This window comes from Candidatus Pelagibacter sp. HIMB1506, from assembly GCF_052047935.1.
Lineage (GTDB): Bacteria > Pseudomonadota > Alphaproteobacteria > Pelagibacterales > Pelagibacteraceae > Pelagibacter.
The window spans coordinates 1,497,501-1,538,266 of the sequence record NZ_JBNAIS010000001.1 but is presented as its reverse complement, the minus strand read 5'-3'; the positions used below and the strand labels follow the sequence as shown (position 1 = coordinate 1,538,266).

Here is a 40,766-nt window from a genome sequence, read left to right as displayed (position 1 = left end):
AAATTAAATATTCCAATTTTTTTGATTAATAATTTATTTGAAATAATTAAATATTCTTCATCTTTAGAATAATATTTAATTTTAAATTTATATTTTTTTTCTAAATATTTAAAAAGTTTAGATAAATGTGTAATTTCTGAACTTGATATATTAAAAATCCCAGTCAATTTTTTTTTGATTATTTTAACTATAATTTTTGAAACATCATCTACATAAATAAAATTACGTTTAATATTTGAATTTTTAAAAAAAATTTTTTTTTTTCTTTTACCTAAGTCAATGATTTTATTAATTAAAAAATTATTATTTTGATTTTCTGAGGTTAAACTAGATATTCTACCAATACATAAATCGTAAAACTTTGAATTTTTTAGTAAAATTTTCTCTGCTAATAATTTTGTTTTACCATACTTATTGATTCCTTTTGTTAGATCCTGTTCTGAAATAATTTTTCTTGAAAATGAATAAACGTGTGAACTTGAAGAAAAAAATAAAAAAGGCTTTGAAATTTGATATTTTTTTATACTATTGATTAAGTTTTTTGTTCCATCAACATTAATTTTTTTTGCTTCTTTATAATTTTTATTTACTTTTTTGGTAGGAACTATAGCTGCTAAATGAACAATTATATCAAATTGATTTTTATTTATCCAATTATTAATTTTTTTGTTATTTGATATATCATCTAGGAATTGATTAATTTTAAATTTTTTATTTTTCTTTAGAAAATAAATTAAGTTTTTTCCTAAAATTCCAGTTGAACCTGTTATCCCAATACTTATCAATTTAAAAATTTAATAAATGGTTTGTTAATATTTCTAATTCTTTATTTTTTAATTTTTTTGTATGCAGACCGATAAAAAACCCTGCTTTTTCTATATATTCGGCATTAGGAAATTTTTCTTTTTTTTTATTTAAATTATATATTTTTGAAGCTTTTTGGTTTAAAAAGTTTCCACTTATTATTGGCCTTGTTTCTATACCAAATTTATTTAAGTTTTTAATAATTAAATTTTTCTTTTTTACAAATTTTTCTTTCAATAAAAAAGGTAATCCAAACCAAGAGGGTTCTAGGTGTTTTTCTGGAACTACAAATTTATATTGATTTTTCCAATTTTTATGTTGCTTTAATTTAAGAATTATTTTTTCTCTATTTTGATTTCTTAATTTTGAGAATTTTTTTAATCTTTTAAGTTGATTTTGGGCAATTGCAGCCGAGACTTCTAATGGTCTTAAATTAAAACCCATATTAATAAAATTAAATTTTTTAGTCTTAATTCTATTTTTTTCTAAATCTCTATCCCATCCATGAGCTCTCATTATTTTTAAAAGTTCATAATCTTTTTTATTATTAGTTACAATCATTCCTCCTTCTCCACTTGTAATCTGATGTGAATAATAAAATGAAAAAGTTCCGAAATTTCCATAAGTTCCCAAATATTTTTTTTTATATTTAGATCCCAAAGACTCACATGTATCTTCAATAACTAAAATATTTTTACCTCTTATTATTTTTAATAATTTATCTATTTTTAACGATGTTCCTAAAACATGAACTAATAAAATTGCCTTAGTTTTTTTATTAATTCTTAATTTGATTTCCTCTATTGATGCATTATAATCTGTTAAGTTGACATCAACAAACACAGGTTTTAATCCTGCCTGTATAATTGGCCATAATGAAGTTGACCAGCAAACTGTTGGGATAATTACCTCATCCCCTATTTTGAGTTTATGAGAATATTTTGCAACAAAAATAGATAATAAATTTGCTGATGATCCTGAATTAACCATAACAGCATATTTAACACCTAAATATTTTGAAAATTTCTTTTCAAAATTTCTTGTAATATTAGACATTGTTAACTGCTTTGATTTTATTACTTTAACACCTAATTCAATATCTTTTTTATCAAATGCATTTTCTAGTAAAGGGTAATGTATTTTAGTTTGCACAATTAACTTTTAAAAAAACCTTTAATCTTATTTTTAATTCTATATCTAATGTTGGGAATACTAAAACCTTCATCAGTTAAAAAGTTATCAACATTATTATCGCAACATATGATTTTTGGGTGTTTAATGGGAAATTTCATGTTCTCCAAATGTAAATTGTTCCATTTTTTTGGATTAGAATGCAAAGCAGAATTATCATCTCCAATATTACATATGAGATTTTTGTTAGGAAATATATTTAAACGATTATTAATCAAATTTATAAATGTCCAAGGTCTATCCCAATCATCATCTAATTCTTTAAATCTCCTATCAAAAGCTTTAGTCCAAAAGTCAAATGATTTACTATTATGAAAAATATCATTTAGCCATTTTTCTTTTTTAATTTTTGGCCATAATTTTATTTCACTGTCATAAGAATTTTCCCAACGATTTTTCCATGTAGCCCATCCCCAAGAACTTGTAAACTTTGAAAAAAAATAACTGTCATTGTTTCTTCTTTTAAATTTTTTAAAATTTAAAAAATTATTACCTGATATTTGAGATATTCTACTATCATTCTTATACTTATCTAAAAGAACATTACAAAATTTAAAAAAAGATTTATTAGGTATACAATCATCTTCTAAAATTATGACTTTATCAAATTTTCTAAAAACTTTTGAAATCGCAAATGGTAAATTTTTTTTTTGTGTTAAGTTTTTTTTAGGAAAAATTACTTTCACTTTATTTTTTTTTCTAAAATTTAATATCACTTCTCTTGTTTTTAAATGATCTAAATAATGTTCACGCATTTTTAATCCATCATTAAATACAAAGATATTTTTTTGTTTAAAATTTTTTAAAATATCTAAAATAATTTTAGTATTTTTTGGTCTTCGATAAGTCATTAGCAATACTGGAGTTTGCATAATTATTTTTTTATTATTGATATAAAAATTTTGTAAAAAAAGAATATTAATTTTAAATTTATAAAAATAAATTCCTTAATTTTTTCTTTTTTTGTTATACCAAACATGTTTGAAAATATTAAAATATTTTTACTTGCTTCTGGATATTTTATCCTATTTTCTGTTTTTTTTATTAACATAACACCAAGCATTTCTCGATAGTCATTAGAAATATTTTTAGTACCTCTGTGCCATAATCTATGTTCTCTAATCAAAATTTCCCCTTTTTTCAAAAATATTTTAGTTTTTTTTTTAAAAAAATTTTTAATTAAAAAACTTAAGTATGTTTCTTTTTCTCTGTGAGTTGATTCTATTAACTCAAGTGGTCCATTTGTATTATCAATATTGCTAGTAGCAAAATTTAAAATTATCATTCTTGGATCCCAATTTCCATCAGTATGAAAAAACTGATTTTTACTTTTTGGCAAATTTAAATTACCTCCAAAATATATTCCATAATCACTTATTTCATCATTTGTCAAAAATTTAAAATAATCTTCAAAATTTTTGTTTTTAATTATTTCAAATATTTCTTTTCCATAAACACCTGGGTTAATATTTAAATTTCCAGATCTATACCCTCCTAACTCTGAAATTTTATTTTTTATTAAATATTCTTTAAGGTCGAAATTAAATCTGTTTGCAAATATTTCAAATGAAGACAAACCACAAATAGATGAATTTATAACAAAACCCTTGTCTAGAAAATGTGTTTTTTCTTCTTCAATAAATTTAAACATTAATAAAATCTATTATTTTCTTTACTCTCATATCCCATGTATATTTATTTATAATTACTCTAGAATTTTTTTTTAAATAATTAAATTTTTTAATTTTTTTAAATACTAAATCAATTTTATTAGTCCATTTATTAATTGCGTTTTCTTCAATAAGTATAGAATTTTTTTTATTTAATATATGACTATAAACTTTAAGTTTTGAGGCTATAATTATTTTACCTGAAGCTAAATAATCAAATAGTTTCATAGGAGACATATACTTGCCAATTTCTAAATTTTTTCCTCTACCCAATACCTTCTTTGAATAAGGCATTAAAACTACATGATATTTATTAAGGATACTTGGTATTTTATTGTATTTTATATATCCTTTGTAAAACACATTTTTATAATTTTTGAAATCATTAATATTAAAATCTGAATTTGAAAAATCTCCATAAATATGGAAGTTTATTTTTTCTAGCTTTTTTGAAATTTTAAATATTTTTTCTAATCCTTTCCCTCTTGATAAAGAACCAGTATAACAACACGTATTTTTGAACTTATCTGAATTTTTTAAGTTACTGTAATCTTCTAATTCAACAGCATCATCTAAAATAAGATATTTATTCTTCAAATTGTATTTATTTTTTAATGTTTTAGAAATAAAAATAAATTTTATATTTTTAAATGTATAAAAGTATTTACTGAAAAAAAATAAATATTTTGTAAAACTTCTTAATTCGTGATGAATTTCTAAAACTATATTATATCCAAAAAGACTCAAAAAAAGTGCACTTATTATACTTCTAGATATAATTATATCTTTTTTAGAACTAATATTTTTAAATAAACTTAAGCAATATATCAATCTATTTATAAAATTTATTTTGCTTAGATTTTTATCAATAATATTAAATTTATTTTTACAATTATAAGATCTGAATATTTTTTTTTCTTTATTTTTAAAAATAATCAGATCAACTTTAAATTTTTTTGACAAAGCGTTACACATTTTCATCACATGAATACCATAAGCCTTATTTGTGGGAAAAATAAGTTCTGCTAAATATATTATTTTCATTTTCTAACTCTTCTTTTTACAAGAGCAATGAACACCTAAATAAAAACTTTTAAAATCTTTTGAAATTAAACTTAAAATTTTATCAATTAATAAAAAAATTATCATCATTGGTATTTTAAGAATTGCAAATTTAAAATATTTTAATAAAATTTCAGAAACAACCGCAAATGGACCAACACCTATGGTAGTAACTTGTACTTCAAAATCTGCTTCTGATATCATTTTATTTAAATATTTATGGGTCGGTCTAAAAACATCTATTGGATCTTCATGATATCTATGCATAAAAGGTACAAATAGCTCTAGTTTACCTCCTGGTTTTAATATTTTTTTTATTTCTTTAAGTAAATTTTTATGATTTTCAATATGTTCTAGTACATTAAATAAAAGTATACAATCAAATGAATTCTCTTGAATATTTAGATTGTTTTCTAAATCTACCTTAAAAAAATTTGTTTTTTGTATGTGAAATTTATCTGCAAAATAAATTTGATGTTTTTTTTTGTTAATAAAATTTAAATACGAACTATGTTTGCCTGAACCTAAATCTAAAACTTTACCTTCTATTTCTATTTCTTTTAAAAAATAATTATGAAAAAATCTTATTGGTGTTTTTTTTTTAAATATTTGAAAAGTAATATGTTTTAAAAAATTATAATTAAGTTTATTTTTTTGAGTTTCATATTTCATTTAATAATTTTACATCATGATTTAAAAGTTTAATTTTTAAATTTTCTAAATGATTGAATTTTTTTTGTTCTTTTAATTTTCTATTTATATAGTTTTTAATATTTTCATCATTAATATCACCATTAGCAAAAGCAATAAATATAGCTGTTCTATTTTTTTTATACTCAGCGCCTATTTTTGTAAATTTTGGCATTATTCTATCAATAAAAGGTGGTAGAGATAAATTCTTATTAAATTTATATCTCCATGAAGCCCCTGAATGATGAAGTCTCAAGTTCCAAATAATTAAATCACCAATATCTAGGTTTGGTTGAATATTTTTAAAAAATAAATTTAATTTAAAATTTTTGTTTTTTTTAACAAGTTTTTCAGTAAAAATATTCTTAATTGATTGTTTAATATTCGTAATACAATATGAATTGTGAGATTTTGGTTTAATCTTTACACCGCCAGAAAAATCTGAAACATTTTGTAAATAGATTCCAGCTCTTGCAACAAAATATTCACTTTTAAAGTTGTAATCTTCATTTCTGGAATCTACATGAAATCCTGAGGGACAATTATCTAAATTTTCATGAATTGAAATTGAGCTATCTGAAAAATATAGAAGATTCTTACAGTCAAAAATTTCTTTGAATAATCTGAAAAAACCATCATTCATAATAAGATTTTTTACATGCTCTAACTCTAAAATTTCAGTATTGAAGTTTCTTTTTCTTATTAACTCCTCTCTTGTTTCTACAACTTTTTCTTTACTAAAAAAGTTCTTTATAATCACATAACCATTTTCAATATAATTTTTTCGTAGATCACTCATAAATTTTAACACATAAATATTTGCATTTTTTTAAATTCAGATTTTACATTAAAAACTAATATTGACTTATTTCCCACTTTCAACTTTATAAATTTAATTTTTTTTTTTGATTCTGTTTTCCAATTAAATTTTTTATAATAATTAATAAGATTTTTATTACATATAAGCACTGACATTAATTTTTTTTTTTTAATAATCAAATTATTTTTATTCATTAAAATTTTGGAAACACCTTTTTTTCTATGATTCTTATTTATTATAATCGTATCAAAAAGAAAAATTGATGATTTTAAATTATTTATTAAAATTTTTTTCTTTCTCAAACATGTATATCCTACAAAAATTTTATTTTTGAAAAGCAAATTATGGATATCATTTTTTTTAATATTTTTTATAAACCACTCATACTGAATGCGTTCTCCAAATTCCCAAAAGGTATCTTTTAATTTAATTATTTTTTTTATATCTAATTTACCTAATTCAGATGTTTTTAAAGATTTAAAGGTATACATTATAAAAAGTTTTTTATATTACTCTATAACTTCATATAATATATTTTTATCATTTTTTTTACTTATCTCGAATATAAGTTGGATTATAAATAACAATGAAAAAAAAATTAAAGAACTTAAATATAATGACACAACTAATATGGGGAGAGGTGTTTCAATAAAAGATATATTTTTAAAAACTTTTAAATAAATCATATACAACAATGAAAAAGAACCAATCAACAAAGAACAAAATCCTAAAAATCCTATAAAGTAAAAATTATTATTTTTTTTATTTTGGAATAATTTCAAATATATTAAATCTACAAAAACTTTAAATACTCTATAGAATCCATAATTAGATTGTCCTGAATTTCTTTTTCGATGATTTGTTGACATTTGTGCGTATTTTATATTTTTAAAATTTAATCTAGCAGCTAACAATCTATGGAAGTCACCCCATAAAATTTCATCATCTAATAGTTCTTTTTTTAAAACTTTAATTGAACATCCATGATCTTTTATTGGGGAACCCGTGATAAATCTAACTAAAAAATTAGCTAGTTTACTTGGTAAAATTTTAGTGAAAAATTTATCTTTTCTTTCATTTCTATAACCATGAACAATATCAAAACCATTTTCAAATTTACCTATCATTTCTATTAAATCATTAGGATCATTTTGGCAATCACCGTCAAGAAAAATTAAATTTTCAAATTTAGAGTTTTTAATTCCGTGATAAATTGCAGTTGATTGTGATAAATTAATTTTATGCTTTAAGATTTTTATCTGATGATTAATTTTTAAATTTAAAAGCTCTTTAAAGGTACTGTCTGTTGAGCCATCGTCTATGAATATTAATTCAAACTCTCTATCATCTTTCAATTTATTTATTACAATTTGAATTTCATTTAAAAGTGTTTCAACATTTTTTTCTTCGTTGAATAAAGGTATAATAATTGAATAATTCACAACAAAATTATATAAAAGTAATTATAAAAAATCTAAATATTTTTAATTGCTTAAACAAATCACAAATATTATTTCTTTTTATATATTATGGTATAATTTTTTATGTGTGCGATATTTGGTATTTATGGAGAGTATAACAAAAAAAATCTAATTAAATTATCTGAGATTCAGAAATTACGAGGACCAGATCATACAGGGTTCTATTTGAGCAAAAAGCAAAATATTTCGTTAGGTATGAATAGGTTGGCTGTAATTGATATTAAACAGGGAAATCAACCAATCTTTTCTGAAAATAAAGAAATTATAGGATTTTTCAATGGTTGTATTTTTAACTTTAAAGAAATTAAAAAATATTTAGTCACAAAAAAAATAAATTTTAAAACTAATTCTGATACTGAAGTCTTAGTAAACTCTTTTTCATTTTGGGGAGAAAAATGTTTTAATTATTTTGATGGAATGTGGGCAGTTAGTTTGTTTGATTTTAAAAAAAAAGAATTAATATTGTCTAGAGATTATTTAGGTCAAAAACCCCTTTATTATTCAAAATTAAAAAAAAACAAACTTATTTATTCAAGTCAAATAAACGGGATAACTGAATATATAAAAAAACCAGTATTAGAAAAAAAAAATGTAAAATTATATTATCAACTATCACATTTGCCAGCTCCTTACACTATATATAAAAAAATAAATCAGCTAATGCCAGGAGAGATATTAAAATTTTCTCAATCAAAAATTGAAAAAAAAATTTTTTGGAAAATTGAAAATGGACCAAATTATAATCTTTTTTTTAAAGAAGTAAAAAAATATGATGTATTAGATAATTTTTTAAAAAACTTAGAAAATTATACTTATGCAGATAAAAAAACAGTTTTGGCTTTAAGTAGTGGGATTGACTCGAACTTATTAAGATATTCTTTAAAAAAATTAAAAAAAAAATTATCTGCTTTCATGATAGGTTATCAGGATTTTTCATTTGATGAAACTCATCAAGTACCAAAAGAGATAAATGAAAAAATTATAAAAAAAAAATTGAAAAATAAAGATTTAATTAAAACTTTCAAAGATCTTAAAAGAAAAATATTTTTCCTTAACGGAGATGGATCAATTATACCAACATTTAATTTATTTAAAAATATAAAAAAAAAAACTAATAACTCTATTTCAGGAGATGGTGGAGATGAACTATTTTTTGGCTATATAACTTTTAAAGCTTTTTATTTAATGATTTGGTTTAAAAAAATATTTCCTAACTTTTTATCTAAAATATTGTTTCAAATTTCAAATAATTTAAAAATAAATACAAGATATTTGAATTATAAGCTTAAATTAAAATTATTTTTTAAACATTTTGATCAAGAATTAAGTTTAATAAATATATTTTGGCTTTCAGATTTAACTAGAAAAGACTTATATAATCTTACAAAACTAAAAAAAGATCACCCTGAAATAAATAAGATAAATAAATTATTTAGAAAAAATAATGACAAAATGCGTTTTGCACAATTATTTTATTTTAAATATTACTTACCTATGGTGTTAGAAAAAGTAGATCAAGCTAGTATGCTAAATTCAATTGAAAATAGAGCTCCGATACTAAGTAAAGATTTAATTAACTTTTCTTTGAATTATCCTACAAAAAAAAATTTTTCTTTATTTAAAAATAAACATTTAATTAAAAATATTTTCAAAAATATTATACCTAATAAATTTTTTAAAATAAAAAAACATGGTTTTTCTCTTCCAAAATATTTAATCTTAAAAAATAAAAAACTGATTTATCAAATTCTAGATGAAAAAATATTATTAAATAAAGAATATTTCGAAAAAAAATATAACGATTACTTAAATTCAAATAATAATGAACAATATATTTGGAACGAATTAATTTTAAATATTTATAGACAAAATATTGAAATTAAAAAATGAAAATAGCAACGATAATTCCAACTTTAAACAGACCTAATTTTTTAGAAAAAGCTCTATTGTCTATAAATAAGCAAATAATGAAACCTGACGAAATCTATATCGTTGACAATAATGATAAAGACAATAAAAATTTTGAAGTTTATAAAAAACTTCAAGATTGTACTAATATAAACTTAATTTATATTAAAAATAATGGCAGTATTCAAAGCTTAAGAAATGACACGGTGCTAAAAACGGATTGTGAAATTTTAAGTTTTTTAGATGATGATGATCTATGGGACAGACTGTATTTAAAAAAATCAATTGAATTATTGAAATTGAAGAAAATAAAAGCTCTATACACAAGTATGGAAGTGATTAACGAAAAAGAAGAAAAATTATCTGAAATTAATCTAGATAACGATTATGAAATTAAAAAACTATTAGTATTTAACCCAGGTTTCTTTCACTCAAATTTAATTGTATTCAAAGACATATTTCTAATGCTAAACGGCTTTCAAAGTGAGTCTGGAGCATCTGATAAAGATTTTTTTATAAAATTAAAGAAAAATAAAATTAAATTTTTTATAAATCCTGAAAGATTGGTCTACAGGTGTGATCACAATTTTCAATGGAGTAAAAATTATAAAAAAATGAGTTATGATAAATTTATTTTTTTAAAGAATAATATTCATAAATTAAGTTTTAATGAATTATATCAATCTATAAAAAATATAGTAAAATTGTATTTAAAATATCTTAAATCTTTGTATTAATTGTTCAAATCAATTACTTGATCAAATTTTTTAGAGAGAGATTTATTGTGAGAAACAACTATAAGTGTTTTATTTTTTGAATAATTTAACACATTTTCAAAAATTTTTTCTTCTGATGTTTCATCTAGAGCATTAGTAGCTTCATCAAACACCAAAACGTTTTTATCTGCATATATTGCTCTAGATATAATTAATCTTTGACGTTGACCACCAGAAATTCTTTTACCATTCTCACCAATTTTTTTTGATAAATCTAAAGAACCATTATTAATAAAATTATTTAATCCTGAAATTTTTAAAGAATCTTCAAATTTATTTTGATCAAATTTATCTTCATTTAAAACTATGTTTTTAATCAAAGTTTCGTCAAATAAATGGGGAACTTGAGATAAATATGAGATCTTCTGGTACCAGCTTTGAAGATTTAAATTGGTTAAAAGCTTATCATCAATCAACATAGAACCTTGTGTTAAGTTGGTTAATCCAGATAATATATTTAATAAAGTTGTTTTTCCTCTACCAGAGTCTCCTTGAATAAATATTGATTCACCCTTTTTTATAATGATATTCAAATTTTCGAATATATTCTTTTTTAAATTTTTATATTTGTAGCTACCTTCTTTGATTTCTATCTTATTTTCAAAAGTAAGTGTTTCCTTGTTAGATAAAATTTGAATGTTTTTTTCTTTTTCAAAAATATTTATTACGTCAATAGCCGAGTTTTTTGTAAACTTAATTTTTACATAATTCGAATAGATAATTTGTGCTTGCGAAATTATTTTTTGAAATGCAAAAATAATTGCTCCAAATAAGGCAATTGAATTTTCAACAGGCAAATTCTGTTTGCTAAATAGATACATCACTATAGATAAAGAAGATATTCCAAAAAAAACAATTATATTACCCGGAATGTTAGCAATTAGAGTATTTTTTAAAATTGCTTTCATAAATTTTAAATTTGATCTGAAAAATTGATTTAAAAAATACTTATGTAAACTACTTATAATTATTTGTTTAATATTAGAAAATGTTTCATTTACTATTCGCAATCTATTTTCAATTTCATATGTATAGTTTTTGCTTGTTTTTTCATTAAAACTTTTAGTAATTAATGAGATTAAATAATAAAGAGCGCTAATAATAAAAAATAAAAAAATTAAAATTTTAAAACTTAAAGTTAAGGTAAAAAAGAGAATAGAAAACAATAAAATTAATGCTACTACAATTTGCAGAAAATGTTCAATGAATGCATGTGTATTAGAAGACTTTTCAAGATTACTCAAAAATTTACTAGAATGTGACTCTAAAAAGTAATCATAGTTTTGAAAAATTGTTATCTCGTGTGTTTTGGTAATTATACTATGACCAATTTTTGTACCTACATAATTTGAAAAAACATTTAAAGCAATCTTTATAATAATTGATACTAAAACAATTAAAATAAATAAAATAGTAAATACAAATTTTTTTTGATTCAAATCCTCAAATTTAAAAATTTCTATTTTATTAAAATACGCAGATGAATTACTTGCATTAAAAAGTAACTCTAAAAGAGGAAATAAACTTGCAATAGATATAATCTCAAAAAATGAAGAGGCTAAGGCTGCGGGTATTAAAAGAAAAAGAAATAACTTTTCTTTTTTAGAGATGTTGTTAATAATTTTGTTAAAAATAATAAGTATGCTTTTATTATCTATCATTAAATTTTTTTAAAAAATTTTTTTATATGATCTGAAATATACTTCGCACTTCTGATGTTGAGCGAAGAATGTAAAGGTATCCTAACAATTTTCTTAAAAATTTTTTCTGTGACTTCTAGTTTTATTGGGGAGGAAATTTTTTTTGAAAAACTGGAAATATGAAGTGGAATATAGTGGAATGATGCATAAATTGAGTTTTTAATTAAGTATTCTCTTAATTTTTCTGCTTTATATTCACTTTTAAAAATTAAAATAAACAAATGAAAACACTGTTCTATCTTTGTGTCCGGGACGTTGTATAAATCAAATTCTCTTGAATTAATTTTTTTTAATTGATCATAATAATAATTCCATACTTTAGATCTATTAAACTGTAATGATTTTATTCTTAAAAGCTGAGCATACAATAATGCGCTTGCTAATTCTGTAGCTCTATACTCCGAGCCAATATTTTTCCAACTATAAAATTTTTTATTTGAAAATGAGGTTATGTTTTTTTTATCTTTGTAATTGATTAGTCTTTTTCTGTCTGTCCCTTTATCTAAAATTATATCTGCATTTGCGATATATTTTTTATTGTTTATGATGATAGCTCCACATTGTGAACCAACAATATTTTTTGTAGCATGAAAACTAAAAGCTGAGATATCTCCATAAGTACCTAAATATTTGTTTTTATATTTAGCCATGAACCCATGGGCGGCATCCTCAACTAATGGTAAATTGTATTTTTTTTTAATTTTTAATAATTTTTCCATATCTGTACAAAAACCTCCGTAGTGTACGACGAAGATAGCCTTAGTTTTTTTGGTTATTTTCTTCTCTAAATCTACCAAATCAACGTTTAACGTAAGTTCATCAATATCGACAAAAACTGGTTTGGCACCTCTCATGACAACAGCATTGGCTGTCGAAGTGAATGTGAAAGATGGAATTAAAACCTCATCTTTAGGTTTCAACTTAAGTAAAATCGCAGCAATCTCTAAAGCGCTGCTGCAGCTTTGAGTAACTGCTACATACTTTGCTTTTATAATACCTTTAATTTTTTTTTCAGCTAAATCCTGATAATAACCATCAACCAATTTATTTGAATTCAATACTTTTAATACCAAATTTTTTTCTAACTTAGTTAAATTTGGCTGACTTAATTCAATCATTTGTTAACTTCTATTTTAATTAAATTTTCAGAAACCTGATTAATTTTTAAATTTGATTTAACTTTTTTATCTAAATTATCAATTTTTTTCAGATACCTAAAAGCTTCTTTTTTTGTTATTCCATTTGGAATTTTCGAGGTTAAATAAAATTTATCAATATTTCTTTTCAAAATTTTTGTTACGACTAATAAAAAGAATATTTTACTTTTAATTCCATTATAATAAAAATTTAGTTTCTCTATTACTGTTGGCTCCTTTTTTTTATAAAAATAAGCTTTCTCTTTTTTAATTTTATAATTGTCGACTATATTTAATATTTTGTCACAACTTGATTTCTTTTCATCAAGATTTAAATCTCTTTTTACTAAATTCATGTTGTTTTTATTTTTTACTTTAATCCATTTAAAAAAATCGTCTGAATTAAAAATTTTGTAACTTATATCAAACGGTTTCCTCTTTAAAAAGGGACTATTTCTTGAAGTAAAATTTAGTTTAACATAAGAGATCGGTTTATTTAAAACAAATGATTGAAGAGAAGTGGAGCACCCCCTATGCATAACTCCTTGGGAAGCCATTATCCATGGTTGAGGGTCATCTATTGGGGGTAGATATATTAAATTTTGATAACCATTAATTTGTTTTTTCCATTCACTAACATTTTCAGCAGGATGTCCTCTGATTAATATTTTTACTTTAGGATCTAATTTACAAACGTTTTTAAAAAAACTTACTAATAATTTAAACTCTTCAAATGAATTTTTTGCTTTAGCTAATGAAAAATTTTTCCAATCTTTAATATCCTTCTTGCTCCCACCCCAAGGATAATATTCAAGTGCATATTCTTTATAATTCTTTGTTATAAATCCAAGATCTGACATGAATAAATAAAATTTACCATATTTTGATTTAATTTTATTTACATCTTCGTCATAAATACCAGCATACTTTTTTTGAAATAAATCTACTCTTGGCCAACCAACTCCATAAACATTTTTAGCTTTAATTGAATTTTTAACTATACTTGAAATTTTTTTGTTTACATAAAAATATGCATCAATGTATTTTTTGGTTTCAACAAAAAAAGCTTTCGCACTTTTGTAATATCTCTCCTCATTTAAACCTGCTGTCATTTCCTCATCTAATACAATATGTTTTTCAATTTTTTTGCTTATTTCAATAGTCTTATCTACTTGTAAGCCAGCTTTATAAAAAAAAACTCCACCTCGTTCTTCTTTATTTTTAATTAAATCTATAATTTTCTCTCTTGAACCCAAATAAACTCTATACCCTCTTAAAGAAGCACGATATGCAAATAGTAATTTTGCAACTATCTCTCGTACTTTTAGTTCAATAACTATATAAATTGTTTTTTTTTTCACGGAAAATTTAAGATTACTAATAGATTAATTGATAATACTATTCAAATCTTTATATCGATAAATTAGTTATTGTAAATGTATAAATTACTCAAAAATCTTATCAAAGAAATAATTATGTTCTTTTTGCAAATAAGAGTGTTTTATATTTCGAGTATTCTTAAAAAAAAAAGTCAAAAAAATATTTTTATAGATTTAGGAACCAATTTAGGACAAGGTTTTTTTTATTTTAAAAAATTTTTTAAACTTGAAGATTATGAATATATTTTAGTTGAACCAAATCCAAATTTAAAAAATTTTATTCAAGAAAACATAATTAAAAAATATCCACTAAACAATATTAAATTAATAAATAAAGCAGCGTATATAGAAGACACAAAAAAGAAATTTTTTGGTTTAACTGAGGATGAGAGAGGAATTCTTTCAGATGGAGCAAGTATAATAAAAGAACATAATTCAAACCTATATATTTCAGATGAAACAAGATCAATAGAGATTGAATGTTTTAATATCATTAATTATTTAAAAGCACTCAATCACTACGATAATATTATTATCAAAATGGATGTTGAGGGTTCTGAATACGATATTTTGGAAAAATTAATTGAAAATTTTTCAGATTTAAAAAATATTAAACATATTTTTATAGAATTTCATTCTAGATTTATGAAGAAAGAAATTAGAGAAAAATTTCGAAATAAAGAAAAAATTTTAAAAAAAAAATTTAAAGAAAAAAAAATAAGCTATACTTTATGGGTTTGAGAAAATAGTGATTAAACAATTTAAAATTCATAAATATAAAACCATCACAGCAATTATTTGTTCAATTTTTTTTATATTTTATTTTCAAATCCTTGACTATGGATTGCCTTACTTTATAAATTTTGACGAAATAACACACATTAAAAGTATAAATTATTTTTATGGATTTTTTACTCATGCTAACCAAAATATTCATGAACCAATTTATGCCCCTTTCATTCATTTTATTGTAAGTGGTATATACATTTTTGTTAAATATGTTGTTTTTAATAATTTCAATTTTAATGAAACTGTTAACTTTATTTATTTAAATCCAAATATTCTTTTTGAAATTGTAAGAATTTCTAGTCTAATTATTTCGACAACAAGTCTTATAATATTTTACTTAATATTAAAAAAATTAAAAATTAATAATTTTCTCTCTGTTATTGGTCTTCTGAGTGTTTCAACTTCATATTTATTTATGGACATCAGTATAGTCGCTGGTAAAAATTCAATATTATTATTTTTCTTTCTACTACAATATTATTTATTCTTATATTACTATTCAGATCTTCAAAAATTTAATTCCAGATCATATATCTTATTTGGTCTTTTAGTATCATTATCATGGGGGATTAATTACTGGGCAGCAACACCTGGATTATACGCTATAGCACTCCTACATTTAAAAAAATTTAAATTTAGGGAATTACAAAATTTTATATTTTTCATTACAATTTTTTTAATACTTGGTGTATCTCTCAATCTTTTAATTAGCTCAGATAATTTTATAGACCATCTTTTTTCACCAAGATATTTAGAAATTTATGATTATGAGAATAAAAATAGAATTTATATAATAATTAGTGAATTTTTAGATGGCATTAATCTGATACGAACATATGAGAAATTCACACTTGAATTTTTATTAATCATTTTTTTATTTATTATTTTTTTAAAACTTAAAATAGACAAAAATATTATATTTTTGAATTTTTTTTTATTATTTGAGCCGATTATTTTATTTGCTCTTGCTGATTATTCTCATCCACACATAAGATATCTAGGACCATCAATTTTTCTTATAATAATTTCAATTTGTTTAATTATTGAATCGATCAAAAACAGATTGACCAAAATTAGTAAAAATTTAACTTATTTTTTTTTAATTATAGTAATTAGCAGCGGTTATAATAAAATCAACGTTTTGGTAGAAACAAAAAAATTAGTAGATAAGAAATTTATTCAATATGAAATTTTAGATGAATTTGAAAATAAAAAAAGTTTATTTAAACTTCCCTATGCAGTTTATCGAGAAAATTTAAACACGCTAAGATTATATAAAAAGTTACTGAATAAAAAAATAATAAGTTTGAATTCTGGAGCAGACAACAAAAATAATTTAAGTGAAATAGAAAAAAAAATAAAAATTATTAAAAATTTAAATTCTAAAAATATTACCCCTAGTTCTAAAAAATTTGATTTTTTTGGAGGTGAATTTATTATAGATGACTATAGACTTTTCTTTAATGAAATTTCAAAAATTTATGACTACTATATATTAGATCTAAATAAAAAATCAGATGAATACATTTTTTTGAAAAATAATTATCAAACATACAAAATCTATAATAATAGGGATATAACTAGTTTAAGATCATTAACACTAGAACTGGAAAAAAAATTTAATTCTAATACAATAAAAAAAATTAATAAGATTGGATCTAGTTTTGTGGTTTTTAAGTTAAAAGAAGATAATTCATAAAGCTAAAAAATTTTTTGTTAATTGACAAATTTTATTTAAGAAATATATTCTCTTTACACTGAAATGCTTGGTGGGAAATCAATGTGAAATTCGTTGGCTGTACCTGCAATCGTTAAAGTCGGAGCGCCACCCAGTGTAGACCACTGATGAACGAAGGCCAGGAAAAGTCTAGTTCTACTATTAAATTAGCAGAGGCATAAAAATGTTTTGTGGAAATAATGCCTAAGTTAATTGTATTTATAATTTTAAATTTAATATTATTAAATATTTCAAACATCAGTTCAGCCAACGAAAATGGCTCAAATTTTTCATGCAAATGGGAAAATAAAAATGAAACTGCTTGTATTGAAATTATTGGTTTAGTTCCAAATTCATCAAATTTTACTAAATCAGGAATAAATAAAATTACTATTACAAAAAAACAAATTTTAGAAAGTGGAGCTGTAGATTTAATTGATGTTTTGAAATCTGTGCCAGATATTAATATTACGCAATCAGGACCTAAAGGCCAGCAAGCATCTATGTTTATGAGGGGAACTGGGTCAAATCATACATTGGTAATGATAAATGGAATTCCCATTAATGATCAATCAACAACTCAGGGATTGCATGATTTTGGAGTAGATTTTATTCAAACCATTCAACAAATTGAGATATACCCAGGATCAACTGCAACTAATTTTGGTACAAATGCAATAGGTGGAGCTGTAAATATAGTTTTAACAGGAGATTATAAAGATTCTATTTCAGTAGCAACTGATTACATGGGAAATTATGAATTTTCAGGAAGCAAAACATATATTTACGATGAGTCTTCGTTAAATGTAAAAATTGGTAGTGTCAAAAATGAAACTATAAGTGCCAGGGGAAATATAAATGATGAAGAAGATTCCTTGAATAATTATTCAACAAATATTAATTACGAAAAATTTTTGTCTGAAAATACTAGAATTTATAGCACTACATACTTAAGAAAAACAATAGCAGAATATGATAACTCCAATACTAACCAATACGGTTATGAAGGTGATAATAAAATGGGTGCAATCCAACTTGGATTGGAAAACCAAATAAATTCAAAGAAAGATAATTATATTTTTTATTATAATATTTATGACAGAGAATATGATGAACTAGGAACTATCGATACCTACGAAAGTGAAGTTTTAGGTTTAAAGTATGATTTATCAAGAATACTGAACAAAAAACTTTCTTACGGAATAGGCTCAGAGTTTAAATACGATTGGGGATACTTTGATAATAATGGATCATACGAAGCATCTACGAAAGGTCATTCTGATAATTTTGCTCTGTATGGTAATTTAGGTTGGAATATTTTTGAAAATTCAAATATTTCTTTATTTAGTAGAAGAGATGATCATAAACAGACCGGAGCAAATAGTACTCACAAAATCAATTTTGAAAAAATGTTTAATAATTTTAACTTAGGTATTTCATATATGAATGGTATCAGAAACCCCACACTATACGAAATGTTTGGCACTGATAATTATGGTTATTCTGGCAATAGAAATCTTAAACCTGAGAAAAGCAATACTTACGAGATGTATTCAGATATATTTTTAAATGAGTATGTAAATTTATCTTTAAGAGCTTTTAAAGCAAATATAAAAAATAACATTGAATATATTGATAACAAATATCAAAATGATTTAGATAATATTGACTTAAATCAATCTGGTTTAACTAATCAGATAAATATTAAATTGAAAAATACTAGTTTAAATTTCTTTACATCATCACTATCATCTAAAAAAGAAAATGGAGCGAGTCAATTAAGAAGACCAGATAAAAACTATGGTTTAAATTTAACAAAGAATTTTAAAAATAGTATTTTTGGTCATCTAAAATTTAATATAAAGTACAATCATTATGGAAAACATTTTGATACACACTCTACAAGTTTTAGTACTATAGAAATGGATAGTACAGATTTAGTAGATTTTAAAATTTCAAAAAAATTTAATAATGGTAATTTTTATATTAAGCTTAATAATGCTTTAAATGAGACCTATCAAAGACCACATGGATTTAATCAAGAAAAAAGAACTATAAAATTTGGTTTCAAATATTAAATTGTTGTTTTAGAAAGATTCAATGTTAAATATATAATATGAATTTTTTTAAAGTTTCATTTTGTGTTTTAATTGTACTAGGTTCTAGCAGACTTGTGCCGCATCCACCCAACTTTACTAGTTTACAAACTTTAAGTTTTTATATTCCTGCTTTACTTGGTATTAGATTTATACCCATAACAGTAATTTGTTTAGCAATCACTGATTTGTTTATTGGATTCCATTCATTAGTCATATTTACATGGGGAAGTGTTATTGTTATTGGATTAACGTCAAATTATCTTAAAAAAAAATTTATACATAGAATTTTTGGCGTTTTCTCTGCTGCAATTCTGTTTTATGTGATTACTAATTTTGGTGTGTGGTTATCAGGATCTTATCCATATACTTTTGAAGGTCTTATTTTTTGTTACACTCTTGCTATTCCCTTTTTTTATAATTCATTAATATCAACGATCATTTTCTCATTAATAATTGAGATGATTTATAAATATTTTTTCTTTTCAAGGAAAATGAGCAGTTATAAAACATTTGATAAGATCTGATCGTGTGATAGTTAAACATAATGAAGAAAATTAAAATTTTACTTGCTGACCCTAGGCATAAAACTGTTGGTGCACACTCTTATTTTGTTCCTATAGGTATAGGTTACATTGGTTCGAACCTACTTAAAGAATATAAGGAAAAAGTTGATTTAAAATTATATGTTGATGCGAATGAAATTTTTGATTGTTTAGATAATTGGAAACCAGACGTCATAGGAGTTTCAAACTATATTTGGAATTCAGGACTTTCGCATCAAATTTGTAATTACGCAAAAAAAATAAAACCTGAAACTTTAACGGTTTTGGGAGGTCCAGAATTTCCTGCGGGTACAGGAGCAACAAAAATAGAGGATAACGATAAAGACAATACCTATTCAAAATGTTTGGAATACTTATCAAAAAGACCATCTGTAGATTATTTTGCATACTCAGATGGAGAACTATCATTTTTGGAAATTGTTAAAGAATATTTTGAAAATAATTGCTCAACAAATAAATTAATTAATAATGACAAGCCTATAAAAGGTTGTGTAAGTGTTAAGAAAAATCTAAAAGAATTAAATATTGGCAGTTATATTCCACGGATTGGAATGTTTGGTTCAGTAAAAACTGAAGGTAGAGATGTGATACCTTCTCCATATACTACAGGTTTGCTAGATAAATTTTTAGACGGAACTTTTAGTCCTGCATTTGAAACTGCGAGAGGGTGTCCATTCCTCTGTACTTTTTGTGATCAAGGACTTGATGCTACTAAGATAACAACTTTTAGTGTTGAAAGAATAGCTGAAGAAATCAGATATGTTGCAAATAAACTTAAAGATAAAAAAGGAACTAAATCTATTTTCATGTTTGATTCAAATTGGGGTATTTTTGAGAAGGATGTGAGGTTGTCTGATGAAATTCTTAAAATTATGGAGGAATATGACTACCCTCAGTATATTGAATGTTTAACTCCTAAGAGTAATTGGGATAATATTATTAAAATTAATGATAAATTAAAGAATAGAGTGGCCTTAGGGTTATCAATGCAATCATTAAATTTAGAAACTTTAGATGGAATTAAAAGAAGAAATTGGACGAAAGAACAATATTTGGAATTTTTAGATAAATTAAAACAAAGAGGAAAAAGTTCTTTTTCAGAGATGATAATTCCTCTTCCTAATGAAACTGAAAAATCTTACTTTGATGGTGTAAAATTTCTTATGGACAATGGAGTGCAAACTAGAACATATACCTTAATGATGTTGGTTGGTGCTGAACTTGGAAGAGATAAAGCTATAAAAGATTATGAACTAAAAAGTAAATGGAGAGTTTTACCAAAACAATTTGGTGAATACAGAGGAGAAAAAATTCTTGAAATAGAGCAAATATGTGTGGGAACAAAAACTATGTCGTATCAAGAATATCTAAATTGTAGAAATTATAGCTTTATTGCAAAACTCTTAGGACATCATTTTTTACAACCTATTATAAAATTAACAAAAAAAATTGGAATTGATTGGTTTGAACTTTCTTTGGCAATTACAAATAAAATTAAAAATCAAGATAATGGTGGAAAATTTAAAGAATTATTTGACGATTTTTGTAAAGAGTCACACGAGGAACTTTTTGAAAGCAAGGAAGAGGCAATTGAATTTTATTCAAAAAATTCAAATTACAAATCGCTTTTAGCTGGTGATATTGGAGAAAATTTAATGTCAAAATATACAGCAAGAGGAGTGTTGGTTTTAGATGATATTATTTCGACCTTGTTTCAAGTTATAAGAGAAAATTTCGAGAGTTATTCAAACGAACAAAATAAATTAATTCTAAATTCAGCTGAAATTTGGATGAAAAACTTGTATTTGATAAATGAAATTTATTCTGATCAAAAATTAAATCCAAAAAATAATGAAATAGATTTAAAATTTGACTTTCCTGAATGGTTATCAAAAGAGATAGAGCCACTAGAAAACTTTAAAAAAAATGTTACTTACAAGTTTTTAGTAGATCTTAAAAAAGTTAATTATATTAAAGAAGAAATTAGCTCTATGACATTAGTTAGAAAAGATAAAAATAGAGCTTTCGCAAGATACTTGGAAAGAAGACATTCTGAGACAGAATTATTTAAAAAAGAATATCAAAAGCTACAGTAATTTTACAAAAATCTATTTAATTTTTTAAAATTAAATTTAATTTTCTTATTTCCAACATTTTTTTTTTTATCCGCAATAATAATTAATTTTGAATTAAAAGTTTTAAAATAACATGTTAAGTTTTCAATTAAGGACAATAAATAATTAAATTTTATTTTATTAAGAAAAATTGCAAATTGATTGTTTGTTAATTTACCTGAGAATAAAGATAAATAAATTTTAGAAAAAAAATTATTATAATATCTAATTTTCACATTCTCAAAATTTAAATTTATTTTTTTTATAATTGTGTCCGTAATATTTTTTTGAATTTCAACTTCTAAAAAAAACACTCCATTTTTTGATATAAATTTAATACAATTGTCTAAAGCGTTAATTTTTTTTTTTTTTAATTTTATATGTGAAAAAGTATTTGTTGACACAACTACATCAGCAAAATTTTCACCAAGGATATTTTTTTTTGTAAAATCCCAATGTATCCCATAACACTTTTTGCTTCTAAAATTTTTTAACCCAAATAATATCTGTTCAATTTCTATATCTACACCTATATATTTTTTAGTTTGGAAATAGATAGAATTTTTAAAATTTTCTGATGCTAAATCTATTCCTATAGTTTTATTTTTATGTTCTGATAAAAATTTTTTTAAAACTCTAAATAAATATTTTTTGCTTGGAGAAATAGTGGACATATAATTCTAATTTTTAACCAGTCCTTTAGAATCATAAAATACTCTTTTGAATTTTTTATCTATTTTTTTAGACGGCGTATAAAGTCTATCTCCAATTTTTAGTTCTTGGATAATATTTTTATTTCTATGAAATACCTCTTCTATAATTAAAGATCCATTTGTTCCAGCAACACAAACCCAAGATGGCCCTTTTCTATAAATTAAACCACTTTTATAAGAATTAAATTTAGCATCTTCATAATTTGGTGAAACTTTACTCAAATAAACTTTCTTATTATTATAATAAGTACAACAACCATTGTGAGGTGCCCCAAATGAATTTATAAAACAACTTAAATCCTCAAAATCTAATGACCAATCTGCCCAACCATGCAAATCAGAATTTAATCTTGGGAAGTAAGAAGACATATACTCGGTTTGATTTACTGGAAAAATATTTTTAATACCATTTTTCAACTTTAAAAATACATGTTCTAAAAAATCAACCTGTTTATTAACATAATAATCAAAATAAGCTTTGGGTGAATTTAAATTTAATGGGTAAAGAAATTCCTCATAGAAAATAATTTTTCCAGTGTCAATTTTTTCATCAATAATATAGAGATTATTGAATCCAAATCTAACTCTATTCATTACCATCCAACTAAATGAAGCTCCACCCCTGTATTCCGGTAACCTAGTGCTATGAGAATTTAAAATTAATGATTTTATTTTAGTTATACTCTTTTTTTTAATTATCCAGGGAGAAGACATACACAAATAAATTGAAGCATTAGAATTAAATTTGTGATTAAAATCTACCGAATTATCTAAATTATTAATTTTTTTAAATTTTATTTCTTTTTCCTTGAAATGTTTTTCAAGTGTTTTTCCGTCTACGATTGTCGATAAATTTCTCTTTGAACTTAAAATTAAATAATTAAAATTTTTTTTTATTAAAGGTAAAATACTTAATGTAATTTTATCTCCGCCTATTATTAAAATATTTTTAATTTTCGATATTTTCATAAACTTTTTCTAATCATTTTAGTATCAATTTTTGAAAAAAAATATTGTTTATTGGTATTAATTGGCCAAGTAATTTCTCTAGGCAAAATAATATTTGATGTATTTTTAAAAAAAGAGCTGATTTTCTTTGAAAGTTTTTGAATATCTTTATTTTTTGGAGAAAAAATAAATCTTAAAAATTTATAATTTATTAATTTAATTTTTATATTTTTATTATTTTTATTATTTAAGATAATTATTTTTTTTAGTTCTTCTATGTATGAAAATATTTGTAGGTTTACGTTGTTAAAATAATTATTTTCTACAAATTCAAGTTGAAAAATATAATCTTTACGACCCCTAATTAAAGAATAATTTGACAACCTTCGAAGTCCTTTCATCTTAGATGAAGAAACAATCATCTCTAGATAATTATTGATTACTGATTTTTTGTTAACTTTTATCAAAGCTGTATAATATTTTTGGGATTTTATATTTGGTAATTTCAATTTAAATCCATCAATAATTGGTATAATAGAAAATATTGGCAGAGTTAAAATATTTAAACCACTTAATTTTTTTTTCTCGCAATATGCAATTAAATTTTTTTCTTTTTTTAAGGTAATATCTTTTTTCAAAAATATACTTATATTCTTTTCTTTCAATTTTTTTATAATATTAAGTTTCAAACTCTCAAATAAACCATTAGTTGGAATAAAGTAACTATGTTTGATTTTTTTTGATCTGATTTTATCAAGAAAAATTGACCCTTCATCTTTTAAACTTGATCTATAATTGTTAGGAAAAAACCATGGATATATTAATTGCAAAGTATTTTCCAACTCTAAATTATCTCCTAAATTAATGTGTAAATAATCAATATAATTTTTATCTATTTTTTTTACGATCTCATCCGGTCTAATTTTTGTTAATTTATTTTCAAAATTAAATTTTTTGATTATTTGTTCAGGCCATTTTTTTATTGAGGTCCTTGGATCTATTATGTACTTATCTAAAATAATTCCTCTACTTTTGTTTATTTTTTTTAATTTAATATTAAAATTTTTTTTTATATAATTAAGCAATTTTGTTGATCGTACACCCTCAAAAGCATGAAAGCCTGGATTGCATAAATTATTACCTACTGAAATTGAAGAAAAAGCATTAAGAAAATTATTTGTTTTTTCATATATATTAATTTTTAAATTTTTATCTTTTGATAATTCAAATGCTAAAAAAATTGAATATAAACTACTTCCTATTAAATTGATGTTTTTTTTCATTTATTTTTTAATTTAATGAAAGTTGCTTCAAATTAAAAATTTTTTTGTTTTTGTATTAATTTAGAAATTTCTTTTTTATTTAAGAAATATTTATTATCTAGAGAATTGTATGAAAACTGCTTTCTAATTTTCTTACCTTTCTGTTGTTTAAGATAATAATTTAACTGTTTTTTATTCCCAGATTGCAAGATAACAAAATAATTTTTAAGCTCAATTGTATTCCTACTCTCCTCGAAACTTATCATCTCCTCGTGTAATTTTTCTCCAGGCCTTATGCCAATTATTTCTTTTTTACTATTAGGGCTAATGCTATTTGCTATATCGAGAATTCTATAAGATGGTATTTTTGGTACTACAATTTCTGATCCGTAACAATTTTTAATAGACCAAATAACTAATTTTACACTTTCCTCTAATGTTATATTGAATCTTGTCATATTCGGGTCGGTTATCATTAATTGTTTATTTTTTGACTGTTCTAGAAATAATGGGATAACGCTGCCCCTACTACCCATAACATTTCCATATCTAACTACGGAAAATGATATTTTTTTTTTTCCAGAGTAAGTGTTTGCTACGTTAAACAGCTTGTCAGAACATAATTTTGTGGCTCCATACAAATTAATTGGGGAAGATGCCTTATCTGTAGATAAAGCAATTACTTTTTTTACGTTTGAGTTCAAAGATGTTTCAATAATATTTTGTGCGCCCAAAATATTTGTATTAATAACTTCAAAAGGATTATATTCAGCAGTTGGAACCTGTTTAAGTGCAGCAGCATGAATTACGATATCTATCTCGTTAAACGCTCTTGCTAATCTTTTTTCATCTCTAATATCACCAATGAAGTATCTCATGAAAGAATATTTTTTAATTGGAAATTTCTGCTGCATATTGTGCTGCTTTAATTCATCTCTACTAAAAATTACTAACCTTTTTGGTTTAAAATTTTTACATATATAACTTGTCATGGCATTTCCAAATGAACCCGTGCCTCCAGTTATTAATATAGACTTATTATTCAATGATCTCATTTTTAAAATACTTTTTGAAAACCTTATTAATTATATTTACAATCTTATTTTGGTTTTGAAAAGTTAAAGATGGATATATAGGCAAACTAATTGCTCTTTTGGAATATTCTTCTGAAACTAGATAGCTTCCCTCTTTAAATCCTTTTGATCTAAAAAATGGATGTAAATGTAAAGGTAAATAGTGAAGATTAATATCTATCTTATTTTTTAAAAAAAAATTAAAAATTTTATTATAAATTTTTTTTTTGATAATTGATTTTGGAAATAAGACTACGAACAAATGATAAGATGAAAAACTATTTTTATCTACCTCTTGAAATTTAATTGGCAGGTTTTTTAACTTATTTTTATAAAATTTTGCTATTTTATTTCTTTTTAAATTGAAACTATCAAGTTTATTTAACTGACTGATACCTAAAGCTGCCTGCAATTCATTCATCCTATAATTGTAACCCAAATCTATTTGCTCATAATACCATTTTTGTCTAATTTTTTTCTGATATTTATTTATATTTCTACTAATTCCGTGATTTCTTAAAATTTTTAATTTCTCGAAAAGTAATTTATCATTAGTCACAGCCATACCTCCTTCAGCTGTAGTAATAGGTTTTACTGGATGAAAACTAAATACAGTTATATCCGACCATTTACATCGTCCAATCTTATAATTTTTAAAACTTGATCCTAAAGAGTGTGAAGCATCTGTTATTATTTTAAAATTATATTTCAAAGATAAGTCAAAAAGTTTTTTATGATCATAAGGATTACCACCAAAATCTACTGCAACAATAATTTTAGGAATCTTTTTCTTTTTCTTTGCTTCGATTAATTTTTTTTTTAAATTTTCTATTGAAATATTGAGAGTATCTTTATCAATATCGACAAAATCTATTAAAGCCCCACAATATAAACCACAATTAGCTGAAGCTACAAATGTATTAGGTACTGTCCATAAGTAATCTTTTTCTTTTAGGTCTAATGCAAGACATGCTATATGTAACGCACTTGTAGCACTATTTACAGCCACACTATATTTTGAACCAACTTTATTACAAATTTTTTTTTCGAAAATATTGATTTGATTCCCTTGTGTGATAAATCTTGATTTGAGAACTTTCTCAACGCTTCGTATATCTTTTTTATCAATTTCTTGTCTACTATACGGAATCATAGTTTTTTATTTTGATATTCGTAAAAAAATTCTGCTATTTTCCAATCTGAAATGTCATCAATATCAATAGCCCTTTCTCTTGGCAATTCATATCCATAATATTTTTTATAATTTTTGCCACTTATTACGTCCTTGAAATTATAGATTATAAATGAGGCACTTTCATAATAATATGTTTCAGTTCTTTTTGAATCTAATTTAATTTTTTTTAAATTAGTAGGAATAAAAGTACCTCTCTTCTTTTTCAATGACCATTCAATTGGAGCATCATATTTTCTTAGGGTTATCATTGGAAACTTTTTGTCAGTTAAATTGTACTTTTTACTAGCTAGAGTTAAATCTGATGGTTTGATGAGAGGTGCACATGGATATATCAACCAAACTTCGTCAAAATTAAAACTCTTGGATATTTTTTTGGAAACAAATTTTATCACATCTATTAAGGGTGTTCTGTCTGAAGATAGATTTTTTGGTCTTAAGAAATCTATTTTCAATTTATTATTTTTTTCTATAGCTTTTTTAAACTTAATTGTATCGGTTGAAATATGAATTTTGTTAAATAGTTTTGACTTTATCGCATTATCAATAGAAAAATTTATAATAGGCTTCCCAAAAAATTTCTTAATATTTTTAAATTTTATTCTTTTTGATCCAGATCTTGCAGGTATTATAGCGAGTCTTCTTATTTTTCTTGCCATTAGTTTAGTCTTTTAATCTCAGTATGAGCTTCTTGAAGTTTGATCTGTGTTTTAATATTTTTAATTTTAGAAATTTTTAGAAAAACTTTGTCTAATTCATTGAAGTATCTTTCTAAAACATTTTTTTTATGAGCTAAAGAAACATAAATCGTATTGTTAGCTAAAATATTTTTTTTTAACATTTGATCTGTTAAAAATGTTTTTAAAATATTATTATTTTTTTTAAACTTAAATTGAGGAATTGAGTCAATGCCAAATACTTCTATTTCTAAATTGTGTTTTTTTGCAATTTCCTTCCACTTCTGTTTTATATATTTGCCCTTTTCTTTAATTTTTTTCCAAATTTTTTCTTTTTTCATTATTTTAATTGTTTCTAAGGCAGCAACTAACCCTATTCTCTCTGACCAAAAAGTACTGCTTATAAATGTTTCATCACAGGCTTTCATAACTTTATTATTTCCTACAATAGCAGTAATTGCATAACCATTACCAATTGCCTTGCCGTAAGTAATAATATCAGGATTTACATTGTAATTTTTATGTATACCGCCTAATGTTTGTCTAAATCCTGAGGTGCACTCATCAAAAATCAAAACAGCTTTATATTTGTTTGCAAGTTTTCTTACTTTTTCTAAAAAATTCTTATTTGGTTTAATATTTCTCTCAACTTCCATTTTGATAATTCCAATTTTTTTGTACTTTAATAAGTATTCTAGTCTTTTGTGATCATTATATCTAAAAAGAAAAACAGTATTTTTTAATTTCTTGTTTACACCATTAATTTTTATATTTTTTGAAATATAATAATCTAAATTTTCTTTATTAGATAAATTTGAAGATAAATACCAATCATGCCAACCATGATAACCACAAGCGGCAACATTTTGTTTTTTTTTATTATATGCTCTTGCAATTCTAATAGAAATTGAATTTGCCTCTCCTCCTGATCTCGCAAATTTCACCTTGCCAGCCCATTTATTAATCTTTAGTAGCTCTTCTGCTAATAAAACTTCTTCATACGAATTTAATGTGCTCATATTTCCATAGGATATTGTTTGCTTAATTCTATTATCTAATTTTTTATAATTATAACCCAACACATTTGTACCAACGGCAAAAATCATGTCTAAATATTTTTTGTTTTTTAAATCCCAAAGATAGCAATCCTTAGATTTTTTAAAATAAGTTGGCCATTTGTTTGGTAAAAACATTTCAGGCCTTTTTGAATAAAGCAAATTTCCACTTGGAATTAATTTTAACGCTTTTAACCAATATTTTCTCATTTTATTTAATATTCCAATAATCTGTTCTGTATATATAATTATTATCGTTTTGGTTTACATCGAAGTTTGGGATCATCTTATTATTTAGGAAATTTATATTTTTTATAATTTCTTTATATTCTGACTTACTTGAAACTCCCACTATAACTTTTTTAATACCCACTTGATTTAAAAAATTCATTGTAATTTCGATTGGATTTTTTTTATTCTCTTTCAACCATTTAAAATAATTTTTAAAATATTTATTTCTATTTAATTTTTCTTCTCTTTTATACAATTTTTTATCAATTAGAGCTCCCTGTAAAAAAATTGATCTAAAATATAATTTAATTTTTTTTACTTTTACCATTTCTAAAAATTCTTTATCTATAAATCTTCGATCAAATAAATTTAATGGTAATTGCAAAGCATCAATCTTAAAATTTTTAATTATTTCAATAGTGTTTTTTTTTGAATAAGCAGAAAGACCAATAAATTTTGTTAAATTAAGTAATTTCAATTTTTTTAATATTTTATAATTTTTATTTTTTTTCTTAGATAGTAATTCTTTTTCATCATGTAAAAAAATTGTATGGAACTTTGAGATACCAATCAATTTTTTTGATTTTTTGACTTCTTTAACAGTATTTATGTAATCAAGTTTTTTAACCTTTGTAAGTATATTAAATTTTTTGAGATTAAGTTTCGATAGTGTTTTATCTACATCTTTATAAGCAATTGCAGTATCTAAAAAATTACACTTTTTTTTTTTTGCAAGATTTAATATTTCAGTTAAATCTTTTTTATAAAGTTTTTTTTTTGCTAAACCATAACCATCCATTAGTTGTGCAGTACCTAAAATAATATTCATTAAAAAAAATTATTTACCGAGTTTTTTTACAATTGATGATATTCTCTTATCATCAGAGTGAATCTTTTTAACTATTTTTGCAGCATTTTTTGGATCATGCTTGAAAGCTAAACGCAGAATATCCATCCAGTTTACATTATTTTTTGACCTAATTTTTTCAATTTTTCCTATTAATTTTTCATTTTTAAGATAATTTTTCATCAGAGCATTTTTAAGCTATAAAATCTATAAAGCAATAATAATGAAATTTTATAAAAATAATGAATAAAAAAAAATTTATTAACAAAAAACCTTTTTTTATTGCTGAAATTTCAGGCAATCATAACGGTAAAATTGCTAATGCAAAAAAGCTAATTGATGCTGCGAAATATGGTGGTGCTGATGCAGTAAAACTTCAAACTTATACGCCAGACATGATGACCATAAAAAATAATAATAAAATTAAACATGGATTATGGAAAAATTATAATTTATGGAACTTGTACAAAAAAGCTCAGACTCCACTCTCGTGGCATAAAGAACTTTTTAGTTATGCGAAGAAGAAGAAAATTAAAATATTTAGTTCTCCTTTTTCAGAAGAAGCAGTTGATTTTCTCGAAAAATTAAAATGTCAAATTTATAAAGTTTCATCATTTGAAATGAATGATCTTAATCTAATTAAAAAAATTGCATCCACAAAAAAACCAATGATAATATCAACTGGGCTGGCAAGTTTAGGAGAAATAAAACAAACAATAAAGATTGCAAAAAAATACGGCTGTAAGGATATTACTTTATTATATTGTGTAAGCAATTATCCTTCAAACATAGATGATTTTAGCCTTAATAATCTAGAAATTATTAAAAAAAAATTTAAAGTAAAAATTGGTTTATCCGATCATACTATAGGATCATATTTGTCATGCATGTCCATTATTAAAGGAGCAGAAGTCATAGAGAAACATATATGTCTTAAAAATATTAAATCTGTAGATTCTAAATTTTCACTAAATGAAAAACAAATAGCTAATTTTAAAAAAGATTTGGTGAATTCTTATAAATTAATTAAAAATGATACTTTCCTAAGGTCAAAATCTGAAATGAAAAATAAAATTTTTAGAAGATCTATATATGCTATTTCAGACATAGCTATTGGGGAAAAATTTACCAAAAAAAATATAAAAACCTTTAGACCAGATAAAGGATTGAGCGCATCTTTTTTTTTAAAGATAATTAATAAAAAATCTCCACTAAAGATAAGTAAAGGTAAGCCACTTAAAAAAAATATCTTAAGTAGGATTAAATGAAAATTGCAATATCTCAATCAAATTATATCCCATGGAAAGGTTATTTTGACTTAATTAAAAATGTTGATGAATTTATTTTTTTTGATGAAGTCCAATATACAAGAAGAGATTGGAGAAACAGGAACCTTATAAGAATGAATAATAAAAAAAAATGGCTTACAATACCTGTATCAAGCAAAGGAAATTACAACCAAATTATATCAAAAATTCAAATTAATGAAATCAGTTGGAAAGAAAAACATTTAAATCAGATAAAAGAATGTTACAGAAAAAGTACTCATTTCAATGAAATATATGAATTCTTAAATAATTGCTTTAATAATATTGATACACTTAATCTTTCTGAGGTAAATATTTTTTTAATAAAAAAAATCTGTGAATTTCTGAAAATTAAAACGAAATTTCTAAACTCATGTAAAATTGTTAAACTGGAAGAAGATCAATCTCCATCAGATAGACTTTTGGAGATTATTATGAACAGAAAAGCGAAAATATATTACACTGGTCCAGCAGCTAAAAATTATTTAGACACAATATTGTTCAAAAAAAAAAAAATAGAGATTAATTGGTTTGAATATGGAAAAACCAAAATTTATAAACAACCTTATGAAGATTTTTATGGAAATTTAAGTATAGTTGATTGCTTAATGAATTGTGGTAAAGATACAAAAAAATTTTTAAATTATTAATTATGTTTAAAGAAAAACTTGATAAACTGTTTAAAAAAAATTTTGGTATAGACACAAAAAAAATAGATAATGTTTCCATGAAAAATACAGAAAAATGGGACTCTTTTTCTCATATAAACCTAATTCTTGAGTTAGAAGAACAATTCAAATTAAAGAAAATAAAACCCGAAAAAATTGTAGGACTTACAAGTTATAAAAAATGTCTTGATTATATAAAAAAAAATTCAAAAAAATAAATTGAAGTGAGAACAAAAAAATTACTAAATAAAATTAAAAAAATATCTGAAAAAAATTTTAAAAGTGTTGCTAAGGACATTGATAATAAAAAAAAGTTTCCAAAAAATATAACAAAAATTTTAAATAAAAGTGAAATATCTTTATTATTAGGGTATCACAATAAAATTCAATCTTTAACTCCTTCTGAAGAATGTGAATTCTATTTTAATGCAACCAAATTTTGCGCAAATATTCGTAATTATTACTTAGTTTCATTGGGAATGGTTGGATCAACTATTCTAAAATTTGGAACAAAGAAACAGAAGGAAAATTGTATAGATGAATTGTCAAAAGGTAAAATTTTCTCGTTAGTAATTACTGAACCAAATGCTGGTTCTAATATCAATGAGATTGAAACTTCTTACAAAGAAACGCACGATGGATTTATTATTAATGGGAAAAAAAAATGGATTACATTAGGTGGTATAGCGGAAAAATATTTGTTACTTGCTAATGGAAATCAAGGTTTAAAATTGTTTATAATTGATTCAAAATTAAAAGGAATAAACAAAACTGTTATCAAAAATATTTTAACAAATAAAGCATCACATATTTCAAATATAAATTTTAAAGATGTCAAAATAAAAAAAAATAGTTTAATTGGTGAGAACTATGATGTTTCACTTAAAGCCTTAAATTATGCATTGATTAATGGTAGAGCTATTGCATCTATATCTGCTTTTTCAATGTGTGAAGCTGCTTTAGATGAAACTGTTAATTATACAAAAAAAAGAAGTCAATTTGGAAAGAAAATTTGGAATTTTCAATTAATACAAAAAATTATTGCTGAGTCCAAAATGAAAATTGAGTCTGGTATATCATTTTCAGAAAAAGCTTTTAAAATAAAAAGAAAAATTAATATAAAATCTGAAAACTATTGTAATATGTTAAAACTATTTGCAAGTCAGAACGTTCAGGAGATTTGCTCCAATTTGTTAGATGTATTTGGTGCAAATGGTACTTGCAATGATTATAATATTGAAAGATACTTCAGAGAGTCAAAAGGTTTTCAATTTATTGAAGGTACATCTCAAATTTTAACACAATTAATTGCACTTAACGTAATAACTAGCACTAACAACTAGTATGAAATCAAAGAGACTAGTTATCAAATTTACAGGAAGGTTATCAGAGAAGCAATTAGAGTTTATTAAAAACTCTTGTTCAGATAGTTTTCCCAATCAAAAAATATTTTTTGATAAAAAAATAATTTCTATAGAAAATAATACTAAAAAAAATATGAATGAAATTTCAAAATCTATAAAAAAGCTTATCTTCATATCAAAACGAATTGGTGACTCAAAAGTTATTTTTAATCAAATACGTCAAGCAAAATTTAATAAAGACCCAATAAAAATCTTAAAAAAAAATAATGAAATAAAAAATATTTCTCCAGAATTATTTCAATTTCAAGGTGATTTTCTAAATATTTTTAGAAAATGTAATAAACTTTTCTATAACCTAGCTATAAAAAAATACAAAGCAATAGACCAAGAAAATCCAGTTTTGTGGCCTATAGATTTATTTAAAAAAATTAATTATCTTAATGAGTTCCCTCAACAATCTTTATTAATGGTCGGGTTAAAAAAAAATCATAAAAACCTAAACAAATTTTCTATCGAATATTCTAGCAACAAAAAATTTAATAATATTAAAATAAATAATAATTTTGAAAATGCTGAATATGGCTTACAGCCAGCTGTGTGTGATAATTGTTACTATGCACTAAGTAATATGAAATCATTTAAAAACACAATTTATACAACTTATAACAAAGTATTTAGAAACGAGAATTCAAAAAATAATTCATTAGATAGATTAATGAGTTTTAGTGTGAGAGATATAATGTTTGTTGGTGATAAAAACTTTGTACTGAAAACTAGAAATAGACTTATCGAAGATATAAAAATTTTTTTAAAAAAAACTGATTTGGATTGTACAATTGAAACAGCCAATGATCCTTTTTTCATAGGAAATGTTGATAAAAAATTATTCCAAGACGCTTTTGAACTAAAATACGAAATTCTAGCTACCATTCCGTTTTTAAAGAAAAAAATAGCTATAGGATCAATAAATTTTCATTTAGATACATTTGGAAAAGCATTTAATATTAAAAATAAGAAAAAAAATATTTATTCAGGATGTATTGGCATTGGTTATGAAAGACTTTTGCTTGCACTATATAGTCAACACGGAAATAATATTAATAAATGGCCAAAACAATTTAAAAAAGAAATTAAAATATAATGGAAAAAAGAAAAATATTAATTTTTGGAAACGGGCCTAGTGCTGAAGTTGTTTATAGAATATTAAAAAAAATAAAGAGATACGAGTTTACTGGTTTCACTGTTGATAAAAAATATATAAAAAAAAAAAAAATTTTTGGTTATCCAGTATTCGATTTTAAATATTTTTTAAAAAAGTTTCCAAAAAAAAAGTACGACATATTTATTTCTGTTGGCTACTCAAATATGAATAGTAATAGAGAAACTATTTATAATAAATTAAAAAAATTAGGATATAATTGTCCAAATATATTTGATCCATCAGCAAATATCCCTGAAGATTTAATAATTGGAGATAATAATTTTATTATGAACGATGTGCATATTCACCCTATAGTTAAAATGGGAAATAATAATTTCATATGGTCAGGATCAATCATTAGCCATCATGTTAAGGTAGGTAATCACTGCTGGTTTACATCCGGTAGTAGTGTTGCTGGTAACACCAAAATTGGAAACAATTGCTTTTTTGGCTTAAATTCCTCTATAATAAATAATATTAAAATAGGAAATAAATGTTTTATTGGTGCCAGAAGTTTGGTTTCAAAAAATTTAAAAAATAAAAGTGTTGTTATTTCACCTCCAAGCACTAAACATAAGTTAAATAGTGAACAATTCACAGTTTTAATTGATAATAAATTTTAATTAAAGGAACGTAATGAGAAAACTTTTATATTCTAAGAAACCTAAATTAATTGATAAAAAAACGGGTATTCCTATATTTGAAAATCAAAAAAAAAATGTAAACGAATTTTCAATTAAAAATGCAGCAGAAATTCACGACAATGCTTTAAGTTGGCTTTTCAATACACACAATGTAAATGAAAAAAAACTGAGAGAAGAACTTATTGGTAAATTAAACTTAAAAAAAGGTGACAAAGTTTTAGTTACTGCTACAGGTGCAGGAAATGATCTTGAATATATTTCCAAAAAAATAGGAAAATTAGGTCAGATTTATGCTCAAGATTATGCAAAAGAAATGCTCTTTGCTGCATATTATAGAACAAAAAAAATAATAAATTTAAAAGCATACAAAATATTTTTTTCCGTAAATGATGCCACAAATCTTCCATTTAAAGATAATCAATTCGATGCAACTTATCATTTTGGAGGGATAAACTTATATAAAGATATAAAAAAAGGCATTGACGAAATGGACAGAGTTACGAAACCAGGAGGTAAGGTAGTATTTGGAGATGAAGGAATAGCCTATTGGTTAAAGAATACTGAATTAGGAAAGAGTTTAATTACAAATAATATTTTATATAATTTAGATCCTCCAATGGAGATGCTTCCAAAAAGTGCTAAGAATGTAAATTTATCATGGGTAATTAACAATTGCTTTTATGTAATTGAGTATATTGTTGGAGACAAGAATTGGGATGCAAATATAGATATTCCTCACGTTGGCCGTAGAGGTGGATCAATAAGAACTAGACACTATGGTCAACTTGAAGGTATAGATCCAAAATTAAAAAATAAGTTTTATAGATACTTGGAAAATAAAAATATTAGTAGAGTAGAATTTTTAGAAAAAATTATTAAGAAATATCTATCAAATGATTAATTGGGAAAAAAAAGGATTAATAATTGATAAAGCAATGGATGGCTTTACTCATGCTTCTCATCCATCAATGATCCAAATTGAAAATGATAAATTTCTTATGGCTTTTTCCTCAAGAAAAAATAAACAGAGCTATATTTTTCTATGCCATGCTCAAATTATAAATGAAAAAATAGAAATTATTTCAGATATAAAGCTTGCCTTATCACCTAGTAAGCCTGGTTATTTTGATTCTGAAGGATTGTTAAACTGTTGTTTTGTTAAACATCAAGACAATTATTATATTTATTATTCTGGCTGGCAAAATATTCAAATTGGTCTATGGCATTGTGATACTGGAAGAGCAATTGCAGATCCAGAAAACCTAACTGCAAAGAGAGAATTTGATGGTCCAATTCTTGGAAGAGATAAAAATAACCCAATTTTTGCAGCAGCAACTTCGGTGCACGTTAATGAAGCAAACAATTGGAAGGCTTGGTATAATTCAGGATTAAGTTGGGAAAAAAAAAATAATAATTGGCATGCAACATATGGTATTCATTATGCTACATCAAAAAATGGAATAGATTGGAATTGTAAACCCGGTTTAGTTATTCCAATAAAAGATCAATATGAACACTCTTTTGGACGACCTTGTGTAGTGTATTGGGATAATAATTATCATATGTGGTTTGCTCATAGAGGTACTAAGGACTATACAACTTATAGAATTGGTTATGCTTCTTCAACTGATGGTATTAAATGGAAAAGAAAAGATGAAAACGCAGGCATAACAATTTCTGAAAAAGGATGGGATAGTGACAGTATATGCTACCCATATATGATTAGTCATAAAAATAAAAAGTTCATGCTATATTGTGGAAACAATTATGGTGAAACAGGATTTGGTTATGCAGTCGCAAAATAAACTAAAATATATTTTTGTTGGAAATAGAAAATTTGTATTAGAGGAAATGTTAATGCTAAATCTCGATTTACAAGTTTTAGTTGTAAAAAATACTCATTTAGAAAAAGATCAAATATTAAAAAAAGTAAATCATAAAATAATACAAAGTAAAGACGAATTAATTGAATATATAGACAATAATGAATTTGATATTTTATTATCAAACGGGTGTCCATTTATCCTGCCGATTAGCAAATTGAAAAAAAGAATTTATGCCAATATTCACCCATCTCATCTGCCAGATTTAAAAGGGATAGATCCATGCTTAGGGTCAATCTTATATTCAAGAGATGGTGGTGCCACTTGTCATATAATGGATGATACAATAGATGGGGGGCCAATAATATCTAGAGTTAAAATACCCTTTTCAAAAGACTTAGATGTTAGTTTAATGTATCAATTAAGTTTTTTAGCTGAAAAGAAAGTTTTTCATGAATCTTTTAAAGAAAACTTTGTAGCAAAGATAAATCATGAGGAAGGTGATTGGATTTACTATTCTAGGAAATCTAACGATAAAATTATTAATTTTAATGAAGATCCAGAAAAAATTATTCAAAGAATAAAAACCTTTAGCAATAAATCTCAAGGTTGTTTTTTTAAATATAAAAATTTTGAATTTAAAGTATATGACGCTATGTTTATTAATAATGAATTCGTTAATGATTACTCTAAAAATTTTAAAGATCTTGAAATTATTTTTAATTATGAAGATTCAATTATTTTTAAAAAAAATGGTAGAGTTATAAAATTTACAAAAGTATTAGGACCAATTAATGAATTAGTAAAAGGTAGCTTAATTAATAATTAATTTTCTAAAAAATAAGTTTCTCTGTTTAAATAATCTTTCAAATTTTTAGGAGGAGTAAAATTATAACCTAAAAATTTTTTTAATCTACTATCTAACTTAAAATTTTTAGTCATTTGTACAAAATCAAATCTTGGCTTTATAAAATGTGGAATTAAATTATAGCCTATAATATACCTTGTTGTGTTAGAATTATTTGGTGTCCCCTTATGTTTTATAAATGAATTAAAAACTATACAATCACCCGCATTAAGTTCTATATATTTAATTTTTTCTTTATCTTTGATTGCAGTTGTTCCGTGAAATATATTAGATTTGGTTAATGAAAATAAAACGTTTAACTGAAGGTCTTTATTAATTGATATAAGCTCAGACTTTCCGTCTATATGGTAATTATCACTTCTTAATTTGCCAGTAAGAGGTATTTTTTTAAGTGCAGCAAATGCATTAAGGTAGTAGTTTTTTCCAAGTATTTTATCACACAATTTATTAACTTTTTTATATTTAAATATATTAAAGAAATCAGTGTCATAACAAAAAGGATTTATAAGTTCATTTAAATACTCTTTATTTTTTTTTTTAATTAATAAAGATTGTTTTTGCAGAGAACTATCGATTTTTTTAATAATTTGTAAACATTTTTTTTTTTTTATTACAGATTTTAAAATTTTATATTTAAACATTTTTTAAATTTAGGTTATTTATATATTTTTAATTTTAAATTTAAAGTTTAATGATCAAAATAGGAATTATTGGTTATGAGAGAGGTGTTAAAGTAATAAATATTTTAAATAAAATAAAACTTAATTTCAGTGTTGTTGCTTTATACGATAATGACGAAAAAAAATTAAAACTAATAAAAAATAAAAATATAAAAATTTTCAAAAATGAAAAATCATTTTTTGACTATAAAAATCTTGATGCTATTTACATCGCCAGTCCAGTAAGTTATCACGTAAAGCACTCAACTAAAGCTGCTAAGAAAGGTATTCATATACTATGTGAAGTTCCTGCGTTTAAAAAAATTTCTGAAGGAAAAAAACTAAATAAATTAATTAAAAAAAAAAAAATTATTTATATGATGGCAGAAAATTATTGTTATGCACCAAAAAACATTGCCTTAGATAGGTCAATAAAAAAAGGTGAATTTGGACATATTACATATATTAGATCATCTTACATTCATGATTGCAAAAACATATCTTTTTCAAGAAAAAATGGAAACCTTACTTGGAGAGGATTGGAGAGAAAAAAATTTAATGGAAACGATTATCCAACACACTCAATAGGACCAGTTTCTAAATTTTTGAATATAGGAAAATTTAACTCTGAAAAGTTGATTAGTATACAATCATTCAATACAAAAGAAATTTCAATGTCAAATATTTATTCAAATTTTTTTCCAAAAAAAAAAATTAATTTTAAAAGACCAGATATATCTTTATCTATTTTAAAAACTAACAAACAAAGACTAATTGAAATTATATGTGATACCTCATCAAATAGACCATCGTCGATGATGGATATGTATATTCAAGGCACTAAAAAAATATTTATTTCAGGAAGATATGATAATGAGAGCTCTATTGTTTCATCACAAAATAACTTTAAAAACTCAAAATTTAAAACATTTAATTTTTTAAAGTATTTAACTTTAAAAGAAAGGAATGAATTAAAAATTTTGAAGAGAGATTTTGGTCTATATAAAGTATTAGAAAACTTTTACGTATCAATTAAAAAAAACACTAAGCCTCAAATTGATATTAAAGATGCTTTTTTATGGAGCTCTATTATCGAGCTCTCTAAAAAATCTATTTTAAAAAAAAAGAAAATAAATTTCATAAATTTGTAAATTTATTTAATTAAGAATTAATTTATTATTAAAATAATGTAAATTATTTTAATAATTATTTTTCATAAATAAACTTATAAATTTCTTTAGACATTTTTTCATAACCAATTTCGTTAAAATGGTTAATTTGCCTAAAGGGGAAATAATCTAAAAAATTGTCATTTTTATCAAACATAGCTTTTTTTAGATCAATAAATTCAATTTCAAGTTTTTTTAACTCATTTCTTATAACATTATAAGTTTTATTGTTATATTTTGCATTTAATATTCGATTTGTATCAGGCAAATATACAAAATAAAAATCAAGATTATTTTCGTCAGAGAATTTTTTTGCTTTATGAATAATATTTAAAAATTCAAATATATCTTCATCTTTTAAATCCCCTGCAAAAGCAAAGTTATTTTCTTTAGAAGTAATTATTTTTTTTATTGCGGCCCTAAGATTTCCTAATTTAATTAAATTTTTAAAGTAAAATTTTTTTTCATTTAAAATTACCTGATTATTTAAAGTATTGATTTTTTCTTGCTTAAACTTCAGTCTTTGAGTAAAATTTTCATTATTCAAATAATTTTTTAGAATCAAATTTTTTTTCTCAAACTTTAAGTCCAAAATATCATTCCCTTCAAAAAAAATCCAAACAACTTTGTCCATGTTGTTAAAATAATATTCTTTTAAAGTTGAGTATTCAATTAACGGTCCATTAGAACTATAGCCAAGATTAATGACATTTAGATTATACTCTTTTCTTAAATTGGAACTAATGTCACTAGGTCTATTTACACATGCTCCGTGAGCAAAAGAATCGCCAATTATAACCAAGTCAATTTCATTTTTATCCCAAACATAATCTGGATTATTAAAACCATATCTGTCACTTTTATAAATAGAGTAGTAACCACTCTCATTACAATGAATTGTTTTTGAGTTAGATATACCTGATAAAGGAAAAAGTTCTATTTCCTTATTGATGTTTCCACTAAACAAATAACTAAGTGGGGGTACTGCCATTACAATATCTAAATCTTCTTTTTTTAAATCATTAAAAATTTTAAACTTAGATCTGTTATCGAAATTAATTTTTGTTTTTTTTTTTTCGTCTAAAATACTTGGATTTATTGTAATGTAATTATAATTTTTATACGCTAGATAAAGCTCTGTAATAAAAATAGAAAAAAATACACTT

At 23.4% G+C, this 40,766-nt stretch carries 40 protein-coding genes and 1 riboswitch (1 of these 41 only partly in view); of the genes, 17 read left to right on the top strand and 23 right to left on the bottom strand.

What is annotated here, in order from left to right:
* From ACTTA8_RS08180 to ACTTA8_RS08140, 9 genes are all read right to left on the bottom strand, one after another.
* Window positions 1-785 (bottom strand): SDR family oxidoreductase (locus ACTTA8_RS08180; RefSeq protein WP_440655457.1); only part of this gene is annotated, 785 nt, incomplete at its 3' end.
* Window position 786: 1 nt separating this feature from the next.
* A complete protein-coding gene (locus ACTTA8_RS08175) occupies window positions 787-1,956 on the bottom strand; it encodes a DegT/DnrJ/EryC1/StrS aminotransferase family protein (RefSeq protein ID WP_440655456.1) in 1,170 nt (389 codons plus the stop codon).
* Window positions 1,957-1,958: 2 nt separating this feature from the next.
* Window positions 1,959-2,867 (bottom strand): hypothetical protein, encoded by a 909-nt coding sequence (locus tag ACTTA8_RS08170; protein ID WP_440655454.1) that lies wholly within the window; start codon window positions 2,865-2,867, stop codon window positions 1,959-1,961.
* Window positions 2,868-2,869: 2 nt separating this feature from the next.
* Entirely contained in the window at window positions 2,870-3,646 is a 777-nt protein-coding gene (locus tag ACTTA8_RS08165; RefSeq protein WP_440655452.1) for a phytanoyl-CoA dioxygenase family protein, read from the bottom strand.
* The gene (locus ACTTA8_RS08160) at window positions 3,639-4,709 is read right to left on the bottom strand and encodes a glycosyltransferase (protein WP_440655451.1); all 1,071 of its coding nucleotides are present in this window, start codon (window positions 4,707-4,709) and stop codon (window positions 3,639-3,641) included. The genes ACTTA8_RS08165 and ACTTA8_RS08160 overlap by 8 nt, the downstream gene beginning before the upstream one ends.
* Window positions 4,710-4,712: 3 nt before the next feature.
* On the bottom strand, window positions 4,713-5,399 hold the full coding sequence (locus ACTTA8_RS08155; protein WP_440655449.1) for a class I SAM-dependent methyltransferase: 687 nt from the start codon (window positions 5,397-5,399) through the stop codon (window positions 4,713-4,715).
* On the bottom strand, window positions 5,389-6,216 hold the full coding sequence (locus ACTTA8_RS08150) for a hypothetical protein (protein WP_440655448.1): 828 nt from the start codon (window positions 6,214-6,216) through the stop codon (window positions 5,389-5,391). Before ACTTA8_RS08150 ends, ACTTA8_RS08155 begins: the two co-directional genes overlap by 11 nt.
* 5 nt (window positions 6,217-6,221) lie before the next feature.
* Window positions 6,222-6,728 (bottom strand): hypothetical protein, encoded by a 507-nt coding sequence (locus tag ACTTA8_RS08145; RefSeq protein WP_440655446.1) that lies wholly within the window; start codon window positions 6,726-6,728, stop codon window positions 6,222-6,224.
* A gap of 18 nt (window positions 6,729-6,746) precedes the next feature.
* The gene (locus tag ACTTA8_RS08140; RefSeq protein WP_440655445.1) at window positions 6,747-7,679 is read right to left on the bottom strand and encodes a glycosyltransferase; all 933 of its coding nucleotides are present in this window, start codon (window positions 7,677-7,679) and stop codon (window positions 6,747-6,749) included.
* Between the two features lie 102 nt (window positions 7,680-7,781).
* On the opposite strand from ACTTA8_RS08140, the gene asnB reads away from it, so the two are divergent.
* Both asnB and ACTTA8_RS08130 read left to right on the top strand, forming a co-directional pair.
* Window positions 7,782-9,608 carry an asparagine synthase (glutamine-hydrolyzing) gene (asnB, locus tag ACTTA8_RS08135; RefSeq protein WP_440655443.1) on the top strand — a complete coding sequence of 609 codons (1,827 nt, stop codon included), beginning with the start codon at window positions 7,782-7,784 and terminating at the stop codon, window positions 9,606-9,608.
* Window positions 9,605-10,363, top strand: coding sequence for a glycosyltransferase family 2 protein (locus ACTTA8_RS08130; protein ID WP_440655442.1), 759 nt, complete (start codon window positions 9,605-9,607; stop codon window positions 10,361-10,363). The genes asnB and ACTTA8_RS08130 overlap by 4 nt, the downstream gene beginning before the upstream one ends.
* Here the strand turns inward: ACTTA8_RS08130 and ACTTA8_RS08125 are convergent.
* The 3 genes from ACTTA8_RS08125 to ACTTA8_RS08115 are packed head-to-tail and all read right to left on the bottom strand — an operon-like array spanning window position 10,360 to window position 14,599.
* Window positions 10,360-12,063, bottom strand: a complete 1,704-nt coding sequence (locus ACTTA8_RS08125; protein ID WP_440655440.1) for an ATP-binding cassette domain-containing protein — start codon at window positions 12,061-12,063, stop codon at window positions 10,360-10,362. The two genes, ACTTA8_RS08130 and ACTTA8_RS08125, sit on opposite strands and share 4 nt — an antisense overlap.
* Window positions 12,063-13,220 (bottom strand): aminotransferase class I/II-fold pyridoxal phosphate-dependent enzyme, encoded by a 1,158-nt coding sequence (locus ACTTA8_RS08120; protein WP_440655438.1) that lies wholly within the window; start codon window positions 13,218-13,220, stop codon window positions 12,063-12,065. Before ACTTA8_RS08120 ends, ACTTA8_RS08125 begins: the two co-directional genes overlap by 1 nt.
* The gene (locus ACTTA8_RS08115) at window positions 13,217-14,599 is read right to left on the bottom strand and encodes a surface carbohydrate biosynthesis protein (protein WP_440655436.1); all 1,383 of its coding nucleotides are present in this window, start codon (window positions 14,597-14,599) and stop codon (window positions 13,217-13,219) included. The genes ACTTA8_RS08120 and ACTTA8_RS08115 overlap by 4 nt, the downstream gene beginning before the upstream one ends.
* A 75-nt stretch (window positions 14,600-14,674) precedes the next feature.
* Between ACTTA8_RS08115 and ACTTA8_RS08110 the strand changes: the two genes are divergently transcribed.
* The 5 genes from ACTTA8_RS08110 (at window position 14,675) to ACTTA8_RS08090 (ending at window position 21,881) form a co-directional block, all read left to right on the top strand.
* Window positions 14,675-15,358, top strand: a complete 684-nt coding sequence (locus tag ACTTA8_RS08110; RefSeq protein WP_440655435.1) for an FkbM family methyltransferase — start codon at window positions 14,675-14,677, stop codon at window positions 15,356-15,358.
* Window positions 15,359-15,365: 7 nt separating this feature from the next.
* Window positions 15,366-17,105, top strand: a complete 1,740-nt coding sequence (locus tag ACTTA8_RS08105; protein ID WP_440655433.1) for a hypothetical protein — start codon at window positions 15,366-15,368, stop codon at window positions 17,103-17,105.
* A gap of 55 nt (window positions 17,106-17,160) precedes the next feature.
* Window positions 17,161-17,242, top strand: a riboswitch (adenosylcobalamin-variant (AdoCbl-variant) riboswitch).
* Between the two features lie 81 nt (window positions 17,243-17,323).
* On the top strand, window positions 17,324-19,201 hold the full coding sequence (locus ACTTA8_RS08100; protein ID WP_440655431.1) for a TonB-dependent receptor plug domain-containing protein: 1,878 nt from the start codon (window positions 17,324-17,326) through the stop codon (window positions 19,199-19,201).
* Between the two features lie 38 nt (window positions 19,202-19,239).
* Window positions 19,240-19,746, top strand: coding sequence for a DUF6580 family putative transport protein (locus ACTTA8_RS08095; RefSeq protein ID WP_440655429.1), 507 nt, complete (start codon window positions 19,240-19,242; stop codon window positions 19,744-19,746).
* A 20-nt stretch (window positions 19,747-19,766) separates the two neighbouring features.
* The gene (locus ACTTA8_RS08090; RefSeq protein WP_440655427.1) at window positions 19,767-21,881 is read left to right on the top strand and encodes a B12-binding domain-containing radical SAM protein; all 2,115 of its coding nucleotides are present in this window, start codon (window positions 19,767-19,769) and stop codon (window positions 21,879-21,881) included.
* Between the two features lie 2 nt (window positions 21,882-21,883).
* On the opposite strand, the gene ACTTA8_RS08085 is transcribed toward ACTTA8_RS08090, so the two are convergent.
* Genes ACTTA8_RS08085 through ACTTA8_RS08045 form a run of 9 tightly spaced genes read right to left on the bottom strand, consistent with a single transcriptional unit; the run spans window position 21,884 to window position 30,080 of the window.
* A complete protein-coding gene (locus ACTTA8_RS08085) occupies window positions 21,884-22,573 on the bottom strand; it encodes a hypothetical protein (protein ID WP_440655425.1) in 690 nt (229 codons plus the stop codon).
* 6 nt (window positions 22,574-22,579) lie between these two features.
* A complete protein-coding gene (locus ACTTA8_RS08080; protein WP_440655423.1) occupies window positions 22,580-23,581 on the bottom strand; it encodes a hypothetical protein in 1,002 nt (333 codons plus the stop codon).
* Window positions 23,578-24,843: a hypothetical protein gene (locus ACTTA8_RS08075; RefSeq protein WP_440655421.1), complete on the bottom strand. Its 1,266-nt coding sequence runs from the start codon at window positions 24,841-24,843 to the stop codon at window positions 23,578-23,580. Before ACTTA8_RS08075 ends, ACTTA8_RS08080 begins: the two co-directional genes overlap by 4 nt.
* Window positions 24,844-24,875: 32 nt before the next feature.
* Window positions 24,876-25,877 carry a UDP-N-acetylglucosamine 4,6-dehydratase (inverting) gene (pseB, locus tag ACTTA8_RS08070; RefSeq protein WP_440655419.1) on the bottom strand — a complete coding sequence of 334 codons (1,002 nt, stop codon included), beginning with the start codon at window positions 25,875-25,877 and terminating at the stop codon, window positions 24,876-24,878.
* Window positions 25,861-27,048 carry a UDP-4-amino-4,6-dideoxy-N-acetyl-beta-L-altrosamine transaminase gene (gene pseC / locus ACTTA8_RS08065; RefSeq protein WP_440655417.1) on the bottom strand — a complete coding sequence of 396 codons (1,188 nt, stop codon included), beginning with the start codon at window positions 27,046-27,048 and terminating at the stop codon, window positions 25,861-25,863. Before pseC ends, pseB begins: the two co-directional genes overlap by 17 nt.
* On the bottom strand, window positions 27,045-27,746 hold the full coding sequence (locus tag ACTTA8_RS08060; protein ID WP_440655415.1) for an acylneuraminate cytidylyltransferase family protein: 702 nt from the start codon (window positions 27,744-27,746) through the stop codon (window positions 27,045-27,047). The genes pseC and ACTTA8_RS08060 overlap by 4 nt, the downstream gene beginning before the upstream one ends.
* A complete protein-coding gene (locus ACTTA8_RS08055; protein ID WP_440655413.1) occupies window positions 27,746-29,029 on the bottom strand; it encodes an aminotransferase class III-fold pyridoxal phosphate-dependent enzyme in 1,284 nt (427 codons plus the stop codon). Before ACTTA8_RS08055 ends, ACTTA8_RS08060 begins: the two co-directional genes overlap by 1 nt.
* Before the next feature lies 1 nt (window position 29,030).
* Window positions 29,031-29,879: an aldo/keto reductase gene (locus ACTTA8_RS08050; RefSeq protein ID WP_440655410.1), complete on the bottom strand. Its 849-nt coding sequence runs from the start codon at window positions 29,877-29,879 to the stop codon at window positions 29,031-29,033.
* Window positions 29,880-29,888: 9 nt separating this feature from the next.
* Window positions 29,889-30,080, bottom strand: a complete 192-nt coding sequence (locus tag ACTTA8_RS08045) for a hypothetical protein (protein ID WP_440655408.1) — start codon at window positions 30,078-30,080, stop codon at window positions 29,889-29,891.
* A gap of 59 nt (window positions 30,081-30,139) precedes the next feature.
* Here ACTTA8_RS08045 and pseI point away from each other — a divergent pair, with 59 nt between their 5' ends.
* Genes pseI through ACTTA8_RS08000 form a run of 9 tightly spaced genes read left to right on the top strand, consistent with a single transcriptional unit; the run spans window position 30,140 to window position 37,733 of the window.
* Window positions 30,140-31,165 (top strand): pseudaminic acid synthase, encoded by a 1,026-nt coding sequence (pseI, locus tag ACTTA8_RS08040; RefSeq protein WP_440655406.1) that lies wholly within the window; start codon window positions 30,140-30,142, stop codon window positions 31,163-31,165.
* Window positions 31,162-31,854: a WbqC family protein gene (locus ACTTA8_RS08035; RefSeq protein ID WP_440655404.1), complete on the top strand. Its 693-nt coding sequence runs from the start codon at window positions 31,162-31,164 to the stop codon at window positions 31,852-31,854. Before pseI ends, ACTTA8_RS08035 begins: the two co-directional genes overlap by 4 nt.
* A gap of 2 nt (window positions 31,855-31,856) precedes the next feature.
* Window positions 31,857-32,090, top strand: coding sequence for a hypothetical protein (locus tag ACTTA8_RS08030; protein ID WP_440655402.1), 234 nt, complete (start codon window positions 31,857-31,859; stop codon window positions 32,088-32,090).
* Window positions 32,091-32,096: 6 nt separating this feature from the next.
* The gene (locus tag ACTTA8_RS08025; RefSeq protein ID WP_440655400.1) at window positions 32,097-33,215 is read left to right on the top strand and encodes an acyl-CoA dehydrogenase family protein; all 1,119 of its coding nucleotides are present in this window, start codon (window positions 32,097-32,099) and stop codon (window positions 33,213-33,215) included.
* A 1-nt stretch (window position 33,216) separates the two neighbouring features.
* Complete coding sequence (locus ACTTA8_RS08020; RefSeq protein WP_440655398.1) at window positions 33,217-34,377, top strand: aminoacyl--tRNA ligase-related protein; 1,161 nt, start codon at window positions 33,217-33,219, stop codon at window positions 34,375-34,377.
* The gene (locus ACTTA8_RS08015; protein WP_440655396.1) at window positions 34,377-35,060 is read left to right on the top strand and encodes an acetyltransferase; all 684 of its coding nucleotides are present in this window, start codon (window positions 34,377-34,379) and stop codon (window positions 35,058-35,060) included. Before ACTTA8_RS08020 ends, ACTTA8_RS08015 begins: the two co-directional genes overlap by 1 nt.
* Window positions 35,061-35,073: 13 nt before the next feature.
* A complete protein-coding gene (locus ACTTA8_RS08010; RefSeq protein WP_440655394.1) occupies window positions 35,074-35,982 on the top strand; it encodes a methyltransferase domain-containing protein in 909 nt (302 codons plus the stop codon).
* Entirely contained in the window at window positions 35,975-36,886 is a 912-nt protein-coding gene (locus ACTTA8_RS08005) for a hypothetical protein (RefSeq protein WP_440655392.1), read from the top strand. Before ACTTA8_RS08010 ends, ACTTA8_RS08005 begins: the two co-directional genes overlap by 8 nt.
* A 52-nt stretch (window positions 36,887-36,938) precedes the next feature.
* Window positions 36,939-37,733, top strand: a complete 795-nt coding sequence (locus ACTTA8_RS08000) for a formyltransferase family protein (RefSeq protein ID WP_440655390.1) — start codon at window positions 36,939-36,941, stop codon at window positions 37,731-37,733.
* Here the strand turns inward: ACTTA8_RS08000 and ACTTA8_RS07995 are convergent.
* On the bottom strand, window positions 37,730-38,413 hold the full coding sequence (locus tag ACTTA8_RS07995) for a hypothetical protein (protein ID WP_440655388.1): 684 nt from the start codon (window positions 38,411-38,413) through the stop codon (window positions 37,730-37,732). The two genes, ACTTA8_RS08000 and ACTTA8_RS07995, sit on opposite strands and share 4 nt — an antisense overlap.
* Window positions 38,414-38,463: 50 nt before the next feature.
* On the opposite strand from ACTTA8_RS07995, the gene ACTTA8_RS07990 reads away from it, so the two are divergent.
* Window positions 38,464-39,582, top strand: a complete 1,119-nt coding sequence (locus ACTTA8_RS07990) for a Gfo/Idh/MocA family protein (protein WP_440655386.1) — start codon at window positions 38,464-38,466, stop codon at window positions 39,580-39,582.
* A gap of 55 nt (window positions 39,583-39,637) precedes the next feature.
* Here ACTTA8_RS07990 and ACTTA8_RS07985 read toward each other — a convergent pair whose 3' ends face one another.
* On the bottom strand, window positions 39,638-40,766 hold the 3' portion of the coding sequence (locus tag ACTTA8_RS07985; protein ID WP_440655384.1) for a hypothetical protein. 215 nt of this gene lie beyond the right edge of the window; the window shows 1,129 of its 1,344 coding nt (coding positions 216-1,344); the start codon falls outside the window, past its right edge; its stop codon occupies window positions 39,638-39,640.

Coding starts and splice junctions, on each gene's coding strand:
- ACTTA8_RS08170 (WP_440655454.1), bottom strand. CDS start 2,867: ATGCAAACTCCAGTATTGCTAATGACTTATCGAAGACCAAAAAATACT.
- ACTTA8_RS08165 (WP_440655452.1), bottom strand. CDS start 3,646: ATGTTTAAATTTATTGAAGAAGAAAAAACACATTTTCTAGACAAGGGT.
- ACTTA8_RS08160 (WP_440655451.1), bottom strand. CDS start 4,709: ATGAAAATAATATATTTAGCAGAACTTATTTTTCCCACAAATAAGGCT.
- ACTTA8_RS08155 (WP_440655449.1), bottom strand. CDS start 5,399: ATGAAATATGAAACTCAAAAAAATAAACTTAATTATAATTTTTTAAAA.
- ACTTA8_RS08150 (WP_440655448.1), bottom strand. CDS start 6,216: ATGAGTGATCTACGAAAAAATTATATTGAAAATGGTTATGTGATTATA.
- ACTTA8_RS08145 (WP_440655446.1), bottom strand. CDS start 6,728: ATGTATACCTTTAAATCTTTAAAAACATCTGAATTAGGTAAATTAGAT.
- asnB (WP_440655443.1), top strand. CDS start 7,782: ATGTGTGCGATATTTGGTATTTATGGAGAGTATAACAAAAAAAATCTA.
- ACTTA8_RS08130 (WP_440655442.1), top strand. CDS start 9,605: ATGAAAATAGCAACGATAATTCCAACTTTAAACAGACCTAATTTTTTA.
- ACTTA8_RS08125 (WP_440655440.1), bottom strand. CDS start 12,063: ATGATAGATAATAAAAGCATACTTATTATTTTTAACAAAATTATTAAC.
- ACTTA8_RS08120 (WP_440655438.1), bottom strand. CDS start 13,220: ATGATTGAATTAAGTCAGCCAAATTTAACTAAGTTAGAAAAAAATTTG.
- ACTTA8_RS08110 (WP_440655435.1), top strand. CDS start 14,675: ATGTATAAATTACTCAAAAATCTTATCAAAGAAATAATTATGTTCTTT.
- ACTTA8_RS08100 (WP_440655431.1), top strand. CDS start 17,324: ATGCCTAAGTTAATTGTATTTATAATTTTAAATTTAATATTATTAAAT.
- ACTTA8_RS08095 (WP_440655429.1), top strand. CDS start 19,240: ATGAATTTTTTTAAAGTTTCATTTTGTGTTTTAATTGTACTAGGTTCT.
- ACTTA8_RS08090 (WP_440655427.1), top strand. CDS start 19,767: ATGAAGAAAATTAAAATTTTACTTGCTGACCCTAGGCATAAAACTGTT.
- ACTTA8_RS08085 (WP_440655425.1), bottom strand. CDS start 22,573: ATGTCCACTATTTCTCCAAGCAAAAAATATTTATTTAGAGTTTTAAAA.
- ACTTA8_RS08080 (WP_440655423.1), bottom strand. CDS start 23,581: ATGAAAATATCGAAAATTAAAAATATTTTAATAATAGGCGGAGATAAA.
- ACTTA8_RS08075 (WP_440655421.1), bottom strand. CDS start 24,843: ATGAAAAAAAACATCAATTTAATAGGAAGTAGTTTATATTCAATTTTT.
- pseB (WP_440655419.1), bottom strand. CDS start 25,877: ATGAGATCATTGAATAATAAGTCTATATTAATAACTGGAGGCACGGGT.
- pseC (WP_440655417.1), bottom strand. CDS start 27,048: ATGATTCCGTATAGTAGACAAGAAATTGATAAAAAAGATATACGAAGC.
- ACTTA8_RS08060 (WP_440655415.1), bottom strand. CDS start 27,746: ATGGCAAGAAAAATAAGAAGACTCGCTATAATACCTGCAAGATCTGGA.
- ACTTA8_RS08055 (WP_440655413.1), bottom strand. CDS start 29,029: ATGAGAAAATATTGGTTAAAAGCGTTAAAATTAATTCCAAGTGGAAAT.
- ACTTA8_RS08050 (WP_440655410.1), bottom strand. CDS start 29,879: ATGAATATTATTTTAGGTACTGCACAACTAATGGATGGTTATGGTTTA.
- ACTTA8_RS08045 (WP_440655408.1), bottom strand. CDS start 30,080: ATGAAAAATTATCTTAAAAATGAAAAATTAATAGGAAAAATTGAAAAA.
- pseI (WP_440655406.1), top strand. CDS start 30,140: ATGAATAAAAAAAAATTTATTAACAAAAAACCTTTTTTTATTGCTGAA.
- ACTTA8_RS08035 (WP_440655404.1), top strand. CDS start 31,162: ATGAAAATTGCAATATCTCAATCAAATTATATCCCATGGAAAGGTTAT.
- ACTTA8_RS08030 (WP_440655402.1), top strand. CDS start 31,857: ATGTTTAAAGAAAAACTTGATAAACTGTTTAAAAAAAATTTTGGTATA.
- ACTTA8_RS08020 (WP_440655398.1), top strand. CDS start 33,217: ATGAAATCAAAGAGACTAGTTATCAAATTTACAGGAAGGTTATCAGAG.
- ACTTA8_RS08015 (WP_440655396.1), top strand. CDS start 34,377: ATGGAAAAAAGAAAAATATTAATTTTTGGAAACGGGCCTAGTGCTGAA.
- ACTTA8_RS08010 (WP_440655394.1), top strand. CDS start 35,074: ATGAGAAAACTTTTATATTCTAAGAAACCTAAATTAATTGATAAAAAA.
- ACTTA8_RS08005 (WP_440655392.1), top strand. CDS start 35,975: ATGATTAATTGGGAAAAAAAAGGATTAATAATTGATAAAGCAATGGAT.
- ACTTA8_RS08000 (WP_440655390.1), top strand. CDS start 36,939: ATGCTAAATCTCGATTTACAAGTTTTAGTTGTAAAAAATACTCATTTA.
- ACTTA8_RS07995 (WP_440655388.1), bottom strand. CDS start 38,413: ATGTTTAAATATAAAATTTTAAAATCTGTAATAAAAAAAAAAAAATGT.
- ACTTA8_RS07990 (WP_440655386.1), top strand. CDS start 38,464: ATGATCAAAATAGGAATTATTGGTTATGAGAGAGGTGTTAAAGTAATA.